This window comes from Constrictibacter sp. MBR-5 (genome assembly GCF_040549485.1).
Taxonomy (GTDB): Bacteria; Pseudomonadota; Alphaproteobacteria; order JAJUGE01; family JAJUGE01; genus Constrictibacter.
On sequence record NZ_JBEPTK010000018.1, the window covers coordinates 1 to 57,671 of the forward strand.

A 57,671-nucleotide genomic window follows, 5' to 3' on the forward strand; every position below is an offset into this window, starting at 1 on the left:
AGCGCGACGTCACGTTCGCCGGTCTTTCCTCCAGCGACGTGCAGGAAGCGATCTTCCATATGAACGTCGGCCCAGGTGAGACCGTAGGCTTCGTGGGGACGCAGGCCCGTGAATCGCACGACGATGAGGAAATCCAGCAACACCGTGCGCTGATGCCGCTGCCGGGCGTCAGCAACGGCTTCGATGCGTTCCTGTGCCACCCGACACGCCCTGTCGTAGTCAGACGGCGAGAAGGCCCGCCTACGGTTCTTCTTCTGCTTCATCGCCGGTACGGTCGGCGCATCGGCCTTCTTCAGCCAACCCTTTGTCGCGGCATGATCCAGCAACTGCCGCAGAGCGATGTTCTCCCGGTTCAGCGTTTTCCCGGTTGGTTCCCCGTAGGTCTGCCGCTTTGCGAGGATGCGCTTACCGTTGCGATCGTAGGCTACCTGCTCGGACTGCCGAGGGCGACTATGGTAGGTCCGTCGCCATTCCAGGTAGGCGGCGATATCGGCCTGAGTGACCGCATCGATCGTCCGGCCGAGTTCCTCGCCGAAGAAGGGGACGAAGAATCGCCGTACCACCGTCTCCTTGTTCGCGTAGTCCGAGTGCGACTCCACCGACTGCAGGAAGCTTTTGGCAGCGGTGGCGAACGAAGGCTTCCGCACTACCCTTTCTGCAGCGCGGTCCCCCTCACCTGCCTGGAAGCGGTTGTACAGGTCGACTGCACGCTGAATAGCGACCGGTAGAAGAGTGGTACGCATCGATCGACGTAATTGACGTCCACCGTACGTGAAATCGCAGTAGAACGTCGCGCCCATCATGTCCGCGCGTTTGTACAGCTTCAGCCCTTCGAAAATTACATGTTTATCCATGATCACCATACTCAGTGCATAGAGCGATTTGAGCATGATACTCGAAGCCACCGCAGCCCGTCATTATTCGAAGAGCGAGCCGTGTTGTGCTAGATTTGTGCTGAAACTCGACGACTCTAAGCCTTTGAGATAGCTGAATCGGAGATTTTCGGGCCGTGCGCGGAAACGCGAAAGGCGCTGGCCCGGCAGGGCTAGCGCCTTGATATTGCTCCGAAATCTTGGAGCGGGAGAAGGGATTCGAACCCTCGACCCTCACGTTGGCAAGGTAAGGGGCGAGGATTTTGTCTCTCTTAATCAATGACTTACAGGCCGATTTCTGGCTGTGCAGGAAGTGTGCACGACCGCCCTGCCCCGCTTCCGCGCCAAGTATTCGCACGCCGGGAGGGGGCAGGCTGAAGTCGTGGTCAGGCAGCCGCCTTGCGGCTCGCCTTCTCGCGTGCCTGGGCGATCTGCGCGTCGAACTCGCCAGCGCCGACGGCATCGCGCAGCTTCTCGAAGATGGCGACCACGTCTGTGAGGGTAGCCCCGGCTTCGAAAGCGGTCAGGCCCTTGCCGGATAGATCGACCGGTCCGTTGCCGAAGCGGAGTTCCGCAAACAGCTTCCCGTCGGACTCGAACCACCACGGACGCGGCGTGACGGCCTTGGTGACCTTGCCCCTCTCGCCCTTCTGGTAGACCTGCCGTTCGACCGTGTAGCTTTCACCGCGCGACGTCGCCTGCGCCAATGCGATCTGTTCGTTCAGCGCACCGACGATGACGTCGCGGGGGCTGCGCAGGCGCGCAGTCGTCGACGTCGCGCGGGAGACTTCCGCGAACTTCAGCTTGATCGGCATCTTGCCCTCCATGTCGTTCCTGACTGGTAGGACGTCTATCCCAGTTCTCATTTTCGTCAAGCGATAGCGAGGCAGTACGACTGCACCTAAGATGAACCTGGTCGAGAACCTCCCAACCCGCGCGTATGCTACGCAATAGGGTCCGCGAGAGGTCGTGCTCTGCAGGCCGATGCTCACGGAGAGGCTGGTGGACCATGATGCGCCTCTGGATCGTCTGCGCTGCGCTGAACGGTCTCTGCGCCGTCGGCGTTGGCGCGTGGGCAACTATTGGGCTGTTGAACCGCCGGTCGCCGCCGATCTCGTGGGCACGGCAGTGCAGTATCAGATGTGGCACGCCCTCGCACTCGTCGGTGTCGCCTGGCTATCCGATGATCCGTGGGTGCCTGACGGTGTCGTCGGAGTTGCCGGCGGCTGCTTCCTGCTCGGCATCCTCCTCTTCTGTGGCACGCTCTGCGCCACCGCCGCTGAGGGCGTGCCTCTGTTCCCTCTGTCGGCACCGGCTGGTGGCTTACTGCTCGTCGCAGGTTGGATCGGCCTCGGCGCCGCCGGCCTTATGCGGCGATGACGGCGATCAATGAGTGGAATCGAACGAAATCGCCCCTGTGTAGCAGCAGTGACCGGGCTCGGGTCTTCGTCGCTCCTACCAGGAGAAGCCATCAGGCTGTACTCGACCTCCCGCTACGTGTTCTGCGCTGAGCGACCTTTCAGCACCCGTCACTGCCGGCTACACTCGCGACCTTACGGCTGATCGGCCAACTCACCGAAGGTTCAGGGCTCTGACGATGGAAGTTGGTGCCTAATGAGTGCAGAGTAGGCATGCAACCGACGGCCTACGAGAGCATGCTTGATCTATGCTGGTGGTCAGTGTCGCCTCCTCGACAGTCGTGGCACCTAGTCCCGTCTGGGAAGGATGGGCTGAAGAACAAGGGTGCCGATGACCCACATTGCCGCCTTCGGGTCGGATAACCTCGCCGAAGCGATCGTCCAGACGATCGATCAGCCACTCTTGATCCTCCGCGCCGATCTCAAGATCGAGGAGGCCAACAGCGCGTTCTGCGACCTGTTCAAGGTCAGCATGGAGGACGTTCGCGGCTGCTTCCTCTACGAGGTTGGCAACGGCCAGTGGAACGTTCCGCAGCTTCGCCAGCTTCTGGAGCAGGTTCTGCCGCAGCGCTCGACGGTGAGAGGCTATCGGATCGAGCAAGATTTCCCGCATATTGGCAAGCGGGTCATGATCCTCAACGCGAAGCGGATACCAGGCGTGGGAGGGCGACCCGACCTGATCCTTCTTGTCGTCTCCGATCACACCGAGGTCGAGCAGGCCCGGCTCGAACTTGAAGGCCACCTTGAGTTCGAAACGAAGCTGATCGACAGCGTACGGGAGGCGCTCCTGGTGCTGGACTGGGACTTGCGGGTCGTGAGGGCGAACCAGCCATTCTACGACACCTTCCATGTGTCCGCCTCCGACACGAAGGGGCGCTTGGTCTACGAGATCGGGAACGGTCAGTGGAATGTCCCGCGCCTCCGAGAACTTTTGGAAGTCGTTCTCCCGGACGATAACAGGTTCGACGACGTCTACATTGAGCACGATTTCGAGGTCATTGGGCGCCGCGTGATGGTCTTGAATGGGCGCAGGCTCGACCACCTTGATTTGATCGTGCTCGCCATCCGCGACGTCACAGATCAGCGGCAAATGGAAGAGCGACAGCGGACGCTCATGGGAGAACTGCATCATCGCATCAGCAACCTGCTGAACAGCGTCAGCGCGCTCGCGAATCAGACTCTGCGCGACAGCGAATACCTCGGCGACTTCGAATCCGCCTTTAACTCGCGTCTCGCTGGCCTCGCCCGGACGCAGGAACTGCTGGTGCGGGCGCCGACCCGCCCTGTCGGGCTGGCGGAGATTTTGCGGATGGAGTTGATCGCTCAGGGAGGGATCGAGGGAACGAACTTCAGCTTGGCCGGCCCCGATGTGGCGCTGCTCCCGGAGGCACTGCAGTCCTTCGCCATGGCCGTTCATGAACTCACGACCAATGCTGTGAAGTATGGTGCATTGGCGTCGCCTGACGGGATGGTGCGGATCGTATGGCAGGCTCGCGTTGAAGGCCGGGACACGACTATGATGTTTCAGTGGCGGGAGCACGGCGTAGAGATCGACCCGCACCCCGCTCGCACAGGCTACGGGTCGCGCCTGCTGGACAGCGTCTTCCGTCATTCCCTGCAGGGCACTTGCCAGCTTACGCTTCACCCGGATGGTGCAGAGTTCGTGGCGGAATTCCTTCTGAAGTAGTTGTCCTTGAGGGTCGCTTTTCCCGGTATCCGGTCGGCTCAGCGGGTTCTACGACGCGACATGCCGGCGAGATTAGGCATGAGAGCCGCCTGAGGATTTACCGCTGAACATCTCGATCCCAGGCGGCACCGTAGACAGATCAATCCGCATCCCCTGCATTAGCTGCTGTGCGAGATCGATGCTCTTCAGGATGGTCTTCGGGCTGTAGGGCTTGGTGATCAGCCCGAGAGCAGCGTCCCGGTTCGCACGCGCTTCGCGGTTCTGCGCGCTGACGAAAAATGAGGGGATGCACCAGCGGGATAGTAGCTCGCGAGCGAGGCCGACGCCGGCGCCATTTCCATCTCGCAGATTGATGTCGACCAGGCCGAGATCGGGCAACTGGCCTTGATCAACCATTTCAAGCGCACGCGCCGCCGTGGAAGCTGGCCCCCGAACGATATGTCCAGCATCAAAGACCGTGGCTTCCAGGCTCATCGCGATGAGCGGATCGTCTTCCACCAACAAAATGACCATCGCGGAATGATAGACGAAGGTGCATCAGATGCAACGATACTTGGCACCAGGCACTGTGGCTCAGCCCTCTGGGATAGAGGCTTCTCCCGATCAGGTCGGTCTCAGACGTTCAAGTGGCCTTCTTAGGGTTGCCGGCCCTTCCCTGATCGTGCGGCCACGATGGTGCACCTTCCCCTGGCCGCGATCCTGCGTCGCGAAGCGACTTGATCACTGCCAGTAGCCGGTCGCGGCCGAACGGCTTCACCAGCGCAGGTGCGTCTTTGAACGCATCCGGTAGTCCTTCCCGGCCATAGCCACTGCCCAAAGCGAATGGCTTTCCCTTGCTGGTGAGCGCCGTCAGAAGTTGGTGTACGGTGCGTCCACCTAGGTTGGTATCAACGAGAGCGGCGTCGAAATCGCTGTTCTCGATCAGCCGCCGCGCGTGCGACGGCGTTCCTGCCGGGCCGACGACGGTGCAGCCTGCGGAGAGTAGGTCTTCTTCGATTGCCAACGCTATGAGTGGTTCATCTTCCACCACCAGCACCCTGAGCCCGGCTAGCTGTGCAAATTCATCAGCTTGCTGCTTTGGTTGCCCCAGCAGATCGCGAACCCTCCTGTTCCCCTCTCCAGGCGGTAGAGCCGGATTATCCTTATCTTCCAGGGGCAGCCGCAACGAGCAGGTGATGCCATCGCCGCCATAGCAGATCGCCGCGTCACCTCCTGCGGCTTCCAGCGACCGCTCGATGAGCAGCGTGCCGAAGCCATGGTGAAGGGGCGCGCTTACCGCCCCAACGCCCGTCTCCTTCCATTCCAGTAGCAGTTCCCGTGCCTCGCGCTGCTCTATTCGCCATTCGACCGACACGCGGCCAGTGTCCACAGCCAGCGCCCCATGTTTGCGGGCGTTGGTCGCGAGTTCGTGCAAGACGAGCGCGAGTTGCACCGAAGCCTGCGGATCGAGCGTCAAGGCGGGGCCGGAGCAGAAGATGCGTGCGTCGTCGGCGGGACCGAGCATGACTTGGTCGCGCACCATGTCGTTCAAATCCGCACCTGTCATCTTGCGATCTACGAGGAGATCGTGCGCACGTGCCAGCGCCTGTATGCGCCCGCCAAACCCTTGCACGAAGTCACCCATATCGGTCGCCCGGCGCAACGATTGCTGCGCGATCGCCTGCACGATCGCCAGAGTGTTCTTGACCCGGTGGTTCAGTTCGTCGAACAGGAGCCGCTGCAATTCCTCGTTCCGCTTACGCTCCGTGACGTCCCGCGCCACCTTGGATGCGCCGACGATGGTGCCCGCCCTGTTTCGCAGCGGCGACACCGTTAGCGAGATGTGGATTCGGCGCCCGTCCTTGGTCATGCGGACCGTATCGAAATGATCGATGCGTTCACCGCGCTGCAGCTTCGCAAGGATCGCCGCCTCTTCCTGCTGCAACTCCGGCGGGATGATGCGGGTGATCGGTTCACCGGTGATTTCATGCGATTCGTAGCCGAAGAGACGCTCTGCGGCAGCATTCCAGGAGGTGACCCGACCATCCAACGTCTTGCTGACGATCACGTCGTCAGACGATTCGACGATCGCTGCCAGCCGAGCCATCTCAATCTCGGTGTGCTTGCGCTCCGTGTCGTCCACCAGTAAGTTGATGGCGCCGGTGATTTGCCCTGACGCATCCCTCAACAGTGTCGGGTAAGGCGTAAAGGGCACGCGCGTGCCGTCCGGCCTCTCTGCGATGGCCTCCGCTCCACGGACGGCACGCCCCTCTCTCAGCGTAACCGCCATGGGACATTGATCGTGCGGCAGCGGCTCCCCGGCAGCCGTGTAAAGCCGCCACGAGCCACACCACTGACGGTCCCCGAGCGCCGGCCGATAACCCCATAGCTCTGCGGCGGCTTCATTGTAGAACGTGATGTTTCCCTCGGCGTCGGTCGTATAAACGGCGACGGGAAGAGCTTGCAGCAGTTCGGTGCCGGCGATCATCGACCTCCCATCGCTGCGACACCCGCATCATACGCGGGATACGGCTAAAATCCTAACGTTCCTCACCGGCTGAGTCAGAGGCCGCCGAAGTCGCCGCGTGCCCGGATCGCGGAGATGCCGGACGGCATCGTGCGTCCGCTATCACAGGTGCAAGCGGAATAGCTCCAAGCCGGAGGGTATCGACGATAGCGGGATTTGCCGCCCACACAACAGCTTCTGACATAATCGGACACCCGTAAGGATGTTCGACGGGGTGAACGGCTTCGCCAAATAACCCAAGGCGGCGTCTTGGTTGGCTCGGGCTTCATGTTTCTGCGCCGTGACGAAAAGCGAATGGACGTTCCACCTCGCCTTCAGTTCGCGGGCGACGTCGAGCCCTGTTCCGCCACCGATGAGGTTTATATCGACGAGGGCCAAGTCGGGTGCATCTAGTTGCTCCATCGATCTGATCGCGCGCTCCATGCTCGATACCGGTCCCTGCACAAAGTGCCCTCCGTCGATCAGGATCGTCTCCAGGTCCAGCGCGATGAGGGGGTCGTCCTCCACAATCAGGATCAGCATCTCGGCGGCCTCGCTCCGGACGCTTCACGATCCGCCAGGGCTTCCTGACCCAGCTCACGCTCGATCTCTTAACCGGACGGTCGAGGAGTAGTTCCTTCGTTCAGGTGGCCGCATCATCGGAGAACCGGACGTGGCGCGGAGATGAGCATCTCCGAGGTATGAGTCGCGGTGGCAGGCTTCAATGCCATGTCGGCAGCACCGGGATGCCCGGGATCTGGCGATCGATCTCGGACAGCCTGAACAAACCTGTCAGGGCGCGCGATCTCCTCGTCCAACACGGGTAATCCCTGAGTGGCTCGATCGCTTCCGCGTTCGGCGAGGACCAAACAGAGCTGTTGGTTCACCCTGATCGCATCGTCATGTTTCGCGAAAACGTTGGTATTAAGCCCAAGCAGATCGGCACAGTGAGCGGTCAGCGCCTGCTCATAAACGATCGCTCAGCCGATTTGCCCGTCGCTCCCCCGCTGGTGGCTAAGCGAATGCGTTACGACCCGAGCTTTTTCGATTGCCGCTAACTTCTGAATGAGCGTAGCAGCGTGGATCGGCTTGGAGATGTAATCGTTCATGCCGGCTGCCAGGCAATCCTCCCGAACCCCCTTCATGGCATGTGCTGTCAGCGCGATCACATGCACGGCGTTGCGGGGCGCCGGTAACTCGCGGATGCACTTGGTTGCGTCAGCCCCGTTGAGAACGGGCATCTGCAGATCCATCAGCACGACATCATAGTCGGCTCTAAGCGCAGCCTCGACGGCCTGTTCGCCGTTCTCGACGATGTCGACCAGGTAGTCGCTCGTTCCCAAGAAGGCCATGACGACCTTCTGGTTGATCTCATTGTCCTCGGCCAGGAGAATTCGGAGCGGCCGCCGGGACGCCTTCGGCGGTGGCACCGGAGCATGTCCTTGAGCCTTTTGCGGTCGCGCCGCTGCCGGTGGTGCCAAGTCGACGAGCCGCACGAGGGTATCGAGCAGTGTCTGCTCTCGAACAGGTTTCGCAAGCATGGCGTCCACTACGCCGTGCATTTCTGACGGAACGCCCATCGAGCCGGCCGAGGAGGAGATCAGCAGCTTTGTCCGGGCGATGCCGGTTATGCCTCGTATCCGACGAGCAAGGTCATCCCCCGGCATGTCGGGCATCATCTGGTCGATCACCGCCAGATCGAACGGCCGCCCCTCTGCGCCGGCCCGTTCCAGCGCGTCGATCGCTTCCAGCCCATCCCCTACCGCCGTCGGCATCATCCCGAACCCTGCGAGCTGACGGGTCAGGATGCGCCGGTTCATCTCGATGTCGTCGACGATCAGTGCTCGAAGCCCCCGCAGCGCCTCGGGAGAACGTCGCTGGCTGCCCACGCCGCCGGCCACCGCCGGCAGCGGAATCTCGAACCAGAACCGGCTACCCATTCCGGGATGGCTGTCCACCCCGATGCTCCCACCCATCAGCTCGACCAGTTGCCTGCTGATGGAAAGGCCGAGACCGGTGCCGCCGTAGCGGCGCGTCACCGAACTGTCGCCCTGAATGTGCTGAGACGGTAATCGCCTGACACATGCGGCCACACCCGCCCCCGCGGGGGCGGGTGTGGCCATGCCGCTTCGAGGCGGGATTAGGATGGTGTCGCTGAACATCAATCCGTCCCGATCGGAGAGCGACATGACCACGAAGGAGAAGGTAGCACGGCGCAAACTGTCGCTGTTGGAACTGGCCACCGACCTCGGCAACGTCTCCAAAGCCTGCAAGGTGATGGGCTACAGCCGACAGCAGTTCTACGAGATCCGTCGCAACTTCCAGACTTACGGCGCCGACGGTCTGATCGACCGTATGCCCGGCGCCCGAGGGCCGCATCCCAACCGGGTATCGGCCGAGATCGAGAAGGCCGTCCTCGACCACGCCCTGGAACATCCCTGCCACGGGCCGCTGCGGGTTGCCCAGCAGCTGATGCTGCAGGGCGTCCAGGTCTCCTCCGGCGGCGTGCGCGGGGTCTGGCAGCGCCACGGCCTGCTGACCAAGCACGAGCGCCTGCTGCGCCTGGAGAAGACCACGGCGGAACGCCGGCTGACCCTGTCCGACGAGCAGATCCGCCTGCTGGAGCGGTTCAACCCGGAGTTCCGCGAGCGCCACATCGAAGCGCCGCACACCGGTGCCCTGATCGCCGTCGACACCTTCTTCGTCGGCACCCTGAAGGGCGTGGGCAAGGTCTACCTGCAGACGGCCATCGACTGCCACAGCCGCTACGCCTGGGCCAGGCTCTATCCCAACAAGCTTCCGGTCACCGCCGTACAGCTGCTGAACAACGACGTCCTGCCGACCTTCGAAGCCCATAAGGTCGAGGTGGAGGCGGTACTGTCGGATAACGGGAGGGAGTTCTGCGGGCGAGACGACCAGCATCCCTACGAGCTGTTCCTGCAACTCGAAGGCATCGAGCACCGCCGCACCCAGGTGAGGCGTCCGCAGACCAACGGCATCGTCGAGCGCCTGCACCGTACCCTGCTCGACGAGCACTTCCGCGTCGAAGGCCGCCGCACATGGTTCGAGACGATCGAGGAGATGCAGACGTCGCTCGACGCATACCTGAAGTCTTACAACGAGAACCGTCCGCACCAGGGCCGCGGCATGAAGGGACGAACACCGTTGCAGGCCTTCAGGGCGGGCATCAACCTGTCGAAAGCGAAAAAGGAGGAGCCCAGGACAGACGCACCGAACGACACCCAAACGGCGGCCGCCTGATCCTGCCTACGGATGCGGCACTGTCAGTGGAATACCCTCTCTGTACACCCTGAACGAAGTTCTGGAACAGGCTGTTGCGCACGTCCTCCTCTATCCCGACGCCGGTGTCGATCACGTCGAAGCGGATCAGCGCCGATCCATCGACCAGCTCCCGTGCGGCGACTTCAACGGCTACGCCACCGCTCTCGGTGAATTTTACGGCATTTCCAGCGAGATTGAGCAGCACCTGGCGCACCCGGAGCGCGTCGCCACGAAAGCAGCCGTGTGCCGATGGCTCGACGTAAACAGTGAGATCGATCCCCTTCTCATGGGCCTTTGAGCCAAGCAAGTTCACCGCGCCCTCCACGGCGTCAGCCAAATCGAAGTCCAGAACCTCAAGTTCGAACCTCCCGGCCTCCAACTTGGAAACATCGAGAATATCGTCAATGAGGGAGAGCAGCGCCTCTGCGCTGTCGTTCACCGCTGTAGCGAACTCGCGCTGATTATCCGACAACTCCGTCTTCAAGAGGAGCCCGTTCATTCCGAGGATGCCGTTCATTGGCGTGCGGATCTCATGGCTCATATTCGCCAGGAATTGGGACTTGGCTTCGTTCGCACGCTCGGCAGCATCCTTCTGATCGCGCGTGATCTGCTCTGCCGCCCGCAGCTCCGTCACGTCCCTCAAGATCACGTGAATGCGCAGAGCCTGACCCGCGACGCCGACCTCGACGTCCATGTCGCAGAAGATCCGGCGGATCTTCCCGTCCGGACGCAACAGCCGGAACTCGACCGGTCGGGGGCGCCGTCCCTCCTCCGCGATCGAGATAGCCCTGCGCGCCAGCGCCCGGTCATCTGGATGAACCATCTCGATGACTTTGTAGATGTCGGGTGCGAACGTATGTGGATCCAGCCCCACGATCCGATAGAACTCCGCTGACCATTCCTCCCGGCCCGTCACCAGGTCGCGCTCGCAACTGCCGATCGCCGCGACCTGTTGAGCCCGCTCCAGGTGATGCCTGCTTCGCCGCAGCTGATTTGTGCTCTCCTGGAGCGCACCTTCGGCCGCGATTTGCGCCGTGACATCAACGCTGACGCCGCGATAGCCCTGAAAGACGCCATCCTTGTAGTAGGGAACACCGCTTGCGCGCAGATAGCGCGCCCGACCATCCTTCAGGTGGATGCGATGGACATAGTTGCGATAAGGACGATGCGCTGCGAGGGTGTCCATCCATGCTTCGAAGCCCTCGGGGTCGTATGTTCGGTCGGTTGCCGCCCCCGGCCATTCGGTCTGAAATTCGGTCAGCGTCACTGTGCCGTTCTCACGCTTCGGCACGAAGATCCTGATCTGACCTTCCGGTGCGCCGTGCAGTTCGTGGAACACGTCGGAGACCGCGCTCATCATGTCGAGGTAGCGATCTCGCTCCTCGATCAGCGCATCCTGAGCCGCTCGTCGTTCCGTCTGATCAACGCCGATCAGAAGGCTCGTCGCCGTCGGCAGGTCGCGCACAACGGAAAGCTCAAGCCAGCACGTCTTCCCGCCTCCCGCATGGAACGCCAGTTCGGCTGTCCTACGCGTTTCGAGAAGCTCGTCGAGCCGCAGCGGCTCCAGTGCCATGAGCCGCAGCGAACTTCCTGACAGGCTCTCAACCTCACAGGCGAAACATGCCGCAGCGGCGACGTTGGCGCTGACGATCAGACCCTGATCATCGACAACCAGCGCCGGCAGCGGCAATCGGAGGATCAGCTCGTATTCCGAAGCGAGTTCGCGGGCCATCTCAGATTTCCAAGAGGACGTCGTCTACCCGGCTACCGAGCCTGGCGCGGGTTCGCGTCCTATTCGGCACCCTAGCGGCTACAGGTTGCATGGACATTAATCGGCGGGACGACGGCCCCGGCGTCGGCGCATCTGCCGACGCGGTGGCTCAATAAGGAAGGATGGCGTCGCCCGGATAACGTCTCGGGACGCCTCGTGATTATGCCAGTGCGGTCGACATAAGCGGCTTTCTGGCGATGATGACTTCTCCCGCAACCGAGAAGGCCCCAATGCGGATCACAAGGCGCTCATTCGTTCTTGGCGGCGCATCCACGGTCGCACTGCTAGGTTCCCCTACGGCCGGCTTGGAGCGGCGCCCCCTCCCCCGGTCTTCGATCCTGCACTTGCCTCCGTCACAAGCGCGGTCGATGCGATATCGAAGCCGGTCTCCCACCGCGGCCTCATCGGGCTCGACGTCGGCGATGTCAGAGGGGTGCTGCATGGTGGAGGATATGCAGTTTTCGGCGAAGGTGCGGCCACCGGGCGAGATCGCGCACGGGTCGCGGCTGACCGCGCGCTGAAGGACCTACGGCGCTCATTGTCCGCCGCCCGCAGCGTCGATGCCACCGCGAGGGCTGAAGCCACGTTGGCGCGGTGCCAAGCAGTCCCTAAACCTACCCTGAGCGGCAGGCGGAGATGTTGATTTTGGTCAACATTTTATCGAACAGTGATCCTGCGATAGGGTAGAGCCGACCGTCCGCGACGGGCTGTTCGAGCGGTAACGTATCCCCGACATGGCCGCGCCCGGATACGCAGGCGGCGCTGCTGGAACCACCTCGCGCGGTTGGTCGACCTTGTGCAGCGATCTAATCGGCGCCGCAGCGTCTACCGACTGTAACAGGTCGCCAGCACCCACTCCTCTGCTCATCGCACAGTCAGCCCGCATAGCCATGACGAAGTCCATCCGGACAGACTTCCCTTCCGGCGTTAACTGCGTGATGCCGTTCGCGTTGCGCGAGCGCAGCGTGCCCTCCGATGCCGACACAACCGAACAGTCCTAGCAGGTCGGGCTGAGGCGGGGTTGACGCCAAGTCATCGATCCCCATCATCTCTGGACAAACAACCGCAAGATCGGGAAAGCGATGGCGCGGGAATACGATCTGGTGGTGCTCGGCGCCACAATCGTCGACGGTACTGGCGCAGCCCCTATGAGGGCGACATCGGCACCGTCGGCGACCGCCTCGCCGCGCAGGGGCGCGAGGCGCTGGGGCCACACTCATTCATAGCCAGAATGCGACGGCTGCGGCGAGTGCGACGGCGAGAGGAAGTTCGTCGCGAGCTTGTCGCATTGTGTCGCTATGCGCCGGAAGTCCTTCAGTCTGCAGAACAGGGCCTCGATGCGCCAGCGGTCCCGGTATCGGCGCGGATCGTGTCGGATTGGCCGCTCACTGTTGATGCGGCCAGGAATGACCGGCTTTGTCCCGGCCTCTCTGAGTGAGGGTGGTGCGGAAGTGGTTCGCGTCGTAGCCACAATCAGCGACCAGACGCTTGAAGCGGGTCGCGTCCTCGATCAGTTCGCCAGCCAGCCTTGATGTCGGAGGTGTTGCCGGGTGTCAGCCGGAGTGCGACGGGCAGCCCGAGGATGCCGCGGATCGCGTGGATCTTGGTCGTCCGGCCGCCGCGCGAGACGCCGATCGCCGGGGCCTTCGTCCGCCCTTTCCCAATGCGCCGAGCGGTGCGCCTTCAGGTAGGTGCTGTCCAGGTAGCCGATCTCGTCGATCGGACTCTGCTCCGCCAGCGCCGCCAGCAGGCGCTGGAACACGCCGCAGCTTCCACCTGATGTAGACGATCGTCGCCTGGCCGTAGGCCGCCGGTACGTCCTGGCAGCGTCTGCCGCACTTCAGTATGTGCATGATGCCGGAGATCACCCGGCGCTCGTCGACCCGGCGCGCCGGGCTGGTTCTTCGGCAGATGCGGCTCGATCGCCGCCCACGCCTCGTCCGACAACCACAACAACGCTCCCGACATCGCCATCCCCCCCTTCGGGAGAAGCATGGATCATGCTCGCGACGCCGGTTCAAGACGATGATTGGGTTTGGAGCCAACCTAGAAGCCGTCCGCGTCGCGCCGGTCCCTCGCTTCGCGGACCGGGCCCGCTCGCGCTGTTGTTGCCGTTACGCGGCAGGCTTGAAGGATGACAAAAGCGGACCTGCGGGGTCGCCGCAGCGCTTTCTTCTGGATATTCGATAGATAGCCACCTATTGGTTTCCGAAAGGGAACCGTTCAGGCAATGAAATGCAACTGGCTCTCAACGATCAGGAGCGCTTCGGCCTCCACCTCGGACTGGTCGCCCGGCTGTGGCGCGCCGAGATCGACCGACGGCTGGCCGCCTTCGGCCTCAACGAATCCCGCTGGTTGACGCTTTTGCATCTTTCTCGGCTGGCCGGAGCGGCAACGCAGCGCGAATTGGCTGAGGCGGTTGGGGTGCGGGGGCCGACCCTGGTACGCACGCTGGACCGGCTTGAAGCCGAGGGGCTGATCGAACGCCGGACAGAAGCTACCGACCGCCGCACCAAATCGGTCCACCTGCGCCCGCAGGCCGCTCCCGTTCTGCGACGCATCGAAGCGACCGTAGCGGCAGTTCGTGCTGAAATCCTCTCCGACATATCCCATGCCGAGGTGGCGACCTGTCTGAAGGTCTTCGAGAAGATCGCCGGCAAGCTGGGTGGAGCGGAAGCCACGGTGCAGCTTACGCACCGACGGACAGTTGAACGATGGACCAGCGTGTGAACCGTCTGGAGCGCCAGAGCCACGATCCAGAAATCGATCTGCGCACAGCCCTCGACAAGGAGATGGAGCCTGCGTCAGAGGGATCTTCCCCTCGTGGCCGTGCCCGGCCATGGCGACTGTATGGTGCGGTCCTGGCGGCGCTAATCGTCGTCGGAGCCGGTGGGTGGTGGCTGTGGCAACAGTTCACCCACGTCTTCGTCACGGATGCCCGCGTTGCAGCCGACATCGTTGCCGTGAGCAGCCGGGTTCCCGGCTGGGTCACCGCCGTTGAGGTCATTGCAGGCGATTCCGTTCGCAAAGGCCGGATACTGGTCCGGATCGACGACCGGGAAAGCCGCCTGCTCGTTCAGGAACTCGATGCGCAACTTGCGGGAGTGGCCCGCCGCCGCGAGCAGATCGGAGCCCGCATCGTGCTCACCGGCCGTCAGACCGAAAGTCGTATCACCGCCAAACAGGCAGCGGTAAGGGCTGCGGCGGCCGCGTTGGCAGCAGCGGCGGCGCAACGCGATCTAGCGAAGACGGAGAATGACCGGGCCGAAAAGCTGGCGCCGAGCGGCGCCATCACCCGCGCCCGCCTGGACCAGACGCGGACGGCGCTGGAGACGACAAAGCAACAGGTGTTGAGCGCCCAGGCGGACCTCGAAAACGCCCGCGCCGCCCTTGCCGAGGCGGAAGCCGCGCGCGAGGAGCTCACGGTGCTCCAACGCCAGTTGGCCGAACTTGGTCCGGAAGAACAGCGGCTGCGCGCGCAACGGCAGCGCCTGGCGCTCGATCTCCAAGACCGCACCATCATCATGCCCTTCGGCGGCGTTGTGGACCAGACCTTCGTGGACGAGGGCGAATACGTCACGCCCGGCCAGCGCCTGCTGATGGTGCATGATCCCGAACGCGTGCGCGTCGAGGCGAACGTCAAGGAGACCGACATCCGCTTCTTCCGGCCCGGAAAGACCGTGACGATCGCGGTCGACGCCCTGCCGGGGCAGCGCTTCCCGGGCACCGTCACTCGCGTGGGGCAGGCTGCGACCAGCGAGTTCGCGCTGCTGCCCAACCCGAATCCGAGCGGCAACTTCACCAAGATCACTCAACGCCTGCCGGTGCGCATCGCCGTCCAACAGGTCGGCGGCGCACTCAAGCCGGGCATGATGGTGGAGCTGGAGGCCGGGACCGGTGAATAGCCCGCCCCGCCCGGACAGCATCGAGGGCCTGTTTGCCCGCTTCGGCCCCGCCTATCGCTGGTTGGTCACGGCGACAGTCATGATGGGCACGATCGCTACCATCCTCACCGCGACGATCGTCAATGTAGCCCTGCCCGACATCATGGGCGCCTTCGGCATGGGCCAGGACAAAGCCCAGCTCCTGTCCACAGGCTTCCTTGCGGCAATGACCGGAACTATGCTGCTCAACGCCTGGATGGTCGAGACGCTCGGCCAGCGCGCGACCTTCATGCTGGCGGTGACGGTCTTCATCGTCGCCTCCGTCATGGGCGGACTGGCCCCTGCGGAAGGCGTGCTGATCCTGGCCCGCGTTCTCCAGGGCGGGGCGGCCGGCATCCTTCAGCCGCTCGCTATGCAGGTAATCTTCCAGGTCTTCCCGCCCGAAAAACGCGGCTCGGCCATGGGCATCTACGGCATCGGCGTGGTGCTGGCCCCGGCGCTCGGCCCTACGCTGGGCGGCATCATGGTCGATAGCTTCAGTTGGCGGTATGTCTTTTTCATGGCCGTGCCGTTCTGCCTCATCGGCCTGTTCCTTGCCGCGATTTTCATGCCGGGACGGGCCACTTCGGGACCGCCGCGGCGATTCGACTGGATCGGTTTCGGGTTGATGACGGTCTTCCTCGTCACCTTGCTCAACGGCCTGTCGAACGGGCAACGTGACGGCTGGATGTCAGATCCGATCCTGCGCGACTTCGCCATCGCCTTTGTCTCGGGCATCAGCTTCATCGCCTGGGAGCTGCGCGCACCCGCGCCCATACTCAATCTCAAGCTCTTCATGAACCGGGTCTATGCGGGCGCCTCCGTCGTGGCCTTCATCTTCGGGGCGGGAATCTACGGTTCGACCTTCCTGGTTCCGCTGTTCGTGCAGACGATCCAGGGCTATACGCCGACGCGCTCCGGCCTGCTGCTGATGCCGGCGGGCCTAATCCTGGCGGTCGTCTTCCCGATCGCTGGGCGTCTCTCCGACAAGACGCCGGCCTATGCAACGGTCGTGTTCGGGCTGGCGGTCTTCGCGCTGTCATCGTTTCTGATGACCGGCGTCGATACCGATACGTCCTTCTGGCTGTTTGCCTGGTGGATCATGCTGGGCCGCATCGGGCTTGGTTTCATCATGCCAAGCCTGAACGCCGGCGCCCTCAAGGCGCTCCCGATGACCCTGCTCGGCCAGGGCTCCGGCGCGATCAACTTCGTGCGTCAACTCGGCGGGGCGTTTGGCGTCAACCTTCTTTCCATCGCCCTTGAACGGCGCTCGCAGCTCTACGTGGACAGTTTTACGGCGGCGCAGCATGCGGGCAACAGCATGACGGCCGATATGCTGCGCGATGCGAGCGGCTTGCTCGCGCAGGCCGGCGTGCCGGAAGCCATACGCCAAGCCGGGGCGATGAACTATCTCGGCCGCGTGATCTACACCCAGGGCAACATGCTGGGATACCGCGACAGCTTCTTTATCGTTGGTGTGATCTTCCTGGCCGCTCTCGTTCCAGCGATGATGATGCGCCGACGGTCACAGCGTCCCACAGCGCAAACTGATGCGGGGCGACGGGGCGGCAAGTGATAGAAGGGATGCGCCTCAGCCAGCCCCATGAGAAATGGCCATCGCCACCGGTCGTACGGCCACAACTTCCGGCCCGTCATAAATCACGCGTCCCCGCAAGCTGGACAACTTTCTGTGCAATCGTCCCGTAGATCGCCTTCGTCATTTTCTCCCTTCGAGGTTAAACTCGATGCTCTCGAAGGTGTTTTCCACTTTTCCGAGTCCGACAGGTGGCGGTCGGCCATGACGGCTCCCCCGCTTTCAGAATGGCTGTGCGCGCCGGGCAATGGAGACGGACGTTCGATCCATCCGGCTTGTCGTCTTGCCGAAGGGCACTCGACACGACCATGATGCGTTCCATGGCCATGCTCCGCTTTTCTGAACTTGACCGACTCAGACACATGCACCCACACCGCACTGTGGCATGACCTGGATCAAAGATCTTGCGCCCCTTTCGCCGCGACCGCCGGTCGGTTGCCGGCGGTTGCGGCGAGCTATCACCGCCCGGCGGATCGGGCTTCCCGCCGCCCTTGCGGCGGCGCTCCTGGCATGGCCCGCAACCTCGGGCGCAACTGAGGAACCGGAGGCCGGCACCCTGAACTTGGTCTTCGAGAACGACCTCTTCTCAGACACCGACCGGCACTACACCAATGGCGTACGCGCCTCATGGCTGTCCGGATCGAACAGGACGCCCGCCTGGGCGCTTCGCGCCGCCCGCTGGTTCCCCTTGTTTCCGGACGGCGGCACCGTGCGGACGAGCTATGCGGTGGGCCAGAACATGTACACGCCGGACGGCATCGCCCTGCGCGATCCGCCCCGCGACGACCGCCCTTATGCCGGCTGGCTCTACGGCTCGATCGGGCTGATCGCCGAGACCGGCCAGCGGCTCGACCAGCTGGAGCTGACGCTCGGCATCGTCGGACCGGCCTCGCTCGCCGAGCAGGCCCAGAAGCTCATCCACGAGATTACCGATGCGCAGGAGCCGCGGGGCTGGGATACCCAGCTCGAGAACGAGCCCGGGCTGGTCCTGACCTACCAGCGCAGCTGGCGCGACTTCGTCTCGGAGTCGGTTTCCGGCTTCGGCTTCGGCTTCGATGCAACGCCGCACGCCGGCGGCGCCCTCGGCAACGTCTTCACCTATGCCAACGCCGGGCTCATGCTGCGCTTCGGCCAGCGCCTGCCGCTGGACTACGGACCGCCGCGCATCCAGCCGGGCCTGCCGGGCTCGGGGTTCTTTGTGCCGCAGGAGGGCTTCGGCTGGTACCTGTTCGCCGGCGTCGAGGGGCGGGCGGTCGCGCGCAACATCTTCCTCGACGGCAACACCTTCCGCGACAGCCGCAGCGCGGACAAGGAGCCGCTGGTCGGTGACCTTCAGTTCGGCATCGCGCTCACTTGGCGGAACGTGCGTCTCAGTTACACCCACGTGCTTCGCACGCGCGAGTTCGAGACCCAGGAAGAGCCCAACGATTTCGGAGCCTTCAGCCTATCGGTGCGGTTTTGACCTCTGGCCCCCACGAAGCACGCCTCAGCGCGCTCAACGGTAAGCAAATGAGCCTGGCCTTTCCTTCACGCTGCTTGTGGTCGGGCCTCGTGATCTATGATGCCGAAAGGTTGTGTATGGGACTGCGCATTGTCTGTGATGTGAATACTCGTACAGGCTCGGCCTGACCGAGGATAAAATGTCGAGGCTCCACATCGAGTCGTCGGTGAATCAGGCGCGGCCCACCGGGGTCTCCTCTTGTGGGAGGGTGAACCGAATCCGCACCAAAACCCGGGATCTCCGTGCTGTGGAGACGTCCTATCTCGTCGCCTGCTCCGGGAGTAGGCAGGAGTGGATCGAGGCGGAACCGTCGACCTTGCCGGCCAAGGTGTCGATCGCAAGGGCCGCTTCCTCCAGCTTGAAGTCGTGGGTGTGCATCAGTTCCAGCGGTACTTTACGCGCTTCGATTAGATTGATCGCGCTCCTGTATCCGGTCGAGGTGACGCCGATGGCGCCCTTCAGAGTGATCTCCTTCATGATCAGCTTGTCAGAGACGAAGTTCGGGAGCGGCTTGTAGCCCTTGACCCCCGCAAGCACCACCGTGCCGCCGAAACGGACATAGTCGATGGCCTCCACCGGCGGCTCCACCGCATAAGGGGTCACGTCCACCACCACGTCCGCACCGTTGCCGTCAGTGATCTCCTTGATCCGCTGTTTGGCGTTCTCGTTGGTCACGTCGATGGTGTGGGTCGCGCCGAACTTGCGGGCGAGTTCCAGCTTGGCCCCGTCGCTCTCCAGGCCAGTGACGATGATGTCGCCCGCGCCCGCCTGGCGGGCAGCGATGACGCTGGCGAGGCCCCGCTGGCCGGGTCCCAGCACTACCAGCGTGTCGCCCACCTGCAGCTTTGGCACCTCGACCGCCCAGCGGTAGCCGGCGCCCAGCGGGTTGAACATCACGGCGATCTCGGGCGGCAGGCTCTTGTCGATCTTGTGCACCATAGAATTCGGGTGCAGGTACATGTGCTGGGCGTAGGCGCCCCACAGGCCCGGGCCGTCTCCGAGCGGGATATAGGAGTAGATCCGGCGGTTCTTGCAGAGATGGTAGGAGCCCATCCGGCAAGGCATGCAAAAGCGGCACGAGATCATGGTCTCCACCACAACCCGGTCGCCCACGTCCACGGCCCAGCGCCGGGCCGCGTTGTCGCCGATCTTGGCGATCAGGCCCAGCGGCTCATGCCCCGGGATGACCGGCATCGGCGTGCGCAGATGCCCTTCGTACTGTTCGCAGTCACTGCCGCAGATGCCACAGGCCTCGACCTGCAACAGCGCGGAATCCTCGTCTATATCAGGAAGCGGGATGTCCCGGGCTTCGATCCGCCGGACCCCGGTCTGCACCATCGCCATCGTCTTCTTGGGCAACATTTCCTGTCCCTCGCCCGCCCCGGAAGGCTCTCCTGGAATGGCTTTTGTGGCCAAATCTATCGAACGCTAGGTAGAACGGCAATGAGGATTGGAGTATTCTTCCTCGTGGATCCACGGCGCTCCACCATACAACCCGCAGGTTTGAGGAAAGGGCCCTATGAGACAGCCCGAAGCAAGAATCCCGCTGCTCGGCGAAGACGACGCGCGCCAGCTCGGCAAGGATCACGGGGTGCCCTCGTCCATGGCGCCGCTCAACGTCTTCCGGGCCATGCTTAACCACCCGGTGATGGCGGCCTCGGTCGGCAGCCTGCTCGCAAACCTGCTCTACAAGGCCAACAAGCTCGACGGCTCGCTGCGCGAGCTCATCATCATGCGGATCGGCTGGCGGACCGGTGCGGTGTACGAATGGACCCAGCATTGGCGGGTCTGTATGAACATGAACATCGACCCGGACCTGGTGCTGGCCGTCCGCGACTGGCGCAATGCCTCCGCCCTGACCGAGGCGCAAATGGCGGTTCTTGCCGCCACCGACGAGACGCTGGAACAGGGCAGGATCTCCGACGCCACCTGGGCGGAATGCTGCAGGCATCTGGCGACTCAGGAAGAGCGCATCGAGATGGTGCTGGCCATCAGTAACTGGCGCACGTTCTCCGAACTTCTGCAAAGCCTGAGAATTCCGCTGGAGGACGGAGTCGAAGCGTGGCCACCGGACGGCAAGAAGCCGCCGGCTGCCGGATGAAGCACTCTCAGACTTAAGGACGGGCGAAATGGATCTGGAATACTCCGACCGCCACAAAGCACTCCAGCAGGAAGTGCGCGAGTTCGCAGCCAAGGAAGGGCACCTGTCGCCCAAGTCCGGGGGCGGCCGCAAGCGCCCCGACCGGAAGACGTTGGACTGGCAGGCGCTCCTGCTGGAGCGGGGCTATTTCGCCCGTACGATCCCCAAAGAGTACGGCGGCTACGGCGCCGAACCGGATGTGGTCGAGGCGGCGATTATCGCCGACGAGTTCAACAAGTCGGGACTCCATCCCGGCATCATGAACCAGGGCATCAGCATGCTGGTGCCGACATTGCTCGAAGTCGGCCGCGAGGACCAGAAAAAGCAGTGGGTTGAGACGACCATTCGCGGCGAGACCATCTGGTGCCAGGGCTATTCGGAGCCGGGCTCCGGCAGCGACCTGGCCGCGGCCCGCACCAGGGCCGACCTGGATGGCGACCACTTCGTGGTCAACGGCCAGAAGATCTGGACTTCCTCGGCCCACTATGCCGACATGATGTTCCTGCTCTGCCGGACCGAGCAGGACAAGCCGAAGCACGAGGGCCTGTCCTACCTGCTGCTGTCGATGAAGACGCCTGGGATCGAAGTGCGTCCGCTGACCACCATGACGGGCCGGGCCGAGTTCAACGAGACCTTCTTCACCGACGTGCACGTGCCGGCCGACCAGATCGTCATGGGCCGGGGCGACGGCTGGCGCGTCGCCAACGTCACGCTGAAGTACGAGCGAATGCTGCTGGGCGACCCCAACAAGCTTCTGTATCGACTGAGCAGAATTCGCGACTCGATGGAGCGCACCGAGGTGGACGGCATCCGGATGCTGGACGTGCCGGAATACCGCGACCGACTGCTGAAGCTGCAGGGCGAGGCGCTCGCCTGGAAGTATCATGGCATGCGCCTGCTGACCGACATGGGGGACGGCGTCGATTCCGGCGTGCGCCGCCTAATCGTCAAGTATGTGGGCACAATGATGGGCCACCGCCTGTCGTCGCTGGCCGTGGACGTGCTGGGCGCCGCCGGTCTCCGCTACGATCCGAAGGGAGAGGACAAGGACGATGACGAGGCAACGACCTGGCATATCGATTACATGTACGACATCGGCCTGATCATCGGCGGCGGCACCTCCCAGGTCCAGAAGAACATCATCGGCGAGCGCGGCCTCGGCCTGCCGCGCGAGCCGAAATTGCAAGCGACGGCGAGGTAGGGTCATGCGCTTCGGACTTTCCGACGAACAGAAGATGCTCGATGAATCCGTCCGGGGTATCCTCGCCCGGATTCTTCCGCTGGACGAGATTCGGCGCATTGCGGCCGACGGCACCGGCTACGACGCGGCCCTCGCCGGCAGTCTGGTCGAACAGGGCGTAGGCGGCCTGGTCGTACCGGAAGAGCACGGTGGCGTCGGGCTGGGCATGGTGGAGGCCGTCGTCGTGGCCGAAGCCCTCGGCCATGCCGCCGCGCCGTTCGGCTTTGCCGGGGCCTGCGTCATGGCGCCGCTCGCCATCGCGAAAGCTGGCGACGGCGGCACGCGGTCTGAGCTGCTGGGCGGCATCGCCGCAGGCGAGCGCCGGGTGGCGGTGGACTTCTCGGCGCTGGCGGGCACCACCGGCGCCGCCAAGCTCCGGCTCGACGGAAGCCGCCTCTCCGGCACCGTCCAGAACCTGCTGGACCCGGGCGCGGCCACCGACCTCCTGCTGGCGCTCGGCGACGGCCGCATGGCGCTGGTCGCCGCCGATGCCGCAGGCGTCTCCCTAGAACTGCGCAGGACGGTCGACAGAACCCGGCCGCTTGGCGCCGCCACCTTCGATGGGGTGGAGGCCAGGCTACTCCAGGCGGGCGGCAGCGCAGTGTCGAAAGACGTGCTGCAGGCGGGCCGGCTGATGATTGCCGCCGACTCGCTTGGTGCGGGTCAGCGCATGATCGACCGGGCGGTCGCCTATGCCAACGAGCGTGAGCAGTTCGGGCGTAAGATAGGCAGCTTCCAGGCAGTCAAGCACATTTGCTCCGAAATGGTGAGCATGCTGGAGCCCTGCCGTTCGCTGATCTGGTATGCGGGCTATGCCCGTGAGCACGGGATGGAGGACGCGTCGCTGACCATCCTTCATGCGAAATCGCATCTGGGCGAAGCCACGCGCGAGGTCTCGCGCATGGCGACGGAGGTACACGGCGGCATGGGCTTCACCGACCTGCTCGGCCTGCACTACTGGTTCAAGCGCATCACCTTCGACCGCCAGGTGCTGGGCGGGCCGGAGCGGTGCCGGAGCGAAGCCGCGACCCTGCAAGGCTGGACCGCGGCGTGACGTCTGGCGTGTGCCGGTTTGCTGCTCGGACCGCAGGTCCCGCAAACCCGCTCATCCGCCATAACCACTTTCTGACGAATGGAGGAAACCTTGCCGAACAACTTGTCTGAGAAATGCGCGATCAGCGGCATCGGCGAAACCGCCTATGTGCGCGGCTCGGGCAAAAGCGAGACCGCGCTCCAGATGGAAGCATCGCTGAGGGCGATCGCCGATGCGGGCCTCAGCCCGAAAGACATCGACGGCGTCATCCCCTACGCCACGGGCTCTGCAGTAGCGGAGGACTTCATCACCAACTTCGGCATCGCCGACCTGCGCCTATCGGCGACGACGCCGCTCGGCGGGGCCAGCTGCTTGGCTGCGGTGCAGCTCGCCGTGGGCGCCATCGTCGCGGGCATCGCCCACCACGTGCTGATCCCGATCGGCCGTAACGGCTATTCCGGCGCCCGCATCGGCAGCCGCGTGCAGCAGCTGCCGCAGTTCCGCACCGTTGGCGAGTTCGAGATGCCGCTCGGCCAGATGGCGCCGGCCCAGCTCTACGCCCACATGGCGCGGCGCCATATGGAGATGTTCGGCACCAAGAGCGAGCACTTCGGCAAGATCGCGGTGACCGTCCGCGAACATGCGACGATGAACGATAACGCGCTGATGACCGAACCGCTGACCCTGGAGCAGCACCAAGCCGCCCGGATGATCTCCGACCCGCTGCGGCTGTTCGACTGCTGCCTGGAAAGCGACGGCGGTGCAGCCGTCGTCGTCAGCAGCAGCGAACGCGCCCGCGACCTGAAGTCGCAACCGATCTATATCATGGGCATTGCCGAAGGCCACCCGGACTCGCCGAGCGCCATCACCCAGCGCCCGGACATTACCACGCTCGGTACCGCGAAAGCCGCGCCGCGCGCCTTCGGCATGGCCGGCGTCGACCGCAAGGACATCGACGTTGCGGAAATCTATGACTGCTTCACGTACATCGTTCTCTGCCAGCTGGAAGACCTCGGCTTCTGCAAAAAGGGCGAAGGCGGCGACTTCGTCGCCAGCACCTCCCTCGGACTCGACGGCCCCATGCCGATCAACACCCATGGCGGCCTGCTCTCACAAGCGCACATTATCGGCATGAATCACATCGTCGAGCTGGTTAAGCAACTGCGCGGCCAGGGCGGCAAGACGCAGGTCCAGGACGCGAAGATCGGCCTCGTCACCGGTTATGGCGATATGGGTGACGGCGGCGTCGCCATCATGCGGGCCTAAGCCAGGAGGCACTGAGAAATATGGAAATCGAACGAGTTCGCCCATCGCCCAACGAGGACACCAAGCCTTATTGGGCCGGCCTGAAGGAAGGCCGCCTACTGCTCCAGAAGTGCGGCGACTGCGGCACGATCCGTCACTATCCGCGCCAAGTGTGCGACAAGTGCTTCTCCATGGAAGTGGAGTGGATCGAATCCAGCGGCAAGGGCGCGGTCCATAGCTGGACCGTCTCCCACCACGCCTTCCACCCGTCTTTCAGGGGTGACCTGCCGATGACGTTCGTCACTGTGGATATGAACGAAGGCGTGCGGGTTGCCGCCCGGCTGCGGGGCAACGACGTCAGGCCGGCCATCGGCATGCCGGTACGGGTCGCGTTCGAGCAACTGGACAGCGAGCTAACCGTGCCGGTGTTCTGGCCGGCATGACCGGCCGCCGCTGCGGCGGCGATCTACCGGCCCTCGCCGGAGGGGCCGGCCCAAGCGCAGTTGTCGGGGCTCCTGGGCCGCCCGACGGCCTGCCCAGAGGGACAACGAGAAGAGGTGACACTATGACGACCGCAACGGACCGACAATCCGGTCAAGGCGACTTCGACGCACTGATCGTGGGCGCCGGCTTCTCCGGCCTGTATCAGTTGCATTGCCTGCGAGACCGGCTAGGCATGAAAGCCCGGGTGCTGGAAGCCGCGGACGGCGTGGGCGGCACTTGGTATTGGAACCGCTATCCCGGCGCGCGGTGCGACTCCGAAAGCCACTCGTACTGCTTCTATTTCTCCAGCGAGCTGGTGGACGAATGGGAATGGTCGGAGCGCTACCCACAGCAGCCGGAGGTCATGCGCTATCTGAACTTCGTAGCGGACAGGCTGGACTTGAAGCGGGACATCCAGTTCAAGGCGCGGGTGACCGTCGCGCGCTATGACGAGGCCGCCAATCTCTGGCGGGTCGCCACCGAAGGGGGCGAGGAGTACTCCGCCAGATTTCTGATCGCCGCCGTCGGCTGCCTTTCCAGCGCGAACGTGCCGGACATCCCCGGCCTGGAGAGCTTTCAGGGCGCCTGGTACCATACCGGCAAGTGGCCGCACGACGGGGTCGACTTCACCGGGAAGCGTGTCGGCCAAATCGGCACCGGTTCGACCGGAATCCAGGCTGCTCCGGTCATCGCCGAGACCGCCCGGCACCTGACCATTTTTCAGCGCACGCCGAACTACAGCGTGCCGGCCCGGAACAAGCCGCTGACGGCGGAATTTAGGGAGTGGGTGCGCAAGAACAAGCGGGAAATCCGGGATACCATGCGCGACACACCCAACGGCCACCCCTTCCGCATCGTCAAGCGCAAGGCGTTCGATGTCTCGGACGAGGAACGCCGCCGGATCTACGAGGAAGCCTGGGAAGTGGGCGGCCTGCGCTTCCGCGGAAATTTCCAGGACCTGCTGGTCGACAAGGCGGCCAACGACACGGCCGCCGAGTTCATCAAGAACAAGATCCGCGAGATCGTGAAAGACCCGAAAACGGCGGAAGTGCTCGCCGATATCGACCATCCTTACGCCGCCAAGCGGCCGCCCATCGACACCGGCTACTTCGAAATCTTCAACCGCGACAATGTCGATCTGGTCAATATCAGGGCGAACCTGATCGAGCGGATCACGCCGAAGGGCATCAAGACGCGGGACCGCGAATACGAACTCGACATCATAGTATTCGCGACCGGCTTCGACGCCATGACCGGTTCTCTGCTGCGGATGGGCATCATGGGCCGCGACGGCCTGAGCCTGAATGACGCCTGGGCGGCCGGACCGCACACCTATCTGGGGCTGCAGGTGCCGGGTTTCCCGAACCTGTTCACGATAACTGGACCCGGAAGCCCGTCGGTGCTCTGCAACATGCCGGTCGCCATCGAGCAGCATGTGGAATGGATCACCGACTGCATCGCACGTATGCGGACGCACGACATCGCGACGATCGAGGCCACGCCGGCGGCGACCGAGGACTGGGTCGCACACGTCAACGCGGCGGCGAACGCCACGCTGCTGCCGCAGGTGCCGCATTCGTGGTATCTGGGCGCGAACGTGCCAGGCAAGCCGCAGGTATTCATGCCCTATACCGGCGGCATGACCCGCTACCGCGCGATCTGTGATCATATCGCCGCCCAGGGCTATGCCGGATTCGCTTTCCACGGCGGTGCGTCAGTCACTGTCAGACCGGAAGGCGAGGCTAGGTTCAAGGCGGCCGACAGCGTCAGCACGCCCGGCGTCTGAACCAGACCAGATGTCCGCCTGAGCACGGGGCGACCCGTCTCACGGTATGCTGGTAACGAGGGCTGCGCCGGATAGGCCTGTGCCGAGCCCCATGCATCGGGAGACGGGTCATGGCGGATCGTATCATCTACGTCCGGCTTGATGTTCACAAGGAGAGCATCGTTGTCGCGGTGGCCGAGGGCGGCCACCGGGGCGAGGTGCGGGAGCACGGCCGGATCGCGAACACGGCGACGGCGCTGGGGCGTTTGCTGCGCAACCTCGGCGTGACGGCATGACGCTGCGGTTTTGCTCGAGGCAGGACAGTGCGGTTACGGCACTCAGCGCCGACCGTCGGCCCAGGGATAGGAGTGCGTCGTGGTCGCCCCCTCGCTGATCCTGACGGACACTGTGCTCGTTTTGCGCCTTGTGGGTCCGGATTGCAAATTCGTCCGGGGTGAGGCCGCGAAGGCTCGTGTTCGGCCGGTGGGCGTTGTAGTCCTTCTTCCATACCTCGATCAGCCGACGAGCGCTCGGCAGGTTGCGGAACATGTGCGCATCGAGGCACTCGTCGCGGAAGCGACCGTTCAGGCTCTCGACGAGGCCGTTCTGCATCGGCTTGCCCGGCGCGATGTAGTGCCACTCGACCTGGCTATCTTCCTGCCATTGCAGGATCGCCCGCGATGTCAGCTCGGTGCCCCCGGATCAAGTCCGGGGTAGGCTGTTGTCGCTGACGACCATGAGGGACGGACCGCGAAGGGCGATGAGCCCATCGAACTCGCGGGCAAGCCCACAATACGACTGCGGCATCGAGCGTGCCGGTGAGTCATTCGGGGTGTCTTGTTCGTCGGTTCGGGCGAGCGCCGTCTTCTGCTGTCGCCCTTTTGCCCTTGGCGTCGAGGAAAGGTTCAGTCAGCAGCCACCGGCGCAGAACCGGATGGTCTCGTTCATCGACGCCGTGCAGGGTGAAGACATGCTTGGATGTGTCGTTGGCGATGCGCTTGATCTCCATAGCTCTCTTGTTTGTGCTGTGAAGACCAAACATGCTGGCACTCGATGCGGTGGGGCCGTCCACACCAACACGACTGTCAACGCCGTTGAATCTGCCGTCCTGGCGGACAAGAGGGACCAGGCGGTCGCCGGCCCTCTCAAAGCCCAGGCTGCCGGCCGCGTCACAGAACGCCAACGGCCGCCGGGCGATGCCCTCGAGCGCAGGTGGGTGGTGGTCAGCTCGCAGTCCTCGACTATCCGGAGCTCGTCGGTATGGCTCTCGACTGCGATGGCGCGCTTCCGAGTGACGTCCGGCAGGCGGTAGAGTCACCGCCGATCGAGACCGTGCCGTCGTGGCTGACTCAAGGAAGCGGGCGGGCGCTGCCGTCGACGTTGCGGATGCGTCCGCCCTTGCCGGAGTCGCCCAGGACAAGAAACTCGCTGGCGCCGTAGTCCGCTTCCTCCGGAATACGCAGCAGCCTGCCGTCGCCTGCGGTCTCGCTTAAAGGGCGGACCGAGACCACTTTCGCGTTCCGCGCCGCCGAGAGCGCGGCCGAGACGGTGCGGTTCCGCGCGACTTTCTCCACGTTCAGGCGGGTGGGGAACAAGACAGTGCGGCGGTCGGCCTCCGCGTCCTCGCACACCTGGCGCGGAGTAATCCAAACCGAGTCAACCGACTCACGGCCGTCATGGTACAAGATATGATCGTGTGGCGCTTCCGCCAGGAAGAAATGGGTGTCGAACCGTTTAGGCATGTGCGGCGGCGTCACCCAGTGGGCGAAATGCACCAGCCGGTCGAGCGCCAGCACCAGATCTTCTTTCTCGATCATCTCGGCGAACCCGATCTCGCGGGTCTCCATAGAGTGGCGATAGGTCATGCCCAGCGCGACGGCCCGGTCGCCCGTCACCAGCGGGCCACCGGGTTCAGTGCGAGCGAACAGAACACCGCATTCTTCGAACGCCTCGCGCGCGGCGGCGACCAGTACCGGAACCATCGCCGCGTCCACCGTGTCGGCCCCTTCGGCCCGCTTGTGCAGGCGCCGATCCGCGTCGTCCGGCTCGACGGAGCCGCCCGGAAATACGAGGGCGCCGGAGGCGAACTCGATCTGGCGGTGCCGGGCAACCATGAACAATTGCAGGCCTTCGTCGCTATCGCGGGCCAGCATCAGCGTCGCTGCAAGCCGGGGGGCAACGGGTTCGCTCATCGGTATCATTCCTGCCATATTTGATCGAAGGCCTCGCCGGCGGAGCCAAGGCGGCCGCCGCGCGTGACCGCTTGAGGCGGGTGGACTATCAGATCGCCCCGGGCACTAGTCGGCAAGGGCGTTGGAGAGACGCTCCACTGCTTCGGCATAGTCCTGCATGAACTCGTACACGACCGAGCGGCAGGACTTTTCTTCGTTCATCAGGCCCACCGTCTGCCCGACGAAATAGGAGGCGATCTCCTTCGCGCCCTCGTGGCCGCCTTCGGCAAGCTTGTCCACCCTGACCATCGCCGGGCGGGTGAGGATTCCCTGCAGTGGCATTTCCAGCGGTTCCGGCGCGCCCTTTGACGACCAAGCGTCGGACCACGCCGACTGCAATTGGCGGGTTGGCTTGCCGGTGCGGCTACGCGAGCGCACCGTGTTGGCTGATGTCGCCTTCAGCATTTTTTCTTTGACGGTCGGAGTTGTCTCGGCCTCCGTCGTCGTCAGCCAGACCGATCCGCACCAGACACCGGAAGCGCCCATTGCCATGCAGGCCGCCATCTGCCGGCCGGTGGAGATTCCGCCGGCCGCCAGCACGTGCATGTTCGCGTAGTCCTTAATCGCGTCCAGCACCTCCGGCACCAGGACGATCGTGGCGATTTCGCCGCAATGGCCGCCGGCCTCGCCGCCCGCCGCCACCAGCACGTCCACACCCGCTTCGGCATGCTTGACCGCATGGCGGCGGGAGCCGGTCAGCGCGCCGACCAGCATGCCACGGCGATGTGCTTCCTCGATGATCTCCGCCGGCGGCACGCCCAGGGCGTTGACGAACATCTTGATGGGGTGCCGGAAGGCGACCTCCAGCATCTTCTTCGCGCCATCGGGGCGCATAACCGACGAGTCGCGGTCATCGTAGCGGCCATCCCACAAGTCGGATGGGTCAATCTGGTGGCGGCGCATCAGGTCTTCGATGAACTTCTTATGTTCGGGGGGGATGCGCTCTCTGAGCTCTGCGTCGCTGATCTGTTCCTCGCGGCCCTCCATCCGCTGCGGGATCAGCAGGTCCACGCCGTACGGCTTGCCCTTGACCTTTTCGTCGATCCAATTCAGCTGGATTTCCAGGGTTTCTGGCGTCAGACCGACAGCACCCAACACGCCGAACCCGCCTGCGTTCGTCACTTCTGCGACCACGTCGCGGCAGTGCGTAAAGGCGAACAGCGGGAAATCGATGCCGAGCTTGCTGCAAAGTTCGTTTTTCATTTCCTATCCCTCAGATAATTCTTACCGTTCCGGCACGACCGGCCAGTATCAGTCCAGCACTAGTTCCTTGTACCCGCCCTGGGCAATGGCGTTGGCCTTTTCGCGGAAAACCGGCGCGCTGCCGCTGTAGCGGGCGATGATACGGGTCTGCTTGCCTTCGACGTTCTGGTTGATGCCGGTCATCCAGCTGTCCACCTCGTTCGAAAGCAGGCCCTTTCCGGTTTCGATAACGAAATCGGTCCAGTCGTCCACGGCCTCACGCGTGGGCTCGGCATAGGTGTAGCCATTCTCCAACATGTGGCGGATGGCACCCGTCACCCATTCGACGGCGTATTCTGACGAGCGCGGGATGTTGCCCAGCGCCGAATGAGGGCCGACCAGCATGAACATGTTGGGGAAGTTCTCGACCTGCATGCCCAGGAACGTCTCGAGCGCCCGGCGCCACTTTTCCTTCAGCTTTTCCCCGCCCTTGCCTCTGAGGTCAATGCGGTCGAAGGCACCCGTGATCGCGTCGAAGCCGGTGGCGTAGACGATCATATCGAACTCGAAGCTCCGGTCCGCCATCTCGAGCCCGGTCGGCGTGATGCGCTGGATCGGGTTGCCGAGAATACTGACCAGCTCAACGTTCGGCTGATTGAAGACCTCATAGTAGCCCGACTCCTGCGGCACACGTCTAGTCCCGAAGCCATGGTCCTTGGGGATCAGCAGGTCAGCGATCTGCGGATCCTTCACCCGCTCCCGGATCTTGCGCGCGACGAAATTCGAGACCTCGTCGTTCGCCGCCCGGTCGCTCATCATGTCCTTGAAGCCGCCGACCCACATGGAGAAGCCAGGCGTCTGGTACTGCTTCTCCCAGAACGCCTCTCGCTCCTCCGGCGTCAGATCGAAAGTGCGACGCTGGTCTGGCGTATGCAGGAAGCACGACGCCGTTTGCTGGCATAACCGGAACATTTCAGGGTACCACGCGCGCAACTCTCCCATCTCTTCCTTCGAGATGGGTCTGTTGTGCAGCGGTTTGCACCAGTTCGGGCGGCGCTGGAACACGGTTAGGTGCTTTGCGGTCTTGGCGATCTCCGTGATCGCCTGCACACCCGTCGCGCCCGTCCCGATCACAGCGACCCGCTTGCCCTCGAATGTGACATCATGCTTCGGCCAAAGCCCGGTATGGTAGGCCTCGCCCCGATAGCTATCCCGCCCCTCGATGTTCGGGAACGTCGGCGCGGAGAGCGGACCGATCGCGGTGATCAGAAAACGGCAGGTCTGCTGGGAACCGTCCTTGAGTGTCACGAGCCAGGAGCGTGTCTTTTCCTGATAGTGGCAGGCCGTCACCTGGCTCTTGAATTGGATGTCCCTGCGCAGGTCGAACTTGTCAGCCACATAGTTCAGATACTTTTCGGTCTCCGGCTGGGCCGCGAAGTGCTCGCTCCAGTCCCACTCGTCCAGCAGCTCCTGGCTGAACGAGTAAGCGTAGGAATAGCTTTCGCTGTCGAAGCGAGCGCCGGGGTAGCGGTTCCAGTACCAGGTGCCGCCGACGCCGGTGCCCATCTCGAACGCGCGCACATTCAACCCGAGCTCATCGCGCAGCCGGTAAAGCTGGTAAAGACCGGAAATGCCGGCCCCGATAATGATGGCGTCGTGATCCAGCTCCGTTGCCGTTTCCGGGCGGGTCAGGGTTTTCAAATCTTCCATCGGATGCCCCTTTCTGGTGGTCATGTCGTGAAGAGAACGCGGACGGGCGTCCCGCCATGCATCAAGCGGATGCGCGGCGCCGGCCGCCCATGGCATTGATCAGCATGAACACGGTCATCCCGGCGAGAAACCCGGTCGGAACCCGCTCAGCCTGATCCTGACCGATGCCAAAAGCGCCCATCATATTCGGAAAGGCCACATTGACAATGGTGGACGAAAGGACTATGGCAATGGCGCTAACCGTAGCTGTTGCGGTGGCCAGCCGCCGATAGACTTCGCCGTACCGCTGGAACAAATCCCTCCGAGGTTTCCACGTTCATCAGCGACCGAGTTCGACTCCAGTCCGGTAGACGACGGTCAGGCGCGGAAACGAACCACGGCGCGACCAGGTGCAGTAACCTCGCCGCCGTCAACCCTTACGAAGAGGGAGAATTCAGCCTGGCGCTTGTCCTGATCGACGGACTCGATCCTGCCACCGGAGACCAGCGTGTCGCCGATATAGCTGGCACGGCGATTCGAGTACTCGAACTCGACCAGTTCGCCGTCGTCGCCGAGCCAGTTCAGCACGGCTTGGATCAGCCAGTCGCCCTGCAGTGGCCCGTCCACCACCACTGCGGGATGCTTCTCCACCTCTTTGGTGTAGATTTCGTCGTAGTGGATGCGGTGGGCATTCCAAATGGCGGCATTGTAAAGGAACAGCGAGACGTTGGTCGGCACGTAGCGGCGCTCGGGCAAGGCGTCGCCGGCCTTGATCTCTGCAAACTTGGGCACGGAGTCTCTCTCCTTCAGCGCACGATGCGGGTCTGGGTCTCTTCGACGACCAGCTCGCCTGCCTCAGTCTTTACGTCGAGCTTGTAAACAAGGAAGATCAGAGGCCCCTGGGAGCCGGACTTCTCGTACATGTCGGCCAACGTGCGGGTGGCGACCAACTTGTCGCCGGGCTTTACGGCGCGGAAGTAGCGGATCTTGGTGCCGCCTGCCATGACGCGCTTCAGCGGCAGTTCCGGGACCAGCGAGGTGCTGGCGATTCCGTCCGGCCCGAGCTGGTAGATCGGCACAACTGGACGAAGGGCGCCGAAAAGGAACATTGGGGGAGCCTCGTCACCCTTAAGGTATTTATCCAGGATCTGTTCCGTAGAAACCGAGTATTTGATGATGTCACGGCGGCTGACTTCCACATGCACCGGCGGTTCGGACGCCCCGATCATCTTGCGTGCTTCTTCCAAGATCAGCCCCACTTACGGTTCCTCCTCTTACTTTCTCGTGTCCTGTTGCAGTGAGCTATGCTGCGGAACCACATCACCGTTTCCGAACGGGTCCAGAGAATTGACCCGGACGATCTGGGTAGCAGCAGGAAAATTCCGCGATCGGCACGCGGTTCGCCGCTGCTTGAATGCCGTTTCGCTGTCGCGCCTGATCGTGTCCGGAGACTTGGGCAAGCCCTGGCCGAACTTTGTCGACCGATGGCGCGAGAGCCAGCGGATCCCGTTCACCACGTCCTTGCTCCCGCATGGATAAGCGACTCCCGGGAAACAGGCTTTTGAGGCACCGTGTGCGGCATCGACAAATCGCCTTGACCAACACCGAATTCTACCTAACGATAGGTAGGCTTATTGGGAGACGCAATGCAAAAGTTTGCCCCCCTGGTCCACACGCGCAGGACGATAACGGGCACACGCGAACGGGTACTCGACGCGTCCGCGCGGATTTTCCGGTCCCGCGGCTATGCTGAGACAACGATGAATGACATCGCCGAAGCGACCGGCATCAAAGCTGCAAGCATCTATTATCACTTTAAATCAAAGGATGAGATTGTCGAGGAGGTGCTCAACCTAGGCACATTGCGGGTTTTCGATGCGGTTCGCCATGCGGTAGACAATCTGCCCCCCGAAACATCGTTTCGCGAGAAGCTGGCGCTGGCGCTTCGAACGCATCTGACGCTGCTGCATACGCAAGGCGACTACACCGCAGCAAACGTCCGCCTGTTCCCGGAGGCGCCGGCGCATGTGGTCGAGCGCCATATGAGCCTTCGGCGGTCGTATGGTCTATACTGGCAGGAAATGCTGAGGGAAGGACAAGCGGAAGGATTGGTCGCCGGATCCCTTGACGTCAAACTCGCCCAGATGCTTTTGCTCGGCGCCCTAAACTGGTCTGTACAATGGTACAAGCCAGCTCTCTATGAGCTGGAGACAATAGCGGCTTCAGGCATCTCGTTACTGCTAGACGGGCTTCTTAGTGCCGATGGCGTGGCGGCGAGCGACAAACCAGGAGATACGGAGAGCGTAGACGAATGACTACTGAAGCCGCCGGCGACTGGGTATCGGAATGCGCTTATTGCAACGCGCTCGGCATCGCCTTTGAGAGCGCTAACGATCACGAGACTGTCCTAGTGCTGCCTTTCCGGAAGGAGAATACCAACCAAACGGGCGTGCTGCACGGCGGCATTGCCGCGTCGCTGGGTGTCTCCACCAGCATGGCGATGGCGCTGCACGCCCTGCCTCCGGAAAGCGGACCGTTCCACACCGCCAATTATTCAATCAGCTACCTGACGGCAGCCAGGGGCGTCGACTTGGTCTCCCGTGCCCGCCTGTCGCGCAGGGGCCGGGACCTGGCCTTCATCGGCGTCGCTATCGAGGCGGCCGACGGCACGAAGATCGCCGTCGCGGAATCGGTCGTGCGTGGCCGCAAGGACCTGCCGAAGCCGGCTCTCGCCACCGCCGCGGACCCGCCAACGCCCACCGTGACGCCGCTCCACCAGACCCGCATCCGCGAGAACGCCTTCATGGGCGGCCGCGGCATGGAGATCGCCGTGCAGGAAAAGGGCATCGCGATCATGACCATGCCGGGGCTGCGGCAGAATGCGGAAGCCAGCGGCGGCATGCACGAGGGTGCGGTGCTGGGGCTGATGGACTCCTGCGGCGCCATGGCCTGCTGGGGGCTGACCGGGTTGGGCCAGTTCAGGGCCTCGACCCCGGCCATTCAGGCGAGTATTTTGGGTCCAGTACCGCTGACCGATGTTGTGGCGAACGCCAAAGTTGTGCAGCAGGACGGCGAAATCTATTGGGTCGACGTCAACACGGCGGATGCCAAGACGCGCGCGATCCATGCCCGCGCCACGGTACTTTACAGGATGGTCACGTGATCCGGCTCTCGCTCTACGCAGGCCGGCAACTGCCTGCCGAGCCGATTCCCGCGCGTCCCTCCAGTGAACCGGCAGCGACTCGAGCCACGCAACCGTCTGTAGGCGCAAGGCCTATCCCGGATGTCTCACAGAGGGATAGGTTGTGCTGAGACGGTGATCACCCGGCACATGCGGCCACACCCGCAGTTGTAAGGTCATCGTCCTGGCTTTCAGTATGAAGGATGCGGACGGAACGTTTCGGTATTCCATAGAGGCACAGATCTTCTTTAATAAACTGCAGCGGCGCCCATTTTTACCCGACAGCCGGCATAGCTCGGGAGGCTTGGGGATGTCCCCAAGCACAGGCTTATGTCGGACGACTATCCGCGAATCGAGATCATCACCAGGACGGCGCGTCGCCGGCGCTGGGCTTGGCGGAGAAGCTGCGGGTTTGGAGGAGACGCTTACCGGCGGCGATAGGATGGTTTGATCTACCCGCTCTACCTGCCCTTATGGCAGTCTAAGGGGTCACGACCGCTGTCCATCGCCCCACTTTTTCGGCCTTGGCCCCGCGTTCCGCCCGTCTCGGCCCTCATGCGGCGACGTATCGGCGTCGAGCCAGATCAGGCGGCGCATGTTATGGGATGGACGCCTCCCGCTTCCCGGCCACGATGGGTGGCCAACTGACGGAGGGAAGCATGTCGTTCCAACTTGTGGCTATCGATCTTGGCAAGTTGTCCTTCCACCTGCACGGGGTGGACTACGACGGGGTGGTGCTGTCGCGCAAGATCACGCGCAGCAAGCTGTTCACGGCTGTCTGTGAGCTGGCTCCGACCCGCGTTGCCATGGAAGCTTGCCCGGGCGCGCATCATTGGGGACGGCTTTTCGAGGCTGCGGGCATTCGCGTTGTTCTGATCCATCCGCGTTTCGTCCGGCCCTTCGTGCGCGGGGGCGAAGAACGACGCGGTGGATGCCGAAGCGATCTCCGATGCGGCAAGCCGCCCAACCATGCGCTTCGTGCCGGTAAAGACGCCGGAGCAGCAGGACCTGCAGGCGCTGCACCGGATCCGCGAACGCCTGGTCTGCCAGCGCACGGCGCTGATCAACCAAATGCGTGGCCTGCTGGGCGAGTACGGGATCGCCCCTGCTGCGAGACCTCTCGGTCGAAGAGGTCGAGCGGATGGCACCCGGTTGGGCGAAGAAATTCTGCAGGCGTCTGCCCGACAAGGCCTCGCCACTTCATGAGCTGAGCCCCGGGGAAGCTGCGCGCATCTTCCGTCTGTTTGCCAGCGGGTGAATAGCGGCGGCTCTGCCCAGTGCGGCAAGGTCGGGTCGGGTCAGCTTCCATGCCTCCGGCCTTACCGACGAGCGAGGGACAGGCGTCGGACGCTGTCCTGCAGTGTCACTCTCGCCGCCCCGACGACGGCAGGAGATTGCGAGCCGACCGCCAGGCGCAGCCGCTTCTCGGCATGGCGTAGGGCGCGCGCTACCGCGGGCGGGTAATCGCCGGCCAGCAATTCCTCGACCCAGTCCAGCCCTTCTTCGGCCGAATGGATGAGCCCGAAGCCTTCAGGAGTTTCCACCCCCACCGGCGGGTCAAAACACGTGACGGTCAAAGATGCTCCCTTTGTCACCGCAGGAAAGTCCGGACGAACCGGCATCATACTTCTCGGGCATGCCACGAGAAAGCTATGCACGGATGCGTCCCGCTCCGCTTGCTCGCACCACAGCGGCGCGGACGGCCACGGGGTCGACGGGCCGGAGCAGCGTGATAGCTTAGCCTAAGCGGGTCGCAGGTAGTGGTCGGCGAGGGATAAGGGCGACGCGAGACCACCGCTATACAGTGTGGCTAGCATGTCGATCGAGCCCATGATCTTCGTCCTCGAGGACGATCCGGGTATCACAGCCGTTGTGCGTCGTGTGTGCATGGCTGCCGGCCTACCGGCGAGGATGTACAGCACGGCCGCGGATTTTCTGGCCGAGCCCAGCATCCCCGCCGGCTCTCTCATTCTGCTCGACCTCGCGCTCGGTGACGCGAACGGCGTCGATATTCTCCGCATACTCGCGGCCTACCGCTGTCCGGTCCCCATCTATCTGATGAGCGGCCAGGACGATCGCCTGCTCACAACCGTGCAGAAGCTGGGCCTGTCCTACGGGCTGGATATCCGGGGCATCCTGCAGAAGCCGTTCGACGTCGCGGCATTGCGCGCAATCCTCACTGCACCGCGGCAAGGGAGCCGAGCGCCACGCGCGAAAGTGACGGGCGTCGAGGAACTCCACCGTGCCGTCATGAGCGGAGAACTCTGCCTGCATTATCAACCCAAGCTCGACATAGGCACGGGGGCGCTGATCGGCTGCGAGGCGCTCGTGCGCTGGTCCCATCCGGAGCGAGGCCTTGTTCCTCCGAGCGAGTTCCTGCCGGCTGCGGAGGAGGCCGGGCTCATAGGCGCAATTACCCACTGGGTGCTCAACGAGGCGCTCGGCCAGGTCGCGGCATGGCGGGAGGAAGGTCTCCACCTGGGGGTGTCGGTGAACATGCCCGCCGATATGCTGAACGAGCTGGCCCTGCCCGGGATGATCCAGTCGCTGCTGAGAACTCATGGCATCGAGGGCCGCCGCCTGACGCTGGAGGTGACTGAAGCCGCGGCGATGAAGAGCCTGCTGACCGCGGTGGACGTGCTGGCGCGGCTGCGCCTGATGGGTGTTTCCCTCTCGATCGACGATTTCGGGACCGGCCACTCGTCGATCGTTAAGCTGCGCCAGCTGCCCTTCAACGAATTGAAGATCGATCGTTCGTTCGTACAGGATATCGAGCGCGATGCCGACGCGCGGCTGCTGGTCGGCGCGATGATCACCATGGGCCACAGCTTCGGGATGAAGACGGTCGGCGAGGGCGTAGAGCGGGCGGCGGATCTGGCGTGTCTGGCGACGCTCGGCTGCGGTGCCGCGCAGGGCTTCTACTTCAGCCGTCCACTACCGCCAGCAGAGTTCGCGGCCTGGGTGCAGGCGTTGGCCGCGTGAGCGGGCATGGTGGTTGACCTCAATCTCGGCGGCGGCCGGACGATCAGATTTTGCGATTTCTCCCAGACCGATCCGCTCAGCCTGACAGCGGGGCCCCTGCGTCCTCCGGAATGCAGGGAAGCCGAGGGCAGGACGATCGTCATCGTGCTGCCCTTACCGGGTGTGCTGGCGATCTCCAGGCGGCCGCCATTAGCCTCCGCCAGCAACTTGGTGACATGCAGCCCGATCCCGACGCCTCCATGCCGCCGCTGCATCACGCCGGAGACCTGAACGAACGGCTTCGTCACCTCGGTCAGATCCGCGGCAGCGATGCCTATCCCGGTATCCTGGACCTCGATGCGGACCTCGCGGCCATACCGGCTCCCGCGGACAGTGATACGGCCCCCGGCCGGGGTGAACTTGATCGCGTTGCCGATGACATTGAGCAGCATCTGGCGCAGATGCTGTGGATCCACCGTCACCGCCGTTCCGGATATGCCGGGGTCGCTTTCGTAACGGAGCTGCCCGTCGGCGAGATGACTGCCAAGAGTTACGATCAGCTTCATGCCGAGGCTCGTCGAAGCTTCATCGAACTCCCGTCTCAGCCCCACGCCTCGGTCGCCCACCTCTATGCTGAGCTGCCGCCATAGCCGGTCATGCAGCTGCGCAATGGTCCGTACTCTCGCCTCCGCATCTTCCAATACGCTCGTCAGGTCCGGGTTGGGACCTGTTCCTCTTTCGATTCTGCCCGCATCTGAGACTGCTGGCTGCTCCAAACGGCCGGGTTACACACCCGAGCTGCCTCCCGGACATGCATCGCAGGGCTTGAATACGCAAGCGGATGCGCACGAGTGTCTCGGCGAGGCCTGCCGGGTCACGATCGTCAATGCCAGTCTTAGAGTCGACCGTCATCGGCGCAGACGATGCCACGGTGAACGCCGATCTTGCAGGCAAGGTATCCCCGCGCCAGGGCTTTCCCAGTCACACGTCGCGGCATCTGTTTTGCAGAGCGCCGATCGATGCCGCCGCCACCCTCATGCTCCAACAAAGCGCTGACTGTCGCGATCGTCGACAACAGCCGTGTGCGCGCTTCGATACTCGAGGACGGCCTGCGGTTGGCGGGCATCCAGAGCGTCACGGTCATCAGCGAGCGCACGAACCTGCTTCGCCGCCTGACGGCACTCGATCCGGACGTCGTGATCATGGATCTAGGCGATCCCAGCCGCGATGTGATGGAGCAGATGTTCCAGGTGTCTCGCGTCGTGGCACGGCCGATCGCGATGTTCGTCGACCGATCAGACACGGCGATGATCGAGGCGGCGATCGACGCCGGCGTCTCCGCCTATGTGGTCGATGGACTGCGCAAGGAGCGGGTCAAGGCGATCGTCGACATGGCGATCAGCCGGTTCAACCTGTTCGAACGGATGCGCACCGACTTGGCGGCGGCACGGACGGAACTCGCCGACCGGAAGGTGATCGACCGCGCGAAGGGAATCCTGATGAAGACGCGGCGCATTCCCGAGGAGGAGGCCTTCGCCATGCTGCGCAAGACCGCGATGAACCAGGGCCGGAAGCTCGCCGAGGTCGCGCAGAGCGTCGTCACGGCCGCCAGCCTCCTGCAGGACCCCTGACCATGGCGAAGACCACCGTCCGGGCCGGATTCATTCCGCTGCTCGATTGCGCCACCCTGGCCGTCGCCTGCGAATGCGGGTTCGCGAAGGGCGAAGGCATCGAACTCGAACTGATCCGGGAGACGAGCTGGGCGAACATCCGCGACCGGGTCGCCGTCGGTCACTTCGACGTGGCGCACATGCTGGCGCCGATTCCGATTGCGGCCGCCCTCGGGCTGCTGCCGCTGTCGCCGCCGATGGTCGCCCCCATGGCCCTGGGGCTCGGCGGCAATGCCGTCACCGTCTCCCGCGCGCTCTGGCGCGAAATGGCGGCGGCGGGCGCGGACGGATCGGGCGATCCGGCGCGTACCCTGGCGGCACTCAAGGCGGTGGTGGAGGCACGCAGCGCGATCCGCCTCGCACCGCTGACGTTGGCGGTGGTCTTCCCGTTCTCGGCGCACAATTACAAGCTGCGCTACTGGCTCGCCACGGGTGGTATCCATCCGGACCGCGACGTGCGCCTGACGGTCGTGCCGCCGCCCTTCATGGTCGACGCGCTGCGCGAAGGGGTCATCGACGGCTTCTGTGTCGGCGAGCCCTGGAGTTCGGTGGCGGCCGACGCGGAGGTCGGCGTCGTCGCGACGACCAGCGCGGCGATCTGGCGTCTGAGCCCCGAAAAGGTGCTCGGCATGCGCGCCGACTGGGCGTCGCGCCATCCGGAGACGCTGGCGGCACTGATCCGTGCGATCCATCGCGCGGCGGAATGGTGCGGCGCGCCGGAGAACCGCTCCGACCTCGCGCATCTCCTGTCGGCGCCCGCCTATCTCGACCGGCCCCCCGCCATTCTCGAGGCGGGGCTGGCGGGCCGGCTGCCGATCGGGGGGGCCGCTTCCTCGTCCAACGACAGTTTCCTGGTCTTCAGCCGCAGTGCGGCAACCTTCCCCTGGACCAGCCATGCACTGTGGTTCTTCAGCCAGATGGTGCGATGGGGCCATGCGCCCGCCGCGCCGGAGGCGGTCAGCGCCGCCCGGACGGCATACCGACCGGACATCTACCGGGCGGCTCTGGCCGGGATGGACGTCGCGATCCCCAGCGTCAACGCGAAGGTCGAAGGGGCGCTCGCCGAGCCCACCGACGCCGGTTCGGCGAAGGGCCGCCTGACCCTCGGCCCCGACGGATTCTTCGACGGGCGGGCCTTCGATCCGGACCATCTCGAAGCCTATATCGACGGTTTCGAACTACGCACGGAGGGCAGCCTTCCAATCCTGTCCTGAGCCGCATCGGGTCCAAATCGTCGGCATTCGTCCAGAATGTAGGCAGACGGGGGCCTGTACGTGATTCGGGCAGCGATCGGATAGCCGAGAGATTGCGACGCCTTGCTGCCGGGAGTGCCGCTGGCATGCTTCCTGCTTGATGCGACCCAGCGGTCAATGGCGATCGCACGAAACACGCCCCCGACGGGCACACGGCAACGCTGCCGACGGACACACTGGTTGCATCAGCAATCGCGTGTCCGTCGGCAGCGTTTTTTTTGCTCCGCGCCCCGGCCCGGAGCGAACGGCGATGATGACGGAGAGGCATATGCGCGAGGCCAGGACTTTCATCGGGCGGGGCGGGATCGCCGCGGCGGCGGTCGCAACGGTGCTGCTGACGGCGAGCGGTGCCGTCGCCGGAATGCTGGATATCGAAAAGGACGAGCTGAAGTTCGGCTTCATAAAGCTCACCGACATGGCGCCGCTGGCCATCGCCTCCGAGAAGGGCTTCTTCGATGACGAGGGCCTCTATGTCACGCTGGAGCCGCAGGCGAACTGGAAGGTCCTGCTCGACCGGGTGATCACCGGCGAACTCGACGGCGCGCACATGCTGGCCGGGCAGCCGATCGCGGCGACCATCGGCTATGGGACGCAGGCGCACATCGTCACGCCATTCTCGATGGACCTGAACGGCAACGCGATCACCGTTTCCAACGCCGTATGGGCCGAGATGAAGCCGAACGTGCCCCACGGCACGGACGGCTGGCCGATCCGTCCGATCAAGGCAGAGACGCTCAAGCCGGTGATCGAACGAATGAGAGCCGAGGGGCGGCCGTTCCGGATGGGCATGGTCTTCCCCGTCTCGACCCACAATTACGAGCTGCGCTACTGGCTGGCGGCCGGCGGCATCCATCCCGGCTTCTACGGCGCCAGCGACACCTCCGGCCAGATCCGGGCCGAGGCGCTGCTCTCGGTCACGCCGCCGCCGCAGATGCCGGCGACCCTCGAGGCCGGCACGATCCACGGCTACAGCGTCGGTGAACCGTGGAACCAGGCCGCGGTGTTCAAGGGGATCGGCGTGCCTGTGATCACCGATTACGAGATCTGGAAGAACAACCCGGAGAAGGTGTTCGGCATCACCGCGGCCTTTGCCGAAGAGAACCCGAACACGACACTGGCGCTGACCAAGGCGCTGATCCGGGCCGCCATGTGGCTGGACGCGGGCGACAACGCCAATCGGGCAGAGGCGGTCGAGATCCTCGCCCGGCCCGAATATGTCGGCGCCGATCCCGAGGTGATCGCGAACTCGATGACGGGCACCTTCGAGTATGAGAAGGGCGACAGGCGGCCGGTCCCCGATTTCAACGTCTTCTTCCGCTACTTCGCCACCTATCCCTACTACTCCGACGCCGTCTGGTACCTGACCCAGATGCGCCGCTGGGGACAGGTCGCCGAGGCGAAGCCCGACGGCTGGTACGACGAGATGGCCAGGAAGGTCTATCTCCCCGACGTCTACCTGAAGGCCGCGCGCCTCCTCGTCGAGGAAGGCAAGGCGCAGGAAGCCGACTTCCCCTGGACGACCGACGGCTACCGCGAACCGACCGCCGATTTCATCGACGGCATCGCCTATGACGGCCGCACGCCGAACGCATACCTCGAGAAGTTCGCCATCGGCCTGCGCGGCGACCAGACGGTCGACGGCACCTCGGTCGCCGGCCGTTAGCACCCCCCATTCCCCTTCGGCAACCCACCCGCGATAGGGATCTGCAGCGAATGACCATTGCCACAGACCTCGCCCTAGACCCCGCACCGAGCCGCGACCGGCGAGAGGAGATCGCCGCCCGTCTGGATCGCGCCAAGGGAGCGCTCGCACTCCTGGGTCTCGGTTTTCTCGTGCCACTCGGCAAGCTGCTGATGGGCGACGCGTCCAAGGCGACCTGGCGCGACCTGGGCATGTCGCTGGCGGTGCCGCTGATCGGCATTCTCGGGTTCCTCGCCCTGTGGGCGGCGCTGGCGCCGCGGGTGAACACGTCGCTCGGCGCCATCCCCGGACCGGTCGCGGTCTGGGATCAGGCGGTGAACCTCTACGACGACCACAAGGCGGAGCGGGAGAAGCGGGCGGCCTTCTATGAACGGCAGGATGCGCGCAACGCACAGCTGGTCGCCGATGGCAACGCGGACCGCGTCAGGGAGCGCGTCTATACCGGGCGGCCCACCTATTTGGACCAGATCCTGACCAGCCTGCGGACAGTGGCGCTCGGCTTCGGCATCGCGACGCTGATTGCGGTCCCGCTCGGCGTCCTCTGCGGCCTGTCGCGCACGGTAAACGGCGCACTGAACCCGCTGATCCAGATCTTCAAGCCGGTGTCGCCACTCGCCTGGCTGCCGATCGTGACGATGATCGTCTCCGCGCTCTATGTGGACGCGAGCGATCTGCTGCCGAAGTCCCTGGTCGTCTCGGCCGTCACTGTCACCCTCTGCTCCCTCTGGCCGACACTGATCAATACGACGCTGGGCGTAGCGTCGATCGACAAGGACCTCGTCAATGTCGGTCGGGTGCTGCAGCTCTCCACCGCGACCACCGTTCGCAAGCTGGTCCTGCCCTCGGCGCTGCCGCTGATCTTCACCGGGCTGCGGCTGTCGCTGGGCGTGGGCTGGATGGTGCTGATCGCCGCCGAGATGCTGGCGCAGAACCCCGGCCTCGGAAAGTTCGTCTGGGACGAGTTCCAGAACGGCTCCTCGGCCTCGCTCGCCCGCATCATGGTCGCCGTTCTGACGATCGGCATCATCGGATTCCTGCTCGACCGCGTCATGTTCGCGCTGCAGGCCGCCTTCTCCTTCTCCGACAAGCGCTAAGGGGGCCGACAGATGCCGATCCTCGAACTCGACCGCGTCGCCAAGGCTCACGGGGAGGCCCCGAACCGCACCGAAGTGTTGCGCGACATCTCCCTCTCCGTGGAGGAGGGCGAGTTCGTCGCCGTCGTAGGCTTCTCCGGCAGCGGCAAGACGACTCTCATCTCCCTGATGGCGGGCTTGGCCGAACCGGACGCTGGTACGGTGCGGGTGCGCGGCGCTCCCTGCAAGGGGCCGGGCGCCGACCGTGGCGTCGTCTTCCAGTCCTATTCGCTGCTGCCGTGGCTCACGGTACGCGGCAACGTGGCGCTGGCGGTGGACGCCGTGCGGCGCGACGAGACGAAGGCCCCGCGGGTCGCACGGGTCGAGAAGTACATCGCGATGGTCGGGCTCGCCCATGCCGCCGACCGGCGGCCGGCGGAGCTGTCCGGCGGCATGCGCCAGCGCGTCGCGGTCGCTCGGGCACTGGCGACCGGCCCCGATATCCTGTTGCTCGACGAGCCCCTGTCGGCGCTCGACGCGCTGACACGGGCGAAACTTCAGGACGAACTGGACGAGATACGGGCACGCGAGGGCAAGACCATCGTCCTCGTCACCAACGACGTGGACGAGGCGATCCTGCTGGCCGACCGCATCGTGCCGCTGCGGCCGGGACCGAACGCGACGCTGGGGCCGTCCTTCAAGGTGACGATCCAGCGGCCGCGCAGCCGCACCGCGCTCAACCACGACCCGGCGTTCAAGCGCCTGCGCGCCGAGATCACCGGCTGGCTGATCGAAGCGGGGGCCGCCCGCTCGGTCGACGCGGAGGAACGCCGCCTGCCGGACGTGAAGCCCGTCACGCAGCTCGACCCGCTGCCGGAGACCGTTCGCGAGGCCGGCCGGTCGCCGCTGCGCGAGCGCTATCTCGAATTCTACGAGGTGAAGAAGGTCTATCCGACGCCGAAGGGGCCGCTGACCGTCGTCGAGGACTTCTCGCTGCTCATGCGCAAGGGCGAGTTCGTCTCCCTGATCGGCCATTCCGGCTGCGGCAAGTCGACCGTGCTGTCGATGGTGGCCGGCCTGAACGAGATATCGGGTGGCGGCATCGTCCTGGACGGCCGCGAAGTCGCAGGCGCCGGACCCGACCGGGCCGTCGTCTTCCAGGCGCCGTCGCTGATGCCGTGGCTGACGGCGCGCGAGAACGTGGCGCTCGGTGTCGACCGGGTCTATCCGCACGCCAGGCCGGCCGAGCGCCGCGAGATCGTCGAATACTACCTCGCCCGTGTCGGGCTGGCCGACGCCATGCACAAGCGTGCGGTCGACCTCTCGAACGGCATGAAACAACGCGTCGGCATCGCGCGCGCCTTCGCCCTGTCGCCGAAGCTTCTCCTGCTCGACGAGCCCTTCGGCATGCTCGACAGCCTGACGCGCTGGGAACTCCAGGACGTCCTGATGGACGTCTGGAAGCGCACCCAGGTGACCGCGGTCTGCGTCACCCACGACGTCGACGAGGCGATCCTGCTCGGCGACCGGGTGGTGATGATGACCAACGGGCCGAACGCCCGCATCGGTAAGGTGGTGACGGTCGACCTGCCCCGGCCGCGCAGCCGCAAGGCCTTGCTCGAACACCCCGACTACTACCGCTACCGCGAGGAAATCCTGAGCTTCCTCGAGGAGTACGAGCACGGCGCCGTCTCGAAGCGCGGTGCCGGGAACGACGTGCGCGCCGCCGGCAAAGCCGCAGCGTGAGGAGGAAAACATGACCAAGCGACTGGTCGTCATCGGCAATGGAATGGCCGCCGGACGCGTCCTCGAGGAACTGTTCGAGCGCGCGTCGGAAGCCTGGGCCGTCACGATCTTCGGCAGCGAGCCGCGGGTGAACTACAACCGCATCATGCTGTCGCCGGTCCTCTCCGGCGAGAAGCGCTACGAAGACATCCTGATCCACGACGACGCCTGGTACGACGCCAACGGCATCACCCTCCACCGCGGCAAGGAAGTCGTCTTCGTCGACCGCGCGGCCAAGCGTGTCGTGGCGAAGGACGGCACCACCGCCGACTACGACGCGCTGCTGATCGCCACCGGCTCCAACCCCTTCGTCGTCCCCATCCCCGGCGCCACCCTTCCGGGCGTGGTGACCTATCGCGACCTGGACGATGTCGAGGCGATGCTGGCTGCGGCGCGACAGGGCGGCCGCGCCGTGGTGATCGGCGGCGGCCTGCTCGGGCTGGAGGCGGCCGCGGGGCTGAAGGCGCAGGGAATGGAGGTCACCGTCCTCCATTTGATGCCGACGCTGATGGAGCGCCAACTCGATCAGGCCGCAGGGTACCTGCTGGAACAGGCGATGGAGTTGCGCGGCATCGCCGTGCGAACGCGCGCCAACACCCATGCGATCCTCGGCGACAGCCGCGTCACCGGCGTGCGCCTCGACGACGGCACCGAACTCGCCGCGGAAATCGTGGTGATGGCCGTCGGCATCCGGCCGAATGCCGCGCTGGCGAAGGCCGCCGGGCTGGACGTCAATCGTGGCGTGCTGGTCGACGACACGATGCGCACCAGCGACCCGGACGTGTTCGCCGTCGGCGAGTGCGTCGAGCATCGCGGCGTCTGCTACGGCCTGGTCGCACCGCTCTACGAGATGGCGCGGACGGCAGCGCAGCAGATTGCCGGCGACGCCTCGGCCGCTTTCACCGGCGCCGTGACGTCGACCAAACTGAAGGTGACGGGGATCGACCTCTTCTCGGCCGGCGATTTCGCCGAGGGCAGGGAGCGGCCGGAGATCGTCCTGCGCGACGTGGCCCGCGGCATCTACAAGCGCCTGATCCTGGACGGCGACCGGATCGTCGGCGCCGTCCTGTACGGCGAGACCGCGGACGGCCCGTGGTTCTTCGACCTGATGCGCCGGGGAACGGACATCGCGGAGATGCGCGAGACGCTCATCTTCGGTCAGTCCTATGCGGGAGGCAGCCCGCTGGACCCTATGGCGGCCGTTGCAGCATTGCCGGATGAGGCGGAGATCTGCGGCTGCAACGGCGTGTGTAAAGGCAGAATCACCGACGCCATCGCGAGCACGGGTCTGACGACCCTGGAGGAGGTGCGGGCGCAAACCAAGGCCTCGTCCTCCTGCGGCTCCTGCACCGGGCTCGTCGAGCAGCTGATGACGCTGACGCTCGGCGACGCCTACAGCCGGGCCGCGGTGGAGCCGATGTGCGGCTGCACCGATCTCGGCCACGACGACGTGCGCAGGCTGATCGTCGCGAAGTCGCTGAAATCGATTCCGGCGGTCATGCAGGAACTGCAGTGGAAGACGTCCTGCGGCTGCGCCAAGTGTCGGCCGGCGCTCAACTACTACCTGCTCTGTGCCTGGCCGGAGGACTATGCCGACGACGGGCGCTCGCGCTTCATCAACGAGCGGGTGCACGCCAACATTCAGAAGGACGGCACCTACTCCGTGGTGCCCCGGATGTGGGGCGGCGTCACCAGCCCGGCCGAACTGCGTGCCATCGCCAACGTCGCGGACAAGTTCGCGATTCCGACGGTGAAGGTGACGGGCGGTCAGCGCATCGACCTGCTGGGCGTGCGCAAGGAGGACCTGCCCGGCGTCTGGTCAGACCTCAACGCGGCGGGCCTGGTTTCGGGCCACGCCTATGCGAAGGGTCTGCGCACGGTGAAGACCTGCGTCGGCACGGACTGGTGCCGGTTCGGGACGCAGGATTCCACCGGGCTCGGCATCCGCATCGAGAAGTTCATGTGGGGGTCGTGGACGCCGGCCAAGGTGAAGATGGCGGTCTCGGGCTGCCCGCGAAACTGTGCCGAGGCGACCTGCAAGGACGTCGGCGTGATCTGTGTCGATTCCGGTTACGAAATCCACTTTGCCGGTGCGGCGGGCCTGCACATTCAGGGCACCGAGGTCCTGACCAAGGTCGCGACCGAAGACGAGGCGCTGGAGACGATCGCCGCCCTGACCCAGCTCTACCGCGAACAGGGGCGCTATCTGGAGCGCATGTACAAATGGTCGGCGCGCGTCGGCGTCGACGCCATCCGCGCGCTGGTCGTCGACGATCCGGATCGGCGCCGCGCCCTCTACGACCGCTTCGTGGTGTCGCAGCGCCGGGCGCAAAGCGATCCGTGGGCCGAGCGGGTGCGCGGAACGGACGCGCACGAGTTCGCACCGATGGCCGATTTCACCCTGCCACAGGCGGCGGAGTGATGGCCGTCCCCGTGAACGACTGGATCGAAATCGGTACCGCCGACGACGTGCCGGCTCTGGGTGCGCGCGTGGTGCGGGCGCCCGGCGGCGATATCGCGGTGTTCAAGACGGCCGACGGACGGCTGTTCGCTCTGCGCGATCGCTGCCCGCATGCCGGTGGGCCGCTGTCGCAGGGCATCGTGCACGGAACGTCCGTCACCTGCCCGCTGCACAACTGGATCATCGACCTGACCAGCGGCGAGGCGACCGGCGCCGACGAAGGCTGCGCCGGCCATGTCCCGCTGCGCCTCGAGGCCGGCCGCATTCTGCTGCCCGCGGCGCTGCTGTGCGGAGCGGCGGCGTGAAGGCGTGGCCATCCGCCCCGGAGTTGGGCGGCACGGTGCGCACGACCTGCCCCTATTGCGGCGTGGGCTGCGGCGTGCTGGCGACGCCTCGGGCGGATGGCGGCGTCGACATCGCCGGCAACCCGGATCATCCGGCCAACCGCGGCCGGCTCTGTTCCAAGGGTGCCGCCCTGGGCGAAACGCTGTCGCTCGACGACCGGCTGACGGTGCCCGAGGTCGACGGCCGGCCGGCGACCTGGGACGCCGCACTGGGCCTCGTCGCAGAGCGCTTCGCCGCGGCGGTGGCCAAGCACGGGCCGGACTCGGTCGCCTTCTACGTCTCCGGACAGCTGCTGACCGAGGACTACTACGTCGCCAACAAGCTGATGAAGGGCTTCATCGGTTCGGCCAACATCGACACGAACTCCCGCCTCTGCATGGCATCCTCGGTCGCCGGCCATGTCCGCGCCTTCGGTTCGGACACCGTGCCCGGCACCTATGCCGACCTGGACGAGGCCGACCTGGTCGTCCTGGTCGGTTCCAATCTGGCCTGGTGCCATCCGGTGCTGTTCCAGCGCCTGCTCGCCGCGCGCGAGCGGCGCGGCACGCGCATCGTCGTGCTCGATCCGCGCGTCACCAACACGGCCGAGGAGGCGGACCTGCACCTGGCGCTGGCGCCGGATTCCGACGTGGCGCTGTTCCTCGGCCTGCTCGATCATCTGGCGGCCGGCGGCTTCGCCGATCACGGCTTCGTGGACGCGCACACGGCGGGCCTGGACGATGCGGTCGTGGTGGCGGCCGCCTGCGGCCTGGAGGGTGCGGCGCGCGCGACCGGTCTGTCCGCCGCCGACCTCAGCCGCTTCTTCTCCCTGTGGGCGGGTGCCGAGCGGGTCGTCACCGTCTATTCCCAGGGCGTGAACCAGTCGGTGTCGGGCACCGACAAGGTCAACGCGATCATCAACTGCCACCTGCTGACCGGCCGCATCGGCAAGCCCGGCGCCGGTCCCTTCTCGGTCACCGGGCAGCCGAACGCGATGGGCGGGCGCGAGGTCGGCGGTCTCGCCAACATGCTCGCCGCCCATATGCGCCTCGACGATCCGGCACACCGCGAGATCGTCCAGGGCTTCTGGGCCAGTCCGCGCATCGCGGAGCGGCCCGGACTGAAGGCGGTCGACCTATTCCGCGCGGTCGGCGACGGCCGGATCAAGGCGCTCTGGATCATGGCGACCAACCCGGCGGTGTCGCTGCCCGATGCGGACGCGGTCGCCGCGGCGCTGGCCGCCTGTCCCTTCGTGGTCGTCTCGGACGTGACCCGGACGGACACGACGTACCATGCCCATGTCCTTCTGCCCGCGGCGGCGTGGGCGGAGAAGGACGGCACGGTCACCAACTCCGAGCGGCGCATCTCGCGCCAGCGCGGTTTCCTGCCGCTGCCCGGCGAAACGCGGGCCGATTGGCGCATCGTCTGCGACGTGGCGGCACGGATGGGCTGGGCCGACGATTTCGCCTTTGACGGCCCCGCGGCGATCTTCCGCGAACATGCCGCTCTCTCCGCCGCGGGTAACGGCGGTGCCCGCGATTTCGACATCGGCGGCTGTACCGGGCTGGACGACCGGGCCTATGGCGAACTCGCACCGTTCCAGTGGCCGTTGCGTGCCAGCGAAGAGCTGGGCGAACCGCCGGGCGAACGGCGCTTCTTCGCCGACGGCCGCTTCTACACCGATGACGGCCGCGCGCGCTTCGTGGCGACGCCGGTCCGCGCGGCGGTGGAGCAGCCGGATGAAACCTTCCCGCTGATCCTCAACACCGGCCGCATCCGCGACCAGTGGCACACCATGACGCGGACGGCGAAGAGCCCGCGCCTGATGCGCCACATCGCGGAACCCTTCTGCGAGATCCACACCCTCGACGCGGCCGCCGCCGGCATCGCGCCGGCCACCCTGATACAGCTCGATAGTGCGCGCGGTGGCGTGATCGTGCGTGCCCTCGTCACCGACAGGCAGCGGCGCGGCAGCGTTTTCGTGCCGATGCACTGGACCAATCAACTCGCCGCATCCGGCCGTATCGGCGCCGCCACCGCCGCCCACACCGATCCGGTTTCAGGCCAGCCGGGCCTGAAGTTCGGAGCGGCTGCCGTTCGCCCGTTTCCCGCGGCCTGGTACGGGTTTGCGGTGCTGCGCGACCGGCCGCAGCGGATCGATGCCCCGTACCGGGCATTGGCTGGCGTCGAGGACGGCTGGCGACTGGAATTCGCCGGGGTCGCGGTGCCGGAGGATTGGGACGGCTTGGCGGCAGCGCTGCTAGGCGTCGGTGAGACGCTGTCCGTCCGGGACGAAAGCGCCGGCCGCCTCCGCTTCGCCCGCTTCGACGGCGACCGCCTCGCGGGAGCGATCTTCCTCGACCGCCAGCCGGTGGCGGCCGCGCGCGTCTGGCTGGCCGAACGTCTCGGCGTGTCCTTCGGCGATACCGGGGAACGCCTGCGAATTCTGAGCGGCCGGCCTGGCACCGGTCAGGCGGACGCGGGCCCGGCCGTGTGCGCCTGCCTCGGCGTCGGCGCCAACCGGATCGACGCGGCCATCGCCGCCGGCGCCGCCACGGCCGAGGCCGTCGGTGCGGCGACCGGTGCCGGAACCAACTGCGGCTCCTGCCGCACCGACCTGAGGAGGATGATCCATGCGCGCCGCATGCAGGAAGCCGTCTGAGGTTGCCCCCGGCCGGCTCGGAGCGCTGGCCAAGCTGCCCGTCTTTCTCGATCTCGCGGCCAAGCCGGCGCTGGTAGCGGGCGGCTCCCCCGCGGCTGCCTGGAAGGCGGAGCTACTCGCCGCCGCCGGTGCGGCGGTCGCCGTCCATGCGGTGGATCCCGGCCCCGACATGCTCGCGCTGGTCGACCGCGGCGCCGCGGCCGGTTCCATCACCCTGCATCGGTCGGCATGGACCGCAGCCGCCTTCGCGGGCACCGCGATCGCCGTCGCCGACATCGCCGATCCCGCCGAAGCGGCCGATTTCGCCGCGGCTGCGCGGGCTGCCGGCGTACCGGTGAACGTGGTCGACACGCCGGCCCTGTGCGAATTCCAGTTCGGCAGCATCGTCAACCGGTCGCCCGTCGTGATCGGCATCTCGACCGACGGCGCGGCGCCGATCCTGGGACAGGCCGTTCGGCGGCGCATCGAAACGGTCCTGCATCCGGCGCTGGCGCATTGGGCGGCGCTGGCCAAGAGCATGCGCGCGACGGTGATGGAGCGCCTCGCGCCGGGCGCCGCGCGCCGCGCCTTCTGGGAGCGCTTCTCGGACCGCGCGCTGGCCGGTGACCCGCCGGATGCCGCCACCGAGGCCGCCATGCTCGACGGCACATCCGCCGGGCCGTCGGCCGGCCGCGTCACCCTCGTCGGTGCCGGCCCGGGCGACGCCGAACTGCTGACGTTGAAGGCGCTGCGCGCGCTCCAGGCGGCCGACGTCATCCTCTTCGACGATCTCGTTTCCGCCGAGGTGCTCAAACTCGCGCGCCGGGAAGCGAGGCGCATGCTGGTCGGCAAGCGCGGCGGCCGCGCCTCCTGCGTTCAGGAGGACATCAATGATCTGATGGTGCGGTTGGCGCGCCAGGGAAAGCACGTCGTCCGACTGAAGTCCGGGGATCCGATGATCTTCGGCCGCGCCGGCGAAGAGATCGAAAAGCTCGATGCCGCCGGTATTTCGCTCGACGTGGTGCCGGGCATTACGGCAGGCATGGCGCTCGCCGCCACCCTCGGCGTGTCGCTGACCCATCGCGATCTGGCACAGTCGGTTCGCTTCGTCACGGGATGCGCGCGGACCGGGGACATCCCCGGCGAGCTAGACTGGCGCGGGTTGGCCGACGGGCGGACCAGCATCATCTTCTACATGGCGGCGCGCCGGGCCTGCGGCATCGCCAAGGGCCTGATGAAGGAAGGCCTGCCGGCGGACACGCCGGCGGTGGCGATCGCGGGCGTATCGCGCCACGACGAGCATCGCTGGACCGGCCGGCTCGATGCGCTGGGTGCCGCCGCGGCGGGAATGGCGGGCGGCGCGCCCGTGGTGCTCGGCATCGGGCAGGTGTTCGGATGCCGAGCCGCGGCTGCGATGTCCGATGGATGGAGACTGACCGGATGAGTCTCGAAGGACGCAGGATCGTGGTGCCGGAGACCCGCGCGCTCGACCTCTTCGCCTCCATGCTGGAGCGGCAGGGTGCGACGACCATCCGCTGCCCGCTGGTCGGCATCCGCGATGTCGAGGACGCCGCCCCGGTCGAGGCCTGGCTGCATCGCCTTGCTCGGGGTGATTTCGACGACGTCGTCTTCTACACGGGCGAAGGGGTGTCGCGCCTGCTGGATTTCGCGGATCGGACAGGCATCCGTGCCGATGTTGTCGCGGCACTCCGCGAGGTGCGGAAGGTGGTGCGCGGGCCGAAGCCCACCGGCGCCCTCCGGCGCGCCGGCCTAGGCCCCGACCTTAGCGCCGCGGCTCCGACCACGGCGGGCCTGATCGGGACACTGGGCGCGCTGCCCCTGCAGGGTCGGCGCGTGGGCATCCAACTTTATCCGGAAGCGCCGAGCACGCTGGCAGATTTCCTCCTATCCCGCGGGGCCGGGTGCGACCCCGTCCTGTGCTACCGCTATGCGTCCGAGGAGGAGGACGACGCGGTGATCGAGATGATCCACAAAATGGCAGCCGGCGAAGTAGACCTCATCGCCTTCACCAGCACACCGCAGATCCGGCGCCTGCAGAAGGTGGCGGAGGCCGCCGGCCTGCAAGCCATGCTCCAGGGCGCGATGGCAACGACACAGATCGCCGCCGTCGGCCCGGTTACGGCAGAGGCGGTTGAAAAAGCCGGATGGCTGGCGGCCGTCGTCCCCGCGAATAGCTTTCACCTCAAGCCCTTCATGGCCGAGATTGTCGGTGTCTTCGGCCGCTGATCCTTGCTCTTCACTCTTTGGTCACGGCCCTACCGATCCGGCGACCACATTTGCACCCGCACCCGGTCTCCTTCAGACGGTAGGGCTCCCTCCCCCGCTCCGATCCAGTTCGCGTTCGTGCACCAGCCCACCCGGGGGTGCCGCAACGGCCGATGTCCATCGCGAGTCCATCGAACTGAACGGGCGCTGAGCGAGGCATGCGACGTCATGATCGTCAATGTCCCCTTTCAGGGTCTACCAACCATCGGTGAAGATTCTGCCAGGGTGTGAACGGCAATCCTGCGGGTAAGGTATCCCCGAAAGGGTCCTTCCACAGTTCACACGTCTCTGGAAGCACCCTGCTGACTGCCCGCTGCTCAGCAAGATAGCGACGGCCGATGTCGCTCCGCGGCGAACGTCCCTGCAAGTCCATCCGGATGGACTCCCGTCACCGCCGCCTGTCGCCGTCTCTGCACAATCGCAGCGGGCGCGCGGGCTTGATCGCCGCGCACCGTCGACGTCTGCGACTTTCCGTCGATGATCGCATTCCTATTCGGCACGGGATCTTCTTGCCGGTCGAAGCCCAGGATCCCCTTTTTGTTCGCGGGCAGCCGCGGCTCTGTCGGTCGGTCATGACAGGGTTGGTAAACCTGTTCCCATACCCGCTCCCGGTCCGACGCCGAAGTAACAGTAGACGCCTTGCCATGGGCGCGGGTCGTGTAGCCCCCGACGCCAAGCCGCTCTCCACACCGGATCCGAACCTAAAAAATCAGCCGACGGCGCCTCGGGAAACCGTGTACAAACACGGCCCGAAAAATCCTTATTTCGTCCATAATGTTTCAGTGCAATTTAAATTTCGACAGGTCCTATCTTAGTTGGGCAATCTATCGATGCGACGGCAACATGCATTTCAACGAGGAAGCTATGACACCTTCATCCGCAAGGTCTGGCCTTATTTCATTGATACAAAAATACAATATCGACATCGATGCATGCGTCTCCGACTATAATCATATTACCTATGCCGGGTACGTAACGCTTCGAAAGGCAAAATGGAAAAACATTATCGGGTATGAAATATACCGGGTGCCTGCGACACAGGGAAACAACGGCGGCTGGGTCGCGAACATCACCTTCCGGGGCCACGGCCATCGCGATTTCATGCTCGGTGTCCCGGATTCTGCACCCGCCAAGACGCGCGCGGAGGCGGAACGCCGTATAGCCGTTATTGCAGCATCCCTCCAGAACGCCAGGCGACGCAATCCCGCGGACGCCGAACCGCCTCCTATGACCGTTAAAATTGACGGCTGCCATTTTTCTATCCGGTCGGAATTTATGGAGCAACTGCGACTAAACCCGCAGCATGCACTCCCCCTCGAGGTCTGCATTGCGGAACTCGACGCGGGAGGTGTGTTGCTCCGTCATCGAGAAGACGCCGAGTTCCTAAACCTGCCGGAAGGATGCCGCAGCCAGGGCGTTGGCGAGGCCGACCTACGGCGAGCCATGTTAGCACTCCATATCACACACAGCTTAGCGCTTCACGGCGAATGGGTGTACGAGACTGAACGATACCGCCAAGCCCAGTTTCGGCCCGAATCTTGGAGACGGCGGATGGCCCGCATGGACCCAGCGGGAAGTGCCTGATGTACCGCGGTAGTCGACATCACGTCTGCTGGACAGTACCTACCTGACAGATGCTGCCGCACCCTCCCCTGCAGGGGCGGGTGTGGCCCGCTGCCGGGTCTTCGGACACGAGGTGAACAGCCCGCTGACGAGGTCCCGTCTGTTGGTGGAGTGGGCCCCTCGGGCCGGACACGATCAGGCGGCGTCTTTGACCGGTGGCTGGGCGTGCTGCTTCTCGAACTGTTCGGGGCTGAGGTAGCCAAGCGATGAGTGGAGACGCTTGGCGTTGTACTTCTCGATGAAGGCCGGAAGCTGGTCCGCGACGTCCTCTGCGGTCTCGAACTCGAGCGGGTAGACGCCTTCGACCTTCAGGGTCTTCATGAGGCTCTCCATCATTGCATTATCGTACGGATTGCCGCGCCGTCCCATCGAGCCGACGAGCTTCGCCTGGCGAAGGCGGTCGCGGTACTTCCCGGCAGCGTATTGCGATCCGCGGTCCGTGTGGTGGACGCAGCCGGGAGGGGGACTGCGCAACGCGATGGCCGCATCGAGAGCCGCCAGCGTCAGCCGCGCATTGATCCGGCGGCTCATGGCGTAGCCAATGATCCGTCGGGACCAGGCATTCATGATGACGGCGACGTAGACGAAGCCCACCGCAACGGCCACGTAGGTCAGGTCGGCGACCCAGAGCTGGTTTGGGCCGTCGACGATCATGTCCTTCGTTCTGTCCGAGAAAACCGGCTGGTCGTGGTCGCTGTCGGTGGTCGTGACATAGCGGCGCCGGCGGCTGGCGTTCAGTCCGTGCTCGCGCATCAGCCGCTTCAGCTTCTTGTGGTTCACCACCCAGCCCTCCTGGCCGAGTGCCGCCTGCATCCGCCGCCAGCCGTAGGCCTCGAACTCATCCTTGATGGCGTGCATCGCCTCGACCAGCGCGGTGTCGTCGACGGCTCGCTTCGGCGCGTCGTAGTAGGTGGAGCGCGCGATCCCCATCAGACGGCATCCCGCCGTGACGGAGACGCCGCGGGGCCTGTTATTACGGACATGGGCGCGCTTGTCGGTCCTGGTCCGAGCCGCTGAGCCCCTTTTAAAAACTCCAGTTCGAGCGCCTGCTTGCCGACCAGACGTTCGAGCGCGGCGATCCGCGCCTCGTAGACCTGGAGCAGATCCGCCGATTGCACGTCTTCATCGAACGCGCCGGCCTCGTACTTCTCGACCCAGATCCGGATCAGGTTGCGCGAGATGTCGTGGCGCTTCGCCAAGCCGTGCAGGGTCTCCCCGGCCAGGAACTCCTGTGCGACCTGCCGTTTGAACGCGACGCTGTGGGATCGGTGTCTTGCCAGAGCTTTCATCCTTCGAAAGCCCGGCTCACCATGTCAATTCATCCCGCTCCAACCGTCCGGCCCGAGGGGCCCTCTCCAAAACACGGTCGGCTCCAGATCCGAGATACCTACCACTCAGGGCAGAGCAGTTGCGGCTTCTTTCGAGTTCGACAAGGCATTCAGCAGCGCTTGAAAGCATATACCTGTTTCTCCGCCGCCCACCGCGTGCGCAAACACAACATAAGAATCGCTGTATGGCGCCGCGGCGTTGGTCGGATTCAGTGTTATAACAGTAACCTCAACTCCGATATCTCTTGATATGCGATCACGTGCGCTCCACAGGTATTTGGCCGAAACATCCACTCCTATAAATCGGCGATCCTGGTTGATCGCGGCTGCGCACGAGGTGCCCGAACCGACGAACGGATCAAGGACAAGTTCACCTGGCGTGCTCGAAAGCGCTATACAACGGGCTGGTAGCACGACTGGAAATTGCGCTCCATGTGCACCGCCGCCACGAGTAGTGGGAAATGACCAGACATCTGTAAGTCTACTTGGTTCGCGGCTACGATTTCTTCCGCCCCTCTCTGCACTAAGAGCAAAATAGGCATCATGATGAAACTCTGGGGCACGTACCAAAGCTAAATGCAGGATAGTTTCGTGCGCCCGCGCAGTCCTCGACCGCCTAGGTTCCGGAAGACCATTCTGTTTTGCCCACACGATCTCGGCCCGCAGGTAATAGCCGATCAAAATAGCGCGGTGCGCGATCTGGGACGGTATAGCGCACTTGTCACCATCTTTCAAAAATGAGTGCCCCGCGCTATACCGTTTCCGAGAACTCGTGTACTCACGATCTTCACCTCGACCGGCCATAGATCGATTAATTTCTCGCGAGCTTCCCCGAATTCTTCCTCTCGTATTGTAGGAATCGCCAATATTCCACCATATACTACCGTCGATTTGCATTACTGATCTCAATTCGTGCAATATCTCTATATTGTGCCTAACGAATCCTTCGGGCGTGCTTTCGCACCCAAGCGCACACACTTCGCCATCAGCCCAAGCGACGGCCCGCTCTTCATCATACGCTCTCATCCCCCAGAAGGGGGGTGAGGTCACTGTACATTTTACCGACCCGCTCGGCAGCATTTTCAGTACAGAAAGAACATCCCCGTGTACCAGATACGAATCACACTCGACGGGGGGCAGTTTATCTAAATTTACCTCGGGCCTTCTTAAAAGGTAATCAATGACGCGGCTCCTTGGCACAAACGTCTCACGAAACGCATCTTGTTCCAATAGGCACACTACGTCATCTATTCCGAGCGTTCCTTTTTTTCCAAGAACCCGCGTAATAAAAAGCGGCGACATGCCCACGAGCGGCGCTACCGCCTTCGCATCCAGATTCGCATCAATTCCCTCATAGTGGCTAGCATCAAATCGCGCCACGGGGGTCATCGGATGTACGTCACTCAAATCTCAGCCCTGCCTGGTGATGTGGCGCCCATTTTTCTCGTTAACTATGATCGCCTTTCTGTCTCGACGCCACCCCCTACAGGCAGGCGCTGCAGGCTGGTGACGACCAACCTCTCCCCCAACTCGGCAGTGGATGACAGAATACCCGCCCAAGCGTCTGCCCGGCCGCCAAATCGCGTTCGAGGTGCGCAGCACCAGCGTGATGAGCATTCCCGTGTGGGCCGTCGCCATTGTCAGCGAGACCACCTCGGCTGCGTGTGGGACGCGTCCTGTAACCAGAGCGGTTGTAGTGGATGAACATGCCGCGCGTTCCTGATGTCACTCGCCTACGCGGCGTCGCGGGAAGTCTGCCGTCCGAGGGCTATTCAACCCTTTCCAAACGGCCTCTCAATCCGAGGCGCATCCAGCCACCCAAATCCACGGAAGACCGCGGAT

Annotated in this window: 46 protein-coding genes, 1 tRNA gene and 5 pseudogenes; 29 read left to right on the plus strand and 23 right to left on the minus strand. The window is 64.6% G+C overall.

Going from position 1 to position 57,671, the window contains the following annotated elements:
* From ABIE65_RS23895 to ABIE65_RS23905, 3 genes are all read right to left on the minus strand, one after another.
* Window positions 1–890 (minus strand): tyrosine-type recombinase/integrase (locus tag ABIE65_RS23895; protein WP_354081301.1); only part of this gene is annotated, 890 nt, incomplete at its 3' end.
* 183 nt (window positions 891–1,073) lie between these two features.
* A tRNA-Gly gene (locus tag ABIE65_RS23900) sits at window positions 1,074–1,215 on the minus strand.
* 43 nt (window positions 1,216–1,258) lie between these two features.
* Window positions 1,259–1,687 carry a hypothetical protein gene (locus tag ABIE65_RS23905; protein ID WP_354081302.1) on the minus strand — a complete coding sequence of 143 codons (429 nt, stop codon included), beginning with the start codon at window positions 1,685–1,687 and terminating at the stop codon, window positions 1,259–1,261.
* Between the two features lie 187 nt (window positions 1,688–1,874).
* Here ABIE65_RS23905 and ABIE65_RS23910 point away from each other — a divergent pair, with 187 nt between their 5' ends.
* Window positions 1,875–2,252, plus strand: a complete 378-nt coding sequence (locus ABIE65_RS23910) for a DUF423 domain-containing protein (RefSeq protein WP_354081303.1) — start codon at window positions 1,875–1,877, stop codon at window positions 2,250–2,252.
* A 369-nt stretch (window positions 2,253–2,621) separates the two neighbouring features.
* Window positions 2,622–3,977 (plus strand): sensor histidine kinase, encoded by a 1,356-nt coding sequence (locus tag ABIE65_RS23915; protein ID WP_354081304.1) that lies wholly within the window; start codon window positions 2,622–2,624, stop codon window positions 3,975–3,977.
* A gap of 72 nt (window positions 3,978–4,049) precedes the next feature.
* Here ABIE65_RS23915 and ABIE65_RS23920 read toward each other — a convergent pair whose 3' ends face one another.
* From ABIE65_RS23920 to ABIE65_RS23935, 4 genes are all read right to left on the minus strand, one after another.
* A complete protein-coding gene (locus tag ABIE65_RS23920; RefSeq protein ID WP_354081305.1) occupies window positions 4,050–4,490 on the minus strand; it encodes a response regulator in 441 nt (146 codons plus the stop codon).
* Window positions 4,491–4,599: 109 nt separating this feature from the next.
* The gene (locus ABIE65_RS23925; RefSeq protein WP_354081306.1) at window positions 4,600–6,444 is read right to left on the minus strand and encodes a PAS domain S-box protein; all 1,845 of its coding nucleotides are present in this window, start codon (window positions 6,442–6,444) and stop codon (window positions 4,600–4,602) included.
* Between the two features lie 141 nt (window positions 6,445–6,585).
* Entirely contained in the window at window positions 6,586–7,005 is a 420-nt protein-coding gene (locus ABIE65_RS23930; RefSeq protein ID WP_354081307.1) for a response regulator, read from the minus strand.
* Window positions 7,006–7,442: 437 nt separating this feature from the next.
* Window positions 7,443–8,624, minus strand: coding sequence for a response regulator (locus tag ABIE65_RS23935; protein WP_354081308.1), 1,182 nt, complete (start codon window positions 8,622–8,624; stop codon window positions 7,443–7,445).
* Window positions 8,625–8,649: 25 nt separating this feature from the next.
* On the opposite strand from ABIE65_RS23935, the gene ABIE65_RS23940 reads away from it, so the two are divergent.
* Window positions 8,650–9,723 carry an IS481 family transposase gene (locus ABIE65_RS23940; RefSeq protein ID WP_354081309.1) on the plus strand — a complete coding sequence of 358 codons (1,074 nt, stop codon included), beginning with the start codon at window positions 8,650–8,652 and terminating at the stop codon, window positions 9,721–9,723.
* Here the strand turns inward: ABIE65_RS23940 and ABIE65_RS23945 are convergent.
* Entirely contained in the window at window positions 9,650–11,476 is a 1,827-nt protein-coding gene (locus tag ABIE65_RS23945) for a histidine kinase dimerization/phospho-acceptor domain-containing protein (protein WP_354081310.1), read from the minus strand. The two genes, ABIE65_RS23940 and ABIE65_RS23945, sit on opposite strands and share 74 nt — an antisense overlap.
* Before the next feature lie 1,259 nt (window positions 11,477–12,735).
* Window positions 12,736–13,483, minus strand: a pseudogene (locus tag ABIE65_RS23950) (IS5 family transposase).
* Window positions 13,484–13,750: 267 nt separating this feature from the next.
* On the opposite strand from ABIE65_RS23950, the gene slyA reads away from it, so the two are divergent.
* From slyA to ABIE65_RS23970, 4 genes are all read left to right on the plus strand, one after another.
* Window positions 13,751–14,245, plus strand: a complete 495-nt coding sequence (slyA, locus tag ABIE65_RS23955; protein ID WP_354081311.1) for a transcriptional regulator SlyA — start codon at window positions 13,751–13,753, stop codon at window positions 14,243–14,245.
* On the plus strand, window positions 14,230–15,420 hold the full coding sequence (locus tag ABIE65_RS23960; protein ID WP_354081312.1) for an HlyD family secretion protein: 1,191 nt from the start codon (window positions 14,230–14,232) through the stop codon (window positions 15,418–15,420). The genes slyA and ABIE65_RS23960 overlap by 16 nt, the downstream gene beginning before the upstream one ends.
* Window positions 15,413–17,014, plus strand: coding sequence for a DHA2 family efflux MFS transporter permease subunit (locus ABIE65_RS23965; RefSeq protein WP_354081313.1), 1,602 nt, complete (start codon window positions 15,413–15,415; stop codon window positions 17,012–17,014). Before ABIE65_RS23960 ends, ABIE65_RS23965 begins: the two co-directional genes overlap by 8 nt.
* 463 nt (window positions 17,015–17,477) lie before the next feature.
* Complete coding sequence (locus tag ABIE65_RS23970; protein WP_354081314.1) at window positions 17,478–18,494, plus strand: lipid A deacylase LpxR family protein; 1,017 nt, start codon at window positions 17,478–17,480, stop codon at window positions 18,492–18,494.
* Between the two features lie 297 nt (window positions 18,495–18,791).
* Here the strand turns inward: ABIE65_RS23970 and ABIE65_RS23975 are convergent, their stop codons facing one another.
* Window positions 18,792–19,895 (minus strand): zinc-dependent alcohol dehydrogenase, encoded by a 1,104-nt coding sequence (locus tag ABIE65_RS23975; protein WP_354081315.1) that lies wholly within the window; start codon window positions 19,893–19,895, stop codon window positions 18,792–18,794.
* A 157-nt stretch (window positions 19,896–20,052) separates the two neighbouring features.
* Between ABIE65_RS23975 and ABIE65_RS23980 the strand changes: the two genes are divergently transcribed.
* The 7 genes and pseudogenes from ABIE65_RS23980 to ABIE65_RS24010 form a co-directional block, all read left to right on the plus strand.
* Window positions 20,053–20,634: a carboxymuconolactone decarboxylase family protein gene (locus tag ABIE65_RS23980; protein WP_354081316.1), complete on the plus strand. Its 582-nt coding sequence runs from the start codon at window positions 20,053–20,055 to the stop codon at window positions 20,632–20,634.
* A 28-nt stretch (window positions 20,635–20,662) separates the two neighbouring features.
* Window positions 20,663–21,874 (plus strand): acyl-CoA dehydrogenase family protein, encoded by a 1,212-nt coding sequence (locus tag ABIE65_RS23985; protein WP_354081317.1) that lies wholly within the window; start codon window positions 20,663–20,665, stop codon window positions 21,872–21,874.
* Between the two features lie 4 nt (window positions 21,875–21,878).
* On the plus strand, window positions 21,879–22,967 hold the full coding sequence (locus ABIE65_RS23990) for an acyl-CoA dehydrogenase family protein (RefSeq protein WP_354081318.1): 1,089 nt from the start codon (window positions 21,879–21,881) through the stop codon (window positions 22,965–22,967).
* Between the two features lie 90 nt (window positions 22,968–23,057).
* Window positions 23,058–24,212 (plus strand): thiolase C-terminal domain-containing protein, encoded by a 1,155-nt coding sequence (locus ABIE65_RS23995; RefSeq protein ID WP_354081319.1) that lies wholly within the window; start codon window positions 23,058–23,060, stop codon window positions 24,210–24,212.
* A 20-nt stretch (window positions 24,213–24,232) separates the two neighbouring features.
* Entirely contained in the window at window positions 24,233–24,634 is a 402-nt protein-coding gene (locus tag ABIE65_RS24000) for a Zn-ribbon domain-containing OB-fold protein (protein WP_354081320.1), read from the plus strand.
* A 176-nt stretch (window positions 24,635–24,810) separates the two neighbouring features.
* Window positions 24,811–26,460 (plus strand): flavin-containing monooxygenase, encoded by a 1,650-nt coding sequence (locus ABIE65_RS24005; protein ID WP_354081321.1) that lies wholly within the window; start codon window positions 24,811–24,813, stop codon window positions 26,458–26,460.
* 110 nt (window positions 26,461–26,570) lie between these two features.
* Window positions 26,571–26,802: pseudogene (locus ABIE65_RS24010) on the plus strand (IS110 family transposase); the annotation flags it as partial.
* A gap of 42 nt (window positions 26,803–26,844) precedes the next feature.
* Here the strand turns inward: ABIE65_RS24010 and ABIE65_RS24015 are convergent.
* From ABIE65_RS24015 to ABIE65_RS24050, 8 genes and pseudogenes are all read right to left on the minus strand, one after another.
* Window positions 26,845–27,225 (minus strand): annotated as a pseudogene (locus ABIE65_RS24015) (integrase core domain-containing protein); the annotation flags it as partial.
* A 37-nt stretch (window positions 27,226–27,262) separates the two neighbouring features.
* Window positions 27,263–27,448: a hypothetical protein gene (locus ABIE65_RS24020; RefSeq protein WP_354081322.1), complete on the minus strand. Its 186-nt coding sequence runs from the start codon at window positions 27,446–27,448 to the stop codon at window positions 27,263–27,265.
* A 340-nt stretch (window positions 27,449–27,788) separates the two neighbouring features.
* Window positions 27,789–28,631: an NUDIX hydrolase gene (locus ABIE65_RS24025; protein ID WP_354081323.1), complete on the minus strand. Its 843-nt coding sequence runs from the start codon at window positions 28,629–28,631 to the stop codon at window positions 27,789–27,791.
* Between the two features lie 105 nt (window positions 28,632–28,736).
* Window positions 28,737–29,873, minus strand: coding sequence for a nitronate monooxygenase (locus ABIE65_RS24030; RefSeq protein ID WP_354081324.1), 1,137 nt, complete (start codon window positions 29,871–29,873; stop codon window positions 28,737–28,739).
* A 48-nt stretch (window positions 29,874–29,921) separates the two neighbouring features.
* Window positions 29,922–31,562, minus strand: a complete 1,641-nt coding sequence (locus tag ABIE65_RS24035) for a flavin-containing monooxygenase (RefSeq protein WP_354081325.1) — start codon at window positions 31,560–31,562, stop codon at window positions 29,922–29,924.
* A 61-nt stretch (window positions 31,563–31,623) separates the two neighbouring features.
* Entirely contained in the window at window positions 31,624–31,857 is a 234-nt protein-coding gene (locus ABIE65_RS24040; protein ID WP_354081326.1) for a hypothetical protein, read from the minus strand.
* 62 nt (window positions 31,858–31,919) lie between these two features.
* The gene (locus ABIE65_RS24045) at window positions 31,920–32,333 is read right to left on the minus strand and encodes a hotdog family protein (protein ID WP_354081327.1); all 414 of its coding nucleotides are present in this window, start codon (window positions 32,331–32,333) and stop codon (window positions 31,920–31,922) included.
* 14 nt (window positions 32,334–32,347) lie between these two features.
* Window positions 32,348–32,800, minus strand: coding sequence for an FAS1-like dehydratase domain-containing protein (locus ABIE65_RS24050; protein ID WP_354081328.1), 453 nt, complete (start codon window positions 32,798–32,800; stop codon window positions 32,348–32,350).
* Window positions 32,801–33,187: 387 nt separating this feature from the next.
* Between ABIE65_RS24050 and ABIE65_RS24055 the strand changes: the two genes are divergently transcribed.
* The 3 genes and pseudogenes from ABIE65_RS24055 to ABIE65_RS24065 all read left to right on the plus strand — a co-directional run.
* A complete protein-coding gene (locus tag ABIE65_RS24055; RefSeq protein WP_354081329.1) occupies window positions 33,188–33,856 on the plus strand; it encodes a TetR/AcrR family transcriptional regulator in 669 nt (222 codons plus the stop codon).
* Window positions 33,853–34,704 (plus strand): hotdog fold thioesterase, encoded by an 852-nt coding sequence (locus ABIE65_RS24060; protein ID WP_354081330.1) that lies wholly within the window; start codon window positions 33,853–33,855, stop codon window positions 34,702–34,704. The genes ABIE65_RS24055 and ABIE65_RS24060 overlap by 4 nt, the downstream gene beginning before the upstream one ends.
* 677 nt (window positions 34,705–35,381) lie before the next feature.
* Window positions 35,382–35,823: pseudogene (locus ABIE65_RS24065) on the plus strand (IS110 family RNA-guided transposase); the annotation flags it as partial.
* Between the two features lie 218 nt (window positions 35,824–36,041).
* Here ABIE65_RS24065 and ABIE65_RS24070 read toward each other — a convergent pair.
* On the minus strand, window positions 36,042–36,299 hold the full coding sequence (locus ABIE65_RS24070; protein ID WP_354081331.1) for a hypothetical protein: 258 nt from the start codon (window positions 36,297–36,299) through the stop codon (window positions 36,042–36,044).
* Window positions 36,300–36,537: 238 nt separating this feature from the next.
* On the opposite strand from ABIE65_RS24070, the gene ABIE65_RS24075 reads away from it, so the two are divergent.
* Complete coding sequence (locus tag ABIE65_RS24075) at window positions 36,538–37,704, plus strand: EAL domain-containing protein (RefSeq protein WP_354081332.1); 1,167 nt, start codon at window positions 36,538–36,540, stop codon at window positions 37,702–37,704.
* Here the strand turns inward: ABIE65_RS24075 and ABIE65_RS24080 are convergent.
* Window positions 37,641–38,249 carry a sensor histidine kinase gene (locus ABIE65_RS24080; protein WP_354081333.1) on the minus strand — a complete coding sequence of 203 codons (609 nt, stop codon included), beginning with the start codon at window positions 38,247–38,249 and terminating at the stop codon, window positions 37,641–37,643. The genes ABIE65_RS24075 and ABIE65_RS24080 overlap by 64 nt on opposite strands.
* Window positions 38,250–38,702: 453 nt before the next feature.
* Here ABIE65_RS24080 and ABIE65_RS24085 point away from each other — a divergent pair, with 453 nt between their 5' ends.
* The 11 genes from ABIE65_RS24085 (at window position 38,703) to ABIE65_RS24135 (ending at window position 54,462) form a co-directional block, all read left to right on the plus strand.
* Window positions 38,703–39,314 (plus strand): ANTAR domain-containing response regulator, encoded by a 612-nt coding sequence (locus ABIE65_RS24085; RefSeq protein WP_354081334.1) that lies wholly within the window; start codon window positions 38,703–38,705, stop codon window positions 39,312–39,314.
* Between the two features lie 2 nt (window positions 39,315–39,316).
* On the plus strand, window positions 39,317–40,567 hold the full coding sequence (locus tag ABIE65_RS24090) for a CmpA/NrtA family ABC transporter substrate-binding protein (protein WP_354081335.1): 1,251 nt from the start codon (window positions 39,317–39,319) through the stop codon (window positions 40,565–40,567).
* Between the two features lie 307 nt (window positions 40,568–40,874).
* Entirely contained in the window at window positions 40,875–42,269 is a 1,395-nt protein-coding gene (locus ABIE65_RS24095) for a CmpA/NrtA family ABC transporter substrate-binding protein (protein ID WP_354081336.1), read from the plus strand.
* 50 nt (window positions 42,270–42,319) lie between these two features.
* Window positions 42,320–43,402 (plus strand): ABC transporter permease, encoded by a 1,083-nt coding sequence (locus tag ABIE65_RS24100; protein WP_354081337.1) that lies wholly within the window; start codon window positions 42,320–42,322, stop codon window positions 43,400–43,402.
* 12 nt (window positions 43,403–43,414) lie between these two features.
* The gene (locus ABIE65_RS24105; RefSeq protein ID WP_354081338.1) at window positions 43,415–45,127 is read left to right on the plus strand and encodes an ABC transporter ATP-binding protein; all 1,713 of its coding nucleotides are present in this window, start codon (window positions 43,415–43,417) and stop codon (window positions 45,125–45,127) included.
* Between the two features lie 10 nt (window positions 45,128–45,137).
* A complete protein-coding gene (gene nirB, locus ABIE65_RS24110) occupies window positions 45,138–47,588 on the plus strand; it encodes a nitrite reductase large subunit NirB (protein WP_354081339.1) in 2,451 nt (816 codons plus the stop codon).
* Entirely contained in the window at window positions 47,588–47,932 is a 345-nt protein-coding gene (gene nirD / locus ABIE65_RS24115; RefSeq protein WP_354081340.1) for a nitrite reductase small subunit NirD, read from the plus strand. Before nirB ends, nirD begins: the two co-directional genes overlap by 1 nt.
* Window positions 47,929–50,613, plus strand: a complete 2,685-nt coding sequence (locus ABIE65_RS24120; RefSeq protein WP_354081341.1) for a molybdopterin-dependent oxidoreductase — start codon at window positions 47,929–47,931, stop codon at window positions 50,611–50,613. Before nirD ends, ABIE65_RS24120 begins: the two co-directional genes overlap by 4 nt.
* Window positions 50,585–52,036: a siroheme synthase CysG gene (gene cysG, locus ABIE65_RS24125; RefSeq protein ID WP_354081342.1), complete on the plus strand. Its 1,452-nt coding sequence runs from the start codon at window positions 50,585–50,587 to the stop codon at window positions 52,034–52,036. The genes ABIE65_RS24120 and cysG overlap by 29 nt, the downstream gene beginning before the upstream one ends.
* On the plus strand, window positions 52,033–52,839 hold the full coding sequence (locus ABIE65_RS24130) for a uroporphyrinogen-III synthase (protein WP_354081343.1): 807 nt from the start codon (window positions 52,033–52,035) through the stop codon (window positions 52,837–52,839). The genes cysG and ABIE65_RS24130 overlap by 4 nt, the downstream gene beginning before the upstream one ends.
* An 882-nt stretch (window positions 52,840–53,721) precedes the next feature.
* A complete protein-coding gene (locus ABIE65_RS24135; protein WP_354081344.1) occupies window positions 53,722–54,462 on the plus strand; it encodes a hypothetical protein in 741 nt (246 codons plus the stop codon).
* Between the two features lie 174 nt (window positions 54,463–54,636).
* On the opposite strand, the pseudogene ABIE65_RS24140 reads toward ABIE65_RS24135, so the two are convergent.
* The 3 genes and pseudogenes from ABIE65_RS24140 to ABIE65_RS24150 all read right to left on the minus strand — a co-directional run.
* Window positions 54,637–55,470: pseudogene (locus ABIE65_RS24140) on the minus strand (IS3 family transposase); the annotation flags it as partial.
* Window positions 55,431–55,790, minus strand: coding sequence for a transposase (locus ABIE65_RS24145; protein ID WP_354081345.1), 360 nt, complete (start codon window positions 55,788–55,790; stop codon window positions 55,431–55,433). The gene ABIE65_RS24145 and the pseudogene ABIE65_RS24140, both read right to left, overlap by 40 nt.
* A gap of 105 nt (window positions 55,791–55,895) precedes the next feature.
* Entirely contained in the window at window positions 55,896–57,218 is a 1,323-nt protein-coding gene (locus tag ABIE65_RS24150) for a DNA-methyltransferase (RefSeq protein ID WP_354081346.1), read from the minus strand.
* Window positions 57,219–57,671 lie beyond the last annotated feature (453 nt).

Bases quoted from the DNA above. Each gene is read 5' to 3' on its own strand.
- ABIE65_RS23905 (WP_354081302.1), bottom strand. From the start codon at position 1,687: ATGCCGATCAAGCTGAAGTTCGCGGAAGTCTCCCGCGCGACGTCGACG.
- ABIE65_RS23915 (WP_354081304.1), top strand. From the start codon at position 2,622: ATGACCCACATTGCCGCCTTCGGGTCGGATAACCTCGCCGAAGCGATC.
- ABIE65_RS23920 (WP_354081305.1), bottom strand. From the start codon at position 4,490: ATGGTCATTTTGTTGGTGGAAGACGATCCGCTCATCGCGATGAGCCTG.
- ABIE65_RS23925 (WP_354081306.1), bottom strand. From the start codon at position 6,444: ATGATCGCCGGCACCGAACTGCTGCAAGCTCTTCCCGTCGCCGTTTAT.
- ABIE65_RS23930 (WP_354081307.1), bottom strand. From the start codon at position 7,005: ATGCTGATCCTGATTGTGGAGGACGACCCCCTCATCGCGCTGGACCTG.
- ABIE65_RS23935 (WP_354081308.1), bottom strand. From the start codon at position 8,624: ATGTTCAGCGACACCATCCTAATCCCGCCTCGAAGCGGCATGGCCACA.
- ABIE65_RS23940 (WP_354081309.1), top strand. From the start codon at position 8,650: ATGACCACGAAGGAGAAGGTAGCACGGCGCAAACTGTCGCTGTTGGAA.
- ABIE65_RS23945 (WP_354081310.1), bottom strand. From the start codon at position 11,476: ATGGCCCGCGAACTCGCTTCGGAATACGAGCTGATCCTCCGATTGCCG.
- slyA (WP_354081311.1), top strand. From the start codon at position 13,751: ATGCAACTGGCTCTCAACGATCAGGAGCGCTTCGGCCTCCACCTCGGA.
- ABIE65_RS23960 (WP_354081312.1), top strand. From the start codon at position 14,230: ATGGACCAGCGTGTGAACCGTCTGGAGCGCCAGAGCCACGATCCAGAA.
- ABIE65_RS23975 (WP_354081315.1), bottom strand. From the start codon at position 19,895: ATGTTGCCCAAGAAGACGATGGCGATGGTGCAGACCGGGGTCCGGCGG.
- ABIE65_RS23980 (WP_354081316.1), top strand. From the start codon at position 20,053: ATGAGACAGCCCGAAGCAAGAATCCCGCTGCTCGGCGAAGACGACGCG.
- ABIE65_RS23985 (WP_354081317.1), top strand. From the start codon at position 20,663: ATGGATCTGGAATACTCCGACCGCCACAAAGCACTCCAGCAGGAAGTG.
- ABIE65_RS23990 (WP_354081318.1), top strand. From the start codon at position 21,879: ATGCGCTTCGGACTTTCCGACGAACAGAAGATGCTCGATGAATCCGTC.
- ABIE65_RS24000 (WP_354081320.1), top strand. From the start codon at position 24,233: ATGGAAATCGAACGAGTTCGCCCATCGCCCAACGAGGACACCAAGCCT.
- ABIE65_RS24020 (WP_354081322.1), bottom strand. From the start codon at position 27,448: ATGGAGATCAAGCGCATCGCCAACGACACATCCAAGCATGTCTTCACC.
- ABIE65_RS24025 (WP_354081323.1), bottom strand. From the start codon at position 28,631: ATGAGCGAACCCGTTGCCCCCCGGCTTGCAGCGACGCTGATGCTGGCC.
- ABIE65_RS24030 (WP_354081324.1), bottom strand. From the start codon at position 29,873: ATGAAAAACGAACTTTGCAGCAAGCTCGGCATCGATTTCCCGCTGTTC.
- ABIE65_RS24035 (WP_354081325.1), bottom strand. From the start codon at position 31,562: ATGGAAGATTTGAAAACCCTGACCCGCCCGGAAACGGCAACGGAGCTG.
- ABIE65_RS24055 (WP_354081329.1), top strand. From the start codon at position 33,188: ATGCAAAAGTTTGCCCCCCTGGTCCACACGCGCAGGACGATAACGGGC.
- ABIE65_RS24060 (WP_354081330.1), top strand. From the start codon at position 33,853: ATGACTACTGAAGCCGCCGGCGACTGGGTATCGGAATGCGCTTATTGC.
- ABIE65_RS24075 (WP_354081332.1), top strand. From the start codon at position 36,538: ATGTCGATCGAGCCCATGATCTTCGTCCTCGAGGACGATCCGGGTATC.
- ABIE65_RS24080 (WP_354081333.1), bottom strand. From the start codon at position 38,249: ATGAAGCTGATCGTAACTCTTGGCAGTCATCTCGCCGACGGGCAGCTC.
- ABIE65_RS24085 (WP_354081334.1), top strand. From the start codon at position 38,703: ATGCCGCCGCCACCCTCATGCTCCAACAAAGCGCTGACTGTCGCGATC.
- ABIE65_RS24090 (WP_354081335.1), top strand. From the start codon at position 39,317: ATGGCGAAGACCACCGTCCGGGCCGGATTCATTCCGCTGCTCGATTGC.
- ABIE65_RS24095 (WP_354081336.1), top strand. From the start codon at position 40,875: ATGCGCGAGGCCAGGACTTTCATCGGGCGGGGCGGGATCGCCGCGGCG.
- ABIE65_RS24100 (WP_354081337.1), top strand. From the start codon at position 42,320: ATGACCATTGCCACAGACCTCGCCCTAGACCCCGCACCGAGCCGCGAC.
- ABIE65_RS24105 (WP_354081338.1), top strand. From the start codon at position 43,415: ATGCCGATCCTCGAACTCGACCGCGTCGCCAAGGCTCACGGGGAGGCC.
- nirB (WP_354081339.1), top strand. From the start codon at position 45,138: ATGACCAAGCGACTGGTCGTCATCGGCAATGGAATGGCCGCCGGACGC.
- nirD (WP_354081340.1), top strand. From the start codon at position 47,588: ATGGCCGTCCCCGTGAACGACTGGATCGAAATCGGTACCGCCGACGAC.
- cysG (WP_354081342.1), top strand. From the start codon at position 50,585: ATGCGCGCCGCATGCAGGAAGCCGTCTGAGGTTGCCCCCGGCCGGCTC.
- ABIE65_RS24130 (WP_354081343.1), top strand. From the start codon at position 52,033: ATGAGTCTCGAAGGACGCAGGATCGTGGTGCCGGAGACCCGCGCGCTC.
- ABIE65_RS24135 (WP_354081344.1), top strand. From the start codon at position 53,722: ATGCATTTCAACGAGGAAGCTATGACACCTTCATCCGCAAGGTCTGGC.
- ABIE65_RS24145 (WP_354081345.1), bottom strand. From the start codon at position 55,790: ATGAAAGCTCTGGCAAGACACCGATCCCACAGCGTCGCGTTCAAACGG.
- ABIE65_RS24150 (WP_354081346.1), bottom strand. From the start codon at position 57,218: ATGACCCCCGTGGCGCGATTTGATGCTAGCCACTATGAGGGAATTGAT.